This window comes from Roseateles sp. YR242 (assembly GCF_900109745.1).
In the GTDB taxonomy this organism is placed as follows: Bacteria; Pseudomonadota; Gammaproteobacteria; order Burkholderiales; family Burkholderiaceae_C; genus Roseateles.
In genome coordinates, this window is the sequence record NZ_FOAV01000010.1 from 111,241 (window position 1) to 168,911 (window position 57,671).

At 65.4% G+C, this 57,671-nt stretch carries 45 protein-coding genes (2 of these 45 only partly in view); 26 read left to right on the forward strand and 19 right to left on the reverse strand.

The genetic code is table 11. The features are described from left to right. Positions 1 to 1,650, forward strand: the 3' portion of a protein-coding gene (locus BMY53_RS18150) for a TonB-dependent receptor (RefSeq protein WP_092947975.1). The gene continues 972 nt to the left of window position 1, outside the view; 1,650 of the gene's 2,622 nt are visible here — the last part of the coding sequence; the start codon falls outside the window, past its left edge; the stop codon is at positions 1,648 to 1,650. 60 nt (positions 1,651 to 1,710) lie between these two features. On the opposite strand, the gene BMY53_RS18155 is transcribed toward BMY53_RS18150, so the two are convergent. The 15 genes from BMY53_RS18155 to trpE all read right to left on the reverse strand — a co-directional run bounded on the left by BMY53_RS18155 (position 1,711) and on the right by trpE (position 17,484). After that, positions 1,711 to 2,436, reverse strand: a complete 726-nt coding sequence (locus BMY53_RS18155) for a DUF6445 family protein (protein ID WP_218151259.1) — start codon at positions 2,434 to 2,436, stop codon at positions 1,711 to 1,713. 109 nt (positions 2,437 to 2,545) lie between these two features. Further along, positions 2,546 to 3,619, reverse strand: coding sequence for an acyltransferase family protein (locus tag BMY53_RS18160; protein WP_092947894.1), 1,074 nt, complete (start codon positions 3,617 to 3,619; stop codon positions 2,546 to 2,548). A 1-nt stretch (position 3,620) separates the two neighbouring features. Next, the gene (locus BMY53_RS18165) at positions 3,621 to 4,631 is read right to left on the reverse strand and encodes a glycoside hydrolase family 16 protein (RefSeq protein ID WP_177200936.1); all 1,011 of its coding nucleotides are present in this window, start codon (positions 4,629 to 4,631) and stop codon (positions 3,621 to 3,623) included. A 119-nt stretch (positions 4,632 to 4,750) separates the two neighbouring features. Further along, the gene (locus BMY53_RS18175) at positions 4,751 to 6,127 is read right to left on the reverse strand and encodes an MFS transporter (protein WP_143074129.1); all 1,377 of its coding nucleotides are present in this window, start codon (positions 6,125 to 6,127) and stop codon (positions 4,751 to 4,753) included. A gap of 29 nt (positions 6,128 to 6,156) precedes the next feature. After that, complete coding sequence (gene nagZ, locus BMY53_RS18180) at positions 6,157 to 7,638, reverse strand: beta-N-acetylhexosaminidase (protein ID WP_255370269.1); 1,482 nt, start codon at positions 7,636 to 7,638, stop codon at positions 6,157 to 6,159. Between the two features lie 74 nt (positions 7,639 to 7,712). Beyond that, positions 7,713 to 8,723, reverse strand: a complete 1,011-nt coding sequence (locus tag BMY53_RS18185; RefSeq protein ID WP_092947898.1) for an SIS domain-containing protein — start codon at positions 8,721 to 8,723, stop codon at positions 7,713 to 7,715. Further along, a complete protein-coding gene (nagA, locus tag BMY53_RS18190; RefSeq protein ID WP_092947899.1) occupies positions 8,716 to 9,855 on the reverse strand; it encodes an N-acetylglucosamine-6-phosphate deacetylase in 1,140 nt (379 codons plus the stop codon). Before nagA ends, BMY53_RS18185 begins: the two co-directional genes overlap by 8 nt. Then, the gene (locus tag BMY53_RS18195; RefSeq protein WP_092947900.1) at positions 9,852 to 10,595 is read right to left on the reverse strand and encodes a GntR family transcriptional regulator; all 744 of its coding nucleotides are present in this window, start codon (positions 10,593 to 10,595) and stop codon (positions 9,852 to 9,854) included. Before BMY53_RS18195 ends, nagA begins: the two co-directional genes overlap by 4 nt. 14 nt (positions 10,596 to 10,609) lie before the next feature. Continuing rightward, complete coding sequence (locus BMY53_RS18200) at positions 10,610 to 11,554, reverse strand: glucosamine kinase nucleotide-binding domain-containing protein (RefSeq protein ID WP_092947901.1); 945 nt, start codon at positions 11,552 to 11,554, stop codon at positions 10,610 to 10,612. A gap of 231 nt (positions 11,555 to 11,785) precedes the next feature. After that, positions 11,786 to 12,487, reverse strand: coding sequence for a uracil-DNA glycosylase (locus BMY53_RS18205; RefSeq protein WP_092947902.1), 702 nt, complete (start codon positions 12,485 to 12,487; stop codon positions 11,786 to 11,788). Between the two features lie 16 nt (positions 12,488 to 12,503). Continuing rightward, on the reverse strand, positions 12,504 to 13,295 hold the full coding sequence (trpC, locus tag BMY53_RS18210) for an indole-3-glycerol phosphate synthase TrpC (RefSeq protein WP_092947903.1): 792 nt from the start codon (positions 13,293 to 13,295) through the stop codon (positions 12,504 to 12,506). After that, a complete protein-coding gene (trpD, locus tag BMY53_RS18215) occupies positions 13,288 to 14,322 on the reverse strand; it encodes an anthranilate phosphoribosyltransferase (protein WP_092947904.1) in 1,035 nt (344 codons plus the stop codon). The genes trpC and trpD overlap by 8 nt, the downstream gene beginning before the upstream one ends. A 4-nt stretch (positions 14,323 to 14,326) precedes the next feature. Then, a complete protein-coding gene (ltaE, locus tag BMY53_RS18220; protein ID WP_092947905.1) occupies positions 14,327 to 15,397 on the reverse strand; it encodes a low-specificity L-threonine aldolase in 1,071 nt (356 codons plus the stop codon). Then, positions 15,394 to 15,978: an anthranilate synthase component II gene (locus tag BMY53_RS18225; RefSeq protein WP_092947906.1), complete on the reverse strand. Its 585-nt coding sequence runs from the start codon at positions 15,976 to 15,978 to the stop codon at positions 15,394 to 15,396. The genes ltaE and BMY53_RS18225 overlap by 4 nt, the downstream gene beginning before the upstream one ends. Positions 15,979 to 15,999: 21 nt before the next feature. Further along, positions 16,000 to 17,484 carry an anthranilate synthase component I gene (trpE, locus tag BMY53_RS18230; RefSeq protein ID WP_092947907.1) on the reverse strand — a complete coding sequence of 495 codons (1,485 nt, stop codon included), beginning with the start codon at positions 17,482 to 17,484 and terminating at the stop codon, positions 16,000 to 16,002. 488 nt (positions 17,485 to 17,972) lie between these two features. On the opposite strand from trpE, the gene BMY53_RS18235 reads away from it, so the two are divergent. After that, complete coding sequence (locus BMY53_RS18235; protein ID WP_255370270.1) at positions 17,973 to 18,647, forward strand: chalcone isomerase family protein; 675 nt, start codon at positions 17,973 to 17,975, stop codon at positions 18,645 to 18,647. A 40-nt stretch (positions 18,648 to 18,687) separates the two neighbouring features. Here the strand turns inward: BMY53_RS18235 and gph are convergent, their stop codons facing one another. After that, positions 18,688 to 19,350 carry a phosphoglycolate phosphatase gene (gene gph, locus BMY53_RS18240; protein WP_255370271.1) on the reverse strand — a complete coding sequence of 221 codons (663 nt, stop codon included), beginning with the start codon at positions 19,348 to 19,350 and terminating at the stop codon, positions 18,688 to 18,690. Between the two features lie 316 nt (positions 19,351 to 19,666). Between gph and BMY53_RS18245 the strand changes: the two genes are divergently transcribed. The 24 genes from BMY53_RS18245 to BMY53_RS18360 all read left to right on the forward strand — a co-directional run bounded on the left by BMY53_RS18245 (position 19,667) and on the right by BMY53_RS18360 (position 54,283). Next, positions 19,667 to 21,013 (forward strand): FAD-dependent oxidoreductase, encoded by a 1,347-nt coding sequence (locus tag BMY53_RS18245; RefSeq protein WP_177200937.1) that lies wholly within the window; start codon positions 19,667 to 19,669, stop codon positions 21,011 to 21,013. 2 nt (positions 21,014 to 21,015) lie between these two features. Then, complete coding sequence (locus BMY53_RS18250; RefSeq protein ID WP_092947910.1) at positions 21,016 to 21,396, forward strand: YybH family protein; 381 nt, start codon at positions 21,016 to 21,018, stop codon at positions 21,394 to 21,396. After that, positions 21,393 to 24,383 (forward strand): AMP-binding protein, encoded by a 2,991-nt coding sequence (locus BMY53_RS18255; protein WP_092947911.1) that lies wholly within the window; start codon positions 21,393 to 21,395, stop codon positions 24,381 to 24,383. Before BMY53_RS18250 ends, BMY53_RS18255 begins: the two co-directional genes overlap by 4 nt. Further along, entirely contained in the window at positions 24,368 to 26,998 is a 2,631-nt protein-coding gene (locus BMY53_RS18260; RefSeq protein WP_092947912.1) for a lantibiotic dehydratase, read from the forward strand. The genes BMY53_RS18255 and BMY53_RS18260 overlap by 16 nt, the downstream gene beginning before the upstream one ends. 31 nt (positions 26,999 to 27,029) lie before the next feature. Next, entirely contained in the window at positions 27,030 to 28,265 is a 1,236-nt protein-coding gene (locus BMY53_RS18265) for an MFS transporter (RefSeq protein WP_092947913.1), read from the forward strand. After that, on the forward strand, positions 28,237 to 29,427 hold the full coding sequence (locus BMY53_RS26185) for a GFA family protein (RefSeq protein WP_218151260.1): 1,191 nt from the start codon (positions 28,237 to 28,239) through the stop codon (positions 29,425 to 29,427). Before BMY53_RS18265 ends, BMY53_RS26185 begins: the two co-directional genes overlap by 29 nt. Positions 29,428 to 29,480: 53 nt before the next feature. Next, positions 29,481 to 30,605 carry a hypothetical protein gene (locus BMY53_RS18275; protein ID WP_143074131.1) on the forward strand — a complete coding sequence of 375 codons (1,125 nt, stop codon included), beginning with the start codon at positions 29,481 to 29,483 and terminating at the stop codon, positions 30,603 to 30,605. Between the two features lie 6 nt (positions 30,606 to 30,611). Continuing rightward, on the forward strand, positions 30,612 to 31,889 hold the full coding sequence (locus BMY53_RS18280; protein ID WP_092947915.1) for a preATP grasp domain-containing protein: 1,278 nt from the start codon (positions 30,612 to 30,614) through the stop codon (positions 31,887 to 31,889). Positions 31,890 to 31,902: 13 nt separating this feature from the next. After that, on the forward strand, positions 31,903 to 35,025 hold the full coding sequence (locus BMY53_RS18285) for an amino acid adenylation domain-containing protein (protein WP_177200938.1): 3,123 nt from the start codon (positions 31,903 to 31,905) through the stop codon (positions 35,023 to 35,025). After that, positions 35,022 to 35,195: an MbtH family protein gene (locus BMY53_RS18290; protein WP_092947917.1), complete on the forward strand. Its 174-nt coding sequence runs from the start codon at positions 35,022 to 35,024 to the stop codon at positions 35,193 to 35,195. The genes BMY53_RS18285 and BMY53_RS18290 overlap by 4 nt, the downstream gene beginning before the upstream one ends. Positions 35,196 to 35,215: 20 nt before the next feature. Next, a complete protein-coding gene (locus tag BMY53_RS18295; protein ID WP_177200939.1) occupies positions 35,216 to 36,505 on the forward strand; it encodes a condensation domain-containing protein in 1,290 nt (429 codons plus the stop codon). Then, positions 36,502 to 38,310, forward strand: coding sequence for a non-ribosomal peptide synthetase (locus tag BMY53_RS18300; RefSeq protein ID WP_092947919.1), 1,809 nt, complete (start codon positions 36,502 to 36,504; stop codon positions 38,308 to 38,310). Before BMY53_RS18295 ends, BMY53_RS18300 begins: the two co-directional genes overlap by 4 nt. A 16-nt stretch (positions 38,311 to 38,326) precedes the next feature. Next, entirely contained in the window at positions 38,327 to 39,337 is a 1,011-nt protein-coding gene (locus BMY53_RS18305) for a radical SAM protein (RefSeq protein WP_177200940.1), read from the forward strand. An 18-nt stretch (positions 39,338 to 39,355) separates the two neighbouring features. Continuing rightward, positions 39,356 to 40,273 carry a phytanoyl-CoA dioxygenase family protein gene (locus BMY53_RS18310; RefSeq protein WP_092947921.1) on the forward strand — a complete coding sequence of 306 codons (918 nt, stop codon included), beginning with the start codon at positions 39,356 to 39,358 and terminating at the stop codon, positions 40,271 to 40,273. A gap of 271 nt (positions 40,274 to 40,544) precedes the next feature. Further along, positions 40,545 to 42,518, forward strand: a complete 1,974-nt coding sequence (locus BMY53_RS18315; protein ID WP_092947922.1) for a hypothetical protein — start codon at positions 40,545 to 40,547, stop codon at positions 42,516 to 42,518. Positions 42,519 to 42,531: 13 nt separating this feature from the next. Next, a complete protein-coding gene (locus BMY53_RS18320; protein WP_092947923.1) occupies positions 42,532 to 43,341 on the forward strand; it encodes a gamma-glutamyl-gamma-aminobutyrate hydrolase family protein in 810 nt (269 codons plus the stop codon). Then, positions 43,334 to 44,197 carry a fatty acid desaturase family protein gene (locus BMY53_RS18325; protein WP_177200941.1) on the forward strand — a complete coding sequence of 288 codons (864 nt, stop codon included), beginning with the start codon at positions 43,334 to 43,336 and terminating at the stop codon, positions 44,195 to 44,197. Before BMY53_RS18320 ends, BMY53_RS18325 begins: the two co-directional genes overlap by 8 nt. Further along, a complete protein-coding gene (locus BMY53_RS18330; protein WP_092947925.1) occupies positions 44,157 to 45,287 on the forward strand; it encodes a pyridoxal phosphate-dependent aminotransferase in 1,131 nt (376 codons plus the stop codon). The genes BMY53_RS18325 and BMY53_RS18330 overlap by 41 nt, the downstream gene beginning before the upstream one ends. A gap of 5 nt (positions 45,288 to 45,292) precedes the next feature. Then, complete coding sequence (locus BMY53_RS18335; RefSeq protein ID WP_177200942.1) at positions 45,293 to 47,416, forward strand: TonB-dependent receptor plug domain-containing protein; 2,124 nt, start codon at positions 45,293 to 45,295, stop codon at positions 47,414 to 47,416. Between the two features lie 60 nt (positions 47,417 to 47,476). Further along, complete coding sequence (thrS, locus tag BMY53_RS18340; RefSeq protein WP_177200943.1) at positions 47,477 to 49,291, forward strand: threonine--tRNA ligase; 1,815 nt, start codon at positions 47,477 to 47,479, stop codon at positions 49,289 to 49,291. A 63-nt stretch (positions 49,292 to 49,354) separates the two neighbouring features. Beyond that, positions 49,355 to 50,617 carry a cation:proton antiporter gene (locus tag BMY53_RS18345; RefSeq protein ID WP_092947928.1) on the forward strand — a complete coding sequence of 421 codons (1,263 nt, stop codon included), beginning with the start codon at positions 49,355 to 49,357 and terminating at the stop codon, positions 50,615 to 50,617. Positions 50,618 to 50,902: 285 nt separating this feature from the next. After that, positions 50,903 to 52,639, forward strand: a complete 1,737-nt coding sequence (locus BMY53_RS18350; RefSeq protein WP_218151261.1) for a tannase/feruloyl esterase family alpha/beta hydrolase — start codon at positions 50,903 to 50,905, stop codon at positions 52,637 to 52,639. Positions 52,640 to 52,710: 71 nt separating this feature from the next. Further along, positions 52,711 to 53,322 carry a hypothetical protein gene (locus tag BMY53_RS18355; protein WP_092947929.1) on the forward strand — a complete coding sequence of 204 codons (612 nt, stop codon included), beginning with the start codon at positions 52,711 to 52,713 and terminating at the stop codon, positions 53,320 to 53,322. 97 nt (positions 53,323 to 53,419) lie between these two features. Continuing rightward, positions 53,420 to 54,283 (forward strand): alpha/beta hydrolase family protein, encoded by an 864-nt coding sequence (locus BMY53_RS18360; RefSeq protein ID WP_092947930.1) that lies wholly within the window; start codon positions 53,420 to 53,422, stop codon positions 54,281 to 54,283. An 88-nt stretch (positions 54,284 to 54,371) separates the two neighbouring features. On the opposite strand, the gene map is transcribed toward BMY53_RS18360, so the two are convergent. The 3 genes from map to BMY53_RS26740 all read right to left on the reverse strand — a co-directional run. Next, complete coding sequence (map, locus tag BMY53_RS18365) at positions 54,372 to 55,118, reverse strand: type I methionyl aminopeptidase (protein ID WP_092947931.1); 747 nt, start codon at positions 55,116 to 55,118, stop codon at positions 54,372 to 54,374. A 73-nt stretch (positions 55,119 to 55,191) separates the two neighbouring features. After that, positions 55,192 to 56,514 (reverse strand): Nramp family divalent metal transporter, encoded by a 1,323-nt coding sequence (locus BMY53_RS18370; protein WP_092947980.1) that lies wholly within the window; start codon positions 56,512 to 56,514, stop codon positions 55,192 to 55,194. Between the two features lie 328 nt (positions 56,515 to 56,842). Beyond that, positions 56,843 to 57,671, reverse strand: partial view of a sigma-54-dependent Fis family transcriptional regulator gene (locus tag BMY53_RS26740; protein WP_310732123.1) — the 3' portion only. It continues 293 nt past the right edge of the window; the window shows 829 of its 1,122 coding nt (coding positions 294-1,122); its start codon lies off the right edge, out of view; its stop codon occupies positions 56,843 to 56,845.

The window sequence follows — 57,671 nt, forward strand, 5'->3', positions numbered from 1 at the left end:
ACCTTCCTGCAGACCTGGGCCCGCGCTGCCAAGATGACCTCGGACACCGTGGTGGCCGAGGGCTCGGTCAAGGGCGACGGTTTCAAGATCGACTTCACCGGCGGCACCACCAAGGCTGACGGCGGCACTTCGCTGACCGCCAACTACGGCTACTTCGGTGGCAACCTGCCGAAGTGGGCGGGCTCCACCGATGCCTCCGGCCACCAGATCTCCATCACCCCGTCCAAGAGCATGGACGTCACCCTGGCCAACCTGCCGGCCACCTCGTCCGCCGAGACCTGGGCCACCGCCCGTGGCCCCAACAAGGACCAGGAAGACTTCGCGCAGTTCGACGTGAGCGTCGATGTGGACTGGGGCATCATCACCGCCTTCAAGACGGGTGCGCGCGCCACCAAGCACACGTTCACGAAGGACGAGTACCGTCCCACCTTCGTCGCCACGCCCATCACGGCGGACACCGCCAGCCTCTACAGCGGCACCATGCCCATGGGCACGCCGGGCTGGAGCGTGCCCAAGCCCAACCTGGATGCCATGTTCGCCCTGGCCAACGCCAACGTGGCGAGCTGGGTCGAGTCGCGCAGCGGCTACGGCAAGATCGAGGAAAAGAACAACTCGCTCTACGGCATGTTCACCCTGGAGAAGGACGCGCTGCACGGCAACTTCGGCCTGCGCTACATCCGCACCAAGGCCAGCAACGAGGCCTACATCTTCGACGGCTCCCCGCTGGCCACTGGCGATGTGGCGCAAAACGTCGGCTGGAGCACGGTCAAGGAACGCAACAGCGCCTCCTACAACGACGTGCTGCCCAGCCTGAACCTGGTGTACGACCTCAACAAGAACACGCTGCTGCGCTTTGCGGCCTCCAAGGCCATCACCCGCCCGAACTACGACAACATGTTCGCGGGCTCGATCGTGGGCTGGAACGACACGCTCCAGAACAACGAGACGGTGAACTACGGCAGCCCGAGCCTGAAGCCGATGTCGTCCAAGCAGTTCGACCTGGGCGTGGAGTACTACTACGACCGTGGCAACCTGCTGTCGTTGAGCTTCTTCCACAAGACCATCGACAACTTCATCACCACCGACACCCAGGTCAACCAGCCCATTGGTCTGGTGAGCCCGGACACGGGCGTGGACAACTGGACGGTCAACCGCTACATCAATGCCGGTGGCGGCAAGATCAACGGCATCGAGACGCAGATCAACCACGCGTTCTCGAATGGTTTCGGTGTGGTGGCCAACTACACCTTCACCGATGCCAAGGCACCGGCCTCCAGCTACCAGGACGAACTCAACATGTTCACACTGTCCTCGCGGCACAACGTGAACCTGGTGGGCTACTGGGAAAACTCGACCTACTCGGCACGTCTGGCCTACAACTGGCGTTCCAAGTACATGGTTCGCGAGACCGGCTACTACGGCAATCGCATGCATGACGACTACGGCAGCCTGGACCTGAGCCTGGGCTGGAACATCACCGACAAGCTGCGCCTGAGCTTCGACGCGGTGAACCTGCTGAAGGAAGACGACGTGCAGTACGGTGCGGCCGGCGCCAACACCACCTTGCGTGCATCGCTGAAGCAAGGCTACCCGGCCTGGTCCTTCATGGGTGAGACCACCTACCGCGTGGGCCTGAGCGCGAAGTTCTGATCCGCACAGCCCTCAAGCAGCAAGGCCCGGCAGATGCCGGGCCTTTTTCATTGGAGCCGATCACATCGCCGCGGGTTTCCCGAAATCGATGAAGGTGTTGACCGTCAGCCGCCCGTGGCGCGGATCAGCGGTGAGGCTCAAGCCAGGGTTCACACAGGCGGTGTGCAGCAGCGAGCCGGCATAAACGACTAGCCGGTTGAATTTCGCCGGGAGCATGCCCAGGAAGGTGAAGTGCTCGTCCGAATCATCGAAGTAGCGTGGGGGCGGCGAACGCCGCTCCAGCTCTGCCTCATAGGCCTGCGCATAACGCGCCTTGTTGTCTGGCGTGATCTGCTGCAGCCCTGTCGCGTTGTGTCGATAGAAGCCGGTGCCGCCGTGGTGCCCGTCGCACAGGTAGAGCAGCGCGGCCATGTAGTGCGGGCCGCTGGCATCGAAGTGCGGCGTACGCTGCAGGGGGCCAAGGGCCGTCGGCGCGACCGTGGTGAGCGAGAAGGTACAGGCGCTCTTCCAGAGATCGAGCTCATCGGGCACACCAAAGTTGAGGCGGATGAGGGGATCCAGCAGCTCCGCCAACTGCTGCGAATACGCCGCAGGCGCACGCGCGCGTACGCCTGGATAGCCCTTGCGCTCCTCGGCGCCGGGGCACGGCTCGAAGCTGCTTGCACAGGCCGCCTCCACCAGCGCGTGTGGGTCTTCCAGAAAGTCGTCGATCAGGACGACCTGATGCTCGCCAATCTGCACGGACTGGACGTTGGGTGGCATGCGAATGGCGAAAGGGGCAGTCATGGCGGTCACGGGGGAAGCAGTGAAAGCGTCCCGTCGATTGTGAGCCCCCCGCTTGCGGTTGGCGATCCGTGAACGGCCCTAGGAAACCTCTCCAAGAGGCCTCCCGCCACTACACCTTGATATAGATCCTGCGCTTGTCCATCACCCGCACGATCACCGCCCACACCAGCACAAAGGCCACCGCAAACGCGAGCGAGGCGGCATCCGGCCCGGCCAGGCGCGATACCCAGCCAAAGCCGTTGGCATACAACGGCGCCATGAGCCCAAAGCCTTCCAGCAGGACCGTGCACAGCCATGCGCCCGCGTAGGCAGCGATCGCATTGACACCGAAGCTGCGCCCGATGGCGGGGAAGCCTTGACGATCGATCAGCCTATGGGCCACCAGCAGCGCGAGCGCCGCGACGCCACCGGTCCACAGCACGAAGGCCGGGGTCCAGAGATTCTTGTTGATGGGCATGATCCCGATGGCATCCAGGCCCCAGCCCCATAGCGCGGCGATCACACCGATGGCAGCCAGCCGCCTCAGTTGCCCCTGTCGCAGGGCCTCGCCGCAGCGCCAGCCCAGCAGCGTGGTGGCCAGGCCACCCAGGGTGGAGACCAGCCCTTCAGGATCATGGCCCCACCCGGTGACGGGATCCCATTCATACCCATGCGGGCCGAAGATCCAGGCATCCACGCGGCTGGCGATGTTGCCCGCCTTGTCCAGCGGCCCGCCCCACAGCAGCAGTACCCCGTAGCCCAGCAGCAGCGCCGCCATCCAGGCCCATTGCCCCCGCGCCCGCCACTGGATCGCGATAAGCCCTGTGAGGCCAAAGCACAGCCCGATCCGTTGCAACACGCCCGGCACACGGAAGGCAGGCTTGTCCATCAGCGACCAGGCCACGGCATGCAGCACCAGCCCGAGCACCAGGATGCGCAGGGCGCGACGCACCACCACGCTCCGCAACGCGGCGCCCTGCCCGGCTTCGATGCGCGCGCCCATGGCCAGCGACAGGGACACCCCCACGATGAAGAGGAAGGTCGGGAAGACCAGGTCGGTCGGTGTCCAGCCATTCCAGGCGGCGTGCTCCAGGGGGGCGTAGACATGGCCCCAGTCACCGGGGTTGTTGACCAGCAGCATGGCCGCCACGGCGAGGCCGCGCAGGGCGTCGACGGAAGCCAGGCGTTGTGAAGAGGTCGTCATGTCAGAAGTCGCAGCGGTTCTCTAAGGCGGGCACGGGCGGGCGGACCTGGTCCAGACGCGCCACCCCCTTCAGCCGCCACTGGGCCACACGGGCTTCGATCTGCGCAGGGCTGAGCACGGTGTCCTTGGCGTGCAGCACCCAATCCACGTCCTGCTCATAGACGCGGGGCGTGCCACCGGTGGCCAGGGGGCCGTTGGGGGAGAACCAGAGGTTGAAGTTGATGGACATGGGCACGACCGGGTAGTTGCGGCCGCCGTGCTCGGTCACCTGCCGGCCGTCGACAAACCACTGGGTGCGACCATCGGCGACCTGCATGACGAGGGTGTGCCAGTCATGGCCGGGCTGGCCGAGGGCTGCAAACTCTTCGTGCTGCTGGTTGAAGGCCAGCCAGGGGTCGAGTCGGACGGTCTGCCAGGTGATGCCATACAACCGGGTCTTGTCGCTGCCCCAGCCGCCGTTGGGGAGGTATTCCCAGTCGAGCTCGCTGAACTCGGGGTCGAAGTCGAAGCGCAACGGGCTGACGGCGTAGAACGTCTGGATGACAGGATCACCATCGGCGCCGGAGACGGGCTGGTCGCTGAAGCGCACTCGCGCCGCATAGGTGCCGGCCAGGTATTTGCGCTGGTGGCAAACCTGGACCTGGGAGGTGCCAGGACCGGTGCCATCCGTTTGGGCGTGCAGGCGCAGGAGGCGCTTGCCTGGGCGGGTGGGGTCGTCCACCATCTGCGCACCGTCCGGGTTCCACCGGGCGCCGGGGATGCCAGGGTGGCCGTGAGCGCTGCGGAGCTGCCAACCCGCTTGCTGCAGGGCGGCGGTGTCGGCGTAGGTGAAGTCGTCGAAGAACCATTCGGGTTCTGGCGGGGCGACCGTCTGGGTGGAGCGGGCTTGGGTAGAGCGGGCTTGAGTGGAGCCGGCTTGGGTGGAGCCGGCTTGGGTGGAGCCGGCTTGGGTGGGCGTGGCCTGGATAGCGGTGGCCTGCGCCGGTGCGTCAAGCGCCGGGATCCCCAACATCAGGACCACCCACGCCACGCGCGGGAAATTACGCCCCCACCATCCGGGCGCAGCCACCCACCGTGAAACCAACCTACCCATCAAGACCGGGCTCCCCGCAGCAGTCAGCAAACCCGTTTTCACGCCACAGTCCCTGCTGTCGTCGTGCTGCTGCTGGTGCTGGTGTCGCTATTGGTGTTGGTGGGCGCATCGTCGCCATTCTTGGGCTGGTCATCAGCGGCGGACATGCGCACAAAAGGCAGCATCAACAGCACCGGGATGCCACAGAGAATCGTCCACTGGAAGAAGCGTTCGTAGCCAATCGCCAGCTGGATATCGCCGCTGATGCTGCGCGAGAGGATGAAGCCCAGCTGCATGACACCAGAGCCCAGCGCATAGTGCGCCGTCTGGAACCGACCGGGCGCTACCGCCTGCATGATGTACAGGATCATGCCGACAAAGCCGAAACCGTAGCCAAACATCTCCAGCAACACCGCGCCGCCGATATGCCACATGTCCTGCGGCAGGGTGGCCGCCAGGTAGTAGAAGGTGGCATTGGGAATGGCCATGGCCACAATCAGCACCGGCATGGCCCGGCGCAGGGTCAGCCATGCCGTGAAATACCCACCGAGCACGCTGCCAGCCAGGAAGGCCACCGTGCCCACCCAGCCATAGATGTCCGCCACCTGGCTGGTGGTGAGCCCCAGCCCGCCCTTGTCACGCGCCTCGATCAGGAACAGCGGGCCGATGGTCTGCACCTGCCCCTCGGCAAAACGGAACAACACGATGAACAGAATCGCCAGCCGGATGCCGGGCTTGCGGCCAAAGTCGGCCACGATGTCCCGCGTGTTGGCCCAGATCGCAGCAGCGCGCAGGTCGGTATGCCCCGCACTGAGCTGCCCCGGCAACGACACGGCGTTGTAGCTGGCCAGGCCCGCCAGCAGCACCGCCAGGCCCACAAAAACCGCCGTCCAGGCGTTGAAAACTCCCAACGGCGTTTCCAGCAGACCGGCAATCTTTAGCACCACCCCCACCATGAAGAAGCGCGCGCCATTGAAAAAGGCCCCCTGCCAGCCTGCGTAACGCGCCTGACGCTGGTGATCCAGAGAGCCCATGTAGAGCCCATCACACGCGATGTCATGCGTGGCAGAGCTATAGGCGATGAGGAAGAACACACACAACGCGCCACCAAACCACCAGGGCGTCTGCAGCACCACCGCCATCAGCACCAGCGCCATCGCCCCGACCGCTTGCATGACCACCACGATCAGCTTCTTGCTGTTGACCAGCTCCAGGAAGGGGCTCCACAAGGGCTTGATGGCCCACGCCGTTCCCAGGGCACTGGTCCAGCGCGCAATCTGGTCGTTGTCCACACCCATGTTCTTGAGCATGAAACTGGCCAGCGCCATCACGACGAAGAACTGCATGCCCTGCACAAAGTACAGGCTGGGCACCCAACGCATCGGCGAGCGGCCATGCCCTGCAGGCGAAGCAGCGGAGAAAGACGGCTGGCTCATGGTGGACCTCAGGTCGGTTCGCGTTCGTATCAATCCAGCGTCACGGGCGCCAGGCCTGGCGCCACCGCCTTGCCCTGCATCCAGTCACGCAGCGAGGCCAGCGCACCATCGGCATAACCCCAGCTGATCAACGTTGGTGCCGCCACATCCAAAGCCTGGAACGGGTTCCACAGCACCAGGTGCAGATCCGGCGCCCAGGTGCGCGCCTGCGCGCCATACCGCGCACGGTGCGTCGATGCCAGCACGGTAAAACGCCCGTCGCTCGGCACGTCGGCCCAGTCCAGCGTGGTGATGTCGTCCAGCGACACGAATTCCACATCGGTGTGGCCGCTGAAGAGCGCCCGCACCTGCTCGCCGGTCGGCCCCGCTTCGGAGACACCATCGGTGGGCACTTCATCCTGCACCAGCACCCGCAGCGGCTGATCCTGCGCCGGCGCCGCCGCCCCACGCAGCGCGCACAGGCCCGCCGCCCACGCGCGGCGCATCAAGGCGTCGTCGGCCGCCCGCACCTCGCCGTCATAGTCGTCTGTCCGCACCGGATAGGCGGCGGCCATGCGGTCCAGGCGCCCGGCCGCTTCGAGGGCGCGCGCCGCATCGATGTCACCACGGTCCAGGCCCTGGCGCAGCGCGTCGATCGCCTGCGCCTGCTCGGCCAGCGAGCCCTGCGCCAGGATCATGTCGGCGCCGGCATTGATCGCCAGCACCGCCGCCCGTGCGTAGCCATAACGGTCGGCAATGGCCTTCATCATCAGCGCGTCGGTGATGACCACCCCGTCATAGCCCAGTTCGTCACGCAAGATGCCGCCCAAAATAATGCGGGACAAGGTGGCCGGGTAGTCCGGATCGATGGCGGGATAAACGATGTGCGCCGTCATCACCGAAGGCGCCGCATCGCGCAAGGCCCGGAACGGCTGGAGCTCCAGCGCATCCAGTTCGGCGCGGGTCTTCTCCACCGTTGGCAGGTCCAGGTGGGAATCCACATGGGTATCCCCGTGGCCCGGGAAATGCTTGATGCAACACGCCACACCCGCCGCCAGCGAGCCCTGCATCCAGGCCCCCGCCAGCCGCGTCACGGTATCGGCCGTCTCGCCGAAGCTGCGCTCGGCGATGACCGGGTTGGCCGGGTTGTTGTTGATGTCCACCACCGGCGCGAAGTTCCAGTTGATGCCGATGCCGCGCAGCCCGCGCGCCACCGCCGCCCCCACCTGGGTGGCCAGTGCTTCGTCACTCGCCGCGCCCAGCGCCATGGCGGACGGGGGCTGGGGAAGGAAGGTGGCACGCACCACCGAGCCCCCCTCCTGGTCCAGGCCGATCAGCGCCTGCGGGCCCATCACCTCGCGCAAACGGCGAGTGAGCTGGCGGACCTCGGCCTCGGTCCCCAGGTTCTTGCGAAACAGGCAGACCGCACGGATGCGGTGCTGCCGCAGGAAATCCGCCGTGGCCTCGTCCAGCGCCTTGCCGGCGATGTCCACCATCACCAATCGGCCGGGATCAATGCTTGTCATGCTCATGACTCTCTCTTGCCGCCAGGGCCCGCGGGCGCCTGGCCTCGTGAACTGCCAGCGCCCGAGGGCGCCTGCGCGCTTCAGTGCGTCTTCGTGACCTTCGCCAGATGGCGGGGCTGGTCCGGATTGAGTCCTCGCGCCTGCGCCAGGGCTTCCACCATCGGATAGAAACTCTGCACCGCCGCAATCGGGTCCAGGTCCTCACTGCCGGTGCAGGTCAGTGCCAGCTCCGCTCCAGGTGTGCCTTCGGGGGCGGCCAGCAACACCCGCGCACCGCGGCCGCGCATCTCATCCGCCAACGCCAGCAGCCCGGCCTGTGCCGGGCCACGCGGCGCAAATACCAGCAGCGGATAACCCTCTTCCACCAGGGCCATCGGGCCATGTTTGACCTCGGCCCCAGAGAACGCCTCGGCCTGGATGCCGCAGGTCTCCTTGAACTTGAGCGCCGCCTCCAGCGCGATGGGCAGCGACGTGCCGCGGCCAATCACGAACAGCTTGTCCGCCTCCTTGAGCACATCCACCGCCACATCCCAACGCTGCCGCGCCGCTCGCTCCAGCGCCTGCGGCAGGTCCTGGATGGCTGCGCCCAGGTCCTGATCGTCCTGCCACGCCGCCACCAGGCGGGCACCCGCCAGCAGTTGGGTGATGTAGCTCTTGGTTGCCGCCACGCTGCGCTCCACGCCGGCATGCAGCGAGAACACGTGCTCCGCCGCCGCCGCCAGCGGCGAGCCGTCGGCATTCACAAAGGCCACGGTACGTGCGCCGTTGGCGCGAAAGTATTCGGTGGGAGACACCAGGTCCGGGCTCTGGCCCGACTGCGAGAACGCCAGCGACATCAAGCCCTGGCTTTCAATGCGGCTCTGATAGAGCGTGATCAGCGACATCGGCAGCGAAGTCACCAGCCGCCCCAGCCGCGCCATCACCAGATAGGCCAGGTAGTGGGCGGCATGGTCGGAGCTGCCCCGCGCCACCGTGAGCACGGAACTCGGTGGCTGCTCACGCAGCGCGCGCCCCAGCGTCAGGTAAGACTGTTGATCGGCGGCCAGCTGGCGCGCCACGGCCTGTGGCGCACTCAGCGCCTCTTCAAGCATTCGCGAGGTCAATTGATTCCCCTTCCACGACCACGCGTTGCAACTGCAAGCCACGGTCCAACACCACCACATCAGCCCAGGCGCCCGGCTTCAGCCGGCCCCGGTCCTCCAACGCCAGGAAGTCCGCCGCGTGGGTCGATACCCGCCGCGACGCCTCCTCGATCTCCAGCCCCAGCTTCAGCACCAGGTTGCGCAGCGCCTGGTCCATGGTCAGCGTGGAGCCCGCCAAGGTTCCATCGGGCAGACGCACGCCGCCCAGGCACTTGGTCACCTTGTGCCGGCCCAGCCGGTATTCACCGTCCGGCATGCCCGCCGCAGCGGTCGAGTCGGTCACACAGAACAGACAGGGGATGCTGCGCAGCGCCACCCGGATCGCGCCCGGATGCACATGCAGCAGGTCCGGAATGACCTCCGCATAGCGCGCATGGGCCAACGCAGCCCCCACCATGCCAGGCTCGCGGTGATGCAGCCCCGTCATGGCGTTGAAGAGATGGGTGAAGCCGCCGGCTCCGCGCGCCAGCGCCGCCACGCCGTCCTCGTAGGTGCCCAGCGTGTGGCCGATCTGCACCTGGAAGCCGGCCTCGCGCAGTTGCGCCACCAGGTCCAGATGCCCCGGCAGCTCGGGGGCGAGCGTGATCAGGCGGATGGGCGCGATGTCGTGCAACGCACGCACCTCATCCAGGGCCGCCGCTCTTGCGAAGTCGGGCTGCGCGCCCAGCTTGCCGGGGTTGATGTAGGGGCCTTCCAGGTGCACGCCCAGCACCCGGGCCCTGCCGGTGGTGCGCTGGTGGCAGGCATCGCTCAAGGCCACCATGGCCGCGCGGATCTCTTCCATCGGCGCCGTCATCGTGGTGGCCAGCAGAGAGGTCGTGCCGAACCGCGCATGCAGCCGGGCCATCTCGCTGACAGCGTCGCCGCCCTCCATCGTGTCGTGCCCGCCGCCGCCATGCACATGCAGGTCAATGAAACCCGGCAGCACGATGGGCAGGTCCTGGGCGCCGTGGCGCACCTCGTACTCGCCGACCGCCGTACCGTCGATACGGCGGATGCGGCCTTCCTGATGCTCCAGCACACCGCGGATGAATCCGTCAGGCGTCAGAATGAATCCGTCGATATGCTGGGCTTGTGTCATCCGTCGCGCCTCATCTCCGCGACGAAGTCGTAGTAATCGCTGCGGCAGTACGAATGGGTCAGCTCCACCGCCTGACCCTGGTCCAGATAGCCCACACGCGTGATGAACAGCACCGCCTGGCCCACCGGAACTTCCAGCAGACCGGCCAGCCGCGAATCCGCGTTGATGGCACGAATGTGTTGCAGCGCCCGCACCGGCGCCCCGCCCAGACGGGCCAGATGCTCATACAGGGAACTGTCGACCTTCAGCGGGTCAGGCAGCACGGCCTCGGGCAGCACGCTGAGTTCATAGGCCATCACCACCTGGTCGGCCAGGCGCAGACGCTCCAGGCGCGCCACCCGTTGGCCGGTGGTCAGCCCCAGGGAAAGCTGCTCGTCCGGCGCCGCCATGGCAAAGCCACGGGTCAGCCAGCGGCTGCTCGGCTTGAAGCCGCGTTGATGCAATTCCTCGGAGAAGCTGGTCAGGCGCGAAAGCGGCTGCTCCAGCTTGGGCGCGATGTAGTTGCCGGAACCGCGCTTGCGCACGATGAGGCCCTGCTCCACCAGCCGGTCGATGGCCTTGCGGGCCGTGACACGGGAAAGGTCCAACGTTTCGGACAGCACCCGCTCGGAGGGCAGTGCCTCGTCCGCCTGGTACTGGCCCTCACGGATGGCCTGCGCCAGCTTGTGGGCCAACTGCATGTACAGCGGCGAAGCGGCTGCGGGATCGGGCTTGAATTGGAAGGGCAGCTTAGTGCTCATCGGGCGGTTCTCGATCAACGTGAGTCAGAGAGCGCGCCACGGACCAGCCGCAGCGCCCCGTCAGCCGAGTCGCCTTGAGGCGACACGCAACGGGCCCGAATGTTGCCTGAGAAAAGCGCACCCAACCGCTGTGCCACGCTGCCCGCCAGGGACAGCGGCAGCTGTTGTGTCGGGTCCAGCGCCAGCGCCAGCGCCTCCAGCTCGCCCACGGCGGCCTCAACCAGCGCCTGTGCGGCAGGGTCGGCCTGAGCCTGCTCAAACACCAGCGGTGCCAGCTGTGCATAGGCATGCTGTCCGGCCTTGGCCACCCAGGCGGAGACAGCATCCCGGTCCAGCGCATGCCGGGCGCCCGCGGCGGCCCAGACCGCACGCGCCAGCGGCCCTGCGGCCGCACGCCCATCCATCGCCTTCTGCGCCACGCGCATGGCCTGGATGCCCAGCCAGGCGCCACTGCCTTCATCCCCGCCAATCCAGCCCCAGCCGCTGACACACACCAGCGAACCATCGCTGCGCAGCGCCTCGCCCACCGTGCCGGTACCGGCTGCAATCACCCCCCCGGGCTGGCCCGCATGCGCGCCGAGCACCGTGGTGGTGCCGTCGTTGACCAGTTCGAGATGGGCATACCCCGGTTGGCGCGCCACGAATGCCTGCGCCTGCGCGACCACACCAGCGCCCGAAAGCCCCAGGCCGATGGCCGTCTCGGCCAGCACCAGTGTCGCCAGGCCCGCTTGCCCGGCCGCTTCCTGCACGGCTTCCTGGATATGGCACCAGGCCTGATCCACCCCTTGGCCCAGCGCGGACGGGCCCGCCTGGCCCTGCCCCAGCAACCGGCCGTACCGGTCACAGAGCCGCACCCGCGTCCCCGTGCCGCCCCCATCCACGCCCACCAAATGGCGCACGGTGGCGTATTGCGGTTGAAGGGGAGCCGTCCAGATGTCGGCCAGGGTGTCAGCTGTCATGATTAATACCAGTTTAGTACCAAAAAACGGAGATCGTCAATTGGTAGCGCACTGGACTTAACCCTGAGACTGCATCAAACCGATGCGGCCCCGCATCTGCGCCGCTGTATCACGATGGACACGAGGAGAAACAATGCGCAGAGGTGCGTTTCATCCAAGGCGCGGGCTGCGTAACCACAACCGTACCAGTTGGCGACGACTTGAGTATGAGGATCAGCCCGTAGACAGGGGTCAGTCCAGGGTCCAGTCGAACTCGGCGCCCTGCTCCCGCAGCCAATGGCGTGCCGTGGAGAAGTGGCCGCAGCCGATGAAGGGCGCCGGCCCCCGCGTGGCGGAGAGGGGCGAGGGGTGATTGGCCTGCAGCACCAGGTGCTGGGCACCCGCTGCCTGGATCAGGCCGGCCTTGGCCTGCGCATGGGCACCCCACAGCAGATAGACCTTGGGGGCGGGATCCCTGGCGGTGGCCTCGATGAGCGCATCCGTCAGCGACTCCCAGCCCTTCTTGGCATGGCTGCCCGCCTGTCCGTCTTCCACGGTCAGGCTGGTGTTGAGCAGCAGCACGCCGCGGCGCGCCCATGCCCCCAGGTGGCCGGACATGGCAGGCTGCTGGCCCAGATCGCGCAGCAGTTCCTTGAAGATATTGCGCAGCGAGGGCGGCACCTTCTCGCCCGGCGGCACGGAGAACGCCAGGCCTTCAGCCTGACCCGGGCCGTGGTAAGGGTCCTGGCCAACGATCACCACCTTGACGGCGGACAGCGGTGTGAGCCGCAACGCCCGCAACGGGTCCACTGGATAGATGACGGCGCCCGCTGCCTGCCGCTCCCGCAGCAGCGCCCGCACACGCTGGCCATCAGCACTGTCAAGCCAGCGGTCCACACTGACCTGCCAGCCCCCGTCGACCTGCCAGTCGATACCGTCAGTCGCGAGTGTCATCCGTACGTGTGCGTCATCAGTTGAACAGCGCCGCCAAGGCGGCACCCGGGTCGTCGGCCCGCATGAAGGCCTCGCCCACCAGGAAGGCATGCACGTCCGCGTCGCGCATGCGCGCCACATCGGCCGGGCCGAGGATGCCGGATTCCGTCACCAGCAGCCGGTCAGCCGGCACCTGCGCCAGCAGGCCCAGCGTGGTGTCCAGCATCACCTCGAAGGTCTTGAGGTTGCGGTTGTTGATGCCCACCAACGGCGTCTTCAGACGCAGCGCTCGCGACAGCTCGTCGCCGTCATGCACTTCCACCAGCACGTCCAGGCCCAGCCCCAGCGCACAGTCCTCCAGCTCGGCCATCTGGCCATCGTCCAGGCTGGCGGCAATCAGCAAGATGCAGTCCGCCCCCATCGCGCGGGCCTCGTAGACCTGGTAGGGGTCCACCATGAAATCCTTGCGCAGTACCGGCAGCGCACACGCCGCGCGGGCCGCCTGCAGGTAGGCGACGTCGCCCTGGAAGAAGGGTTTGTCCGTCAGCACGCTCAGGCAGGCCGCACCGTGCTGCTCGTAGCTGCGAGCAATGGCGGCGGGCTGGAAGTCCTCCCGCAGCACACCCTTGCTGGGGCTGGCTTTCTTCACCTCGGCAATGACCGCACTGCGGCCTGCGGCGATGGCGCGGCGCAGCGAGGCGCCAAAACCTCGCGTCGGCTCCGTGCGGGCTTCGGCCTCGGCACGCAGCCGTTCCAGCGGCTTCAGCGCACGGGCGGCTGCAACCTCTTCACGCTTGACCGCGTTGATCCGGTCCAGGATGTCAGCCATTTGCCGCCTCCTGGGTCGCCGCCACGAACTGGTCCAGCTTGGCACGGGCGGCACCACTGCTGATGACCTCACGCGCCTTGCCAATGCCTGCGGCAATGCTGTCCACGACGTTCGCGGCATACAGCGTGGCACCGGCGTTCAGCAGCACGATGTCCCGGGCCGGGCCGGCCTCGTCGGCCAGCACGCCCAGCAAGATGCGCCGGCTCTCTTCCGGGCCGCTGACCCGCAAGTTGCGGCTGGCCACCATGTGCAGGCCGAAGTCCTCGGGATGAATCTCGTATTCACGAATCTCGCCGTTGCGCAGTTCTCCCACCATGGTGGAGGCGCCCAACGAAATCTCGTCCATGCCGTCCTTGCCATACACCACCACGGCATGCTCGGCGCCCAGGCGTTGCATCACCCGCACCTGGATGCCCACCAGGTCCGGATGGAACACGCCCATCAGGATGTTGGTGGCGCCGGCCGGATTCGTCAGCGGGCCCAGGATGTTGAAGATGGTGCGCACGCCCAGTTCCTTGCGCACCGGCGCGATGTTCTTCATCGCGGGGTGGTGGTTGGGCGCGAACATGAAACCGATGCCGGTCTTGTGCACGCAATCCGCCACCGCCTGCGGCGACAGCGACAGCACCACACCCAGCGCTTCCAGCACATCGGCGCTGCCGGTCTTGCTGGAGACACTGCGGTTGCCGTGCTTGGCGATCTGCGCGCCGGCGGCCGCAGCCACGAACATCGAGCAGGTGGAAATATTGAAGGTGTGGGCGCCGTCGCCCCCCGTGCCCACCACATCCACCAGGTGTGGCCCGGGTGCGAGCGGCACCTTCACCGAGAACTCGCGCATGACCTGCGCCGCAGCGGTGATCTCGCCGATGGTTTCCTTCTTGACCCGCAGGCCGATGAGGATGGCCGCTGCCGTCACCGGAGAGATGTCACCACTCATGATGCGGCGCATCAGGGCCAGCATCTCGTCGTGGAAGATTTCGCGGTGCTCAATGACCCGGGTCAAGGCTTCGTTGTCGGTCATGGCCATGGCCTCAGGCTCCCGTGCGCAGGCAGTGCTCGCGGACCGCCGCGACGGCGCGATCCACCCCCTCGGCATCCACATCCAGATGGGTGACGAAGCGCAGGCGGTACAGGCCGGTGGCCAGCACGCCCCGCTGCTTCAGGTGGTCCAGCAGGCCCGCGCCACGCGCCGGCTCGATGTCCACAAAAACGATATTGGTCTGCGGCGTTTCCACGCTGACGCCCGGCAGGCCCTGCAGCCCCTCGGCCAGGCGCTGCGCCAGGGCGTGGTCATCCGCCAGGCGCCGCACGTGGTGGGTCAGCGCGTGGTGCGCGGCGGCTGCCAGGACACCCGCCTGACGCAAGCCCCCGCCCACCATCTTGCGCCAGCGGTGCGCACGCCCGATGAACTCCCGCGACCCGCACAACACAGAACCTACGGGCGCACCCAGCCCCTTGGAGAAACACACCGACACGCTGTCGAAATGGCTGCAGATGCGGCGCGCCGCCGCATACGGGTCGCCCGCATCCACGGCCACCGCTGCATTGAAAAGCCGCGCGCCATCCAGGTGCCGCGCCAGGCCGCGGCGTTGGGCCAGCGCCGTGGCTTCCGCCAGGTAGGCCATGGGCAGCACCTTGCCGCCAATGGTGTTCTCCAGCGCCAGCAGGCGTGTGCGCGCAAAGTGGGCGTCGTCCGGCTTGATGTTGGCTTCGATGTCCGCCAGCGGCAATGAGCCGTCCGGCGCATGGTTCAAGGGCTGCGGCTGGATGGAGCCCAGCACGGCCGCACCACCGCCTTCCCAGCGGTAGGTGTGCGCCATCTGGCCCACGATGTATTCATCACCGCGCTGGCAATGGCTCATCAGGCCGCACAAGTTGCTCTGCGTGCCGCTGGCCATGAACAGCGCCGCCTCGAACCCCAGCGCCTCGGCGAGCGCGTCCTGCAGGGCGTTGACCGTGGGGTCGTCACCAAAGACGTCGTCACCCAGCGGTGCCGCCAGCATCGCGGCGCGCATGGCGGCGGTCGGCTGGGTGACGGTATCGCTGCGCAGGTCCACCACCCGGCGGGCCGTGGCGTGGGTCAGGGGAACATGAGGGCTCATCGGGCCAGCTCCAGGAAATTGCCCAGCATGGCATGGCCATGTTGCGACAAGATGGATTCGGGATGGAACTGCACGCCTTCCAGCGGCGTCGCCGTTCCGGCGAAACCGCGATGGCGAACGCCCATGATCTCGCCGTCCTCGCTGCGGGCGGTGACCTCCAGGTCGTCCGGCAGCGTGGCCTGCTCGATGGCCAGCGAGTGGTAGCGGATCACGCTGAACTGCTCGGGCAGATCACTGAAGACGCCCTGGCGGTCGGTGGTGATGGTGCTGGCCTTGCCATGCATTTGAACCTGGGCCCGCACGATGCGCCCCCCCAGGGCGGCGCCGATGCTCTGGTGGCCCAGGCAGACGCCCAGGATGGGCAACCGGCCCTTGAAGCGTTCGATGGCCGGCACGCAGACGCCGGCCTCCTTGGGCGTGCACGGGCCGGGCGAGAGCACCAGATGGCTGGGGCGCAGGGCCTCGATTTCGTCCAGGGTGATCTGGTCGTTGCGCACCACCTTGACCTCGGCACCCAGCTCGGCGAAGTACTGCACCAGGTTGAAGGTGAAGCTGTCGTAGTTGTCGATCATCAGCAGCATGTCGTCACTCCTTCTTCAGCTTCAGAAACCTTCTTCGACCAGCTCGGCCGCGCGCACCAGTGCGCGCGCCTTGGCTTCGGTCTCTTTCCATTCCAGCTCGGGCACCGAATCCGCCACGATGCCGGCCGCCGCCTGCACGTACAGCACCTGGTTCATGACCACGCCGGTCCGGATGGCAATTGCCAGGTCCATGTCACCGCCGAAGCTCAGGTAGCCGCAGGCGCCGCCATAGATGCCGCGCTTGACCGGCTCCAGCTGGTCGATGATTTCCATCGCACGGACCTTGGGGGCGCCAGACAAGGTGCCGGCGGGGAAGCTGGCGCGAAACACATCCATGTTGCCGACGCCAGGCTTCAACAGCCCTTCCACATTGCTCACGATGTGCATCACATGCGAGTAGCGCTCCACCGCGAAGGCATCGGTGACCTTGACCGTGCCGGTCTGGGCGATCCGACCGATGTCGTTGCGGGCCAGGTCGATCAGCATCAGGTGCTCGGCACGTTCCTTCGGGTCGGCCTTCAGTTCCACTTCCAGCGCCTGGTCCAGTTCCGGTGTGCCGCCCCGCGGGCGGGTGCCGGCCAGCGGGCGGATGGTCACCTTGCGGCCCTCCGGTGTCTGCTCCTGGCGCACCAGGATCTCGGGCGAGGCGCCGACGATCTGGAAGTCCCCCATGTCATAGAAGTACATGTAGGGGCTGGGGTTGAGCGAGCGCAGCGCGCGGTAGAGGCTCAGCGGCGATTCCGTATAGCGCTTCTTCAGGCGCTGCCCGAAGACGATCTGCATGCAGTCGCCGGCGGCAATGAATTCCTTGGCGCGATCCACGGCGGCGAGGAAGTCGGCCTTGGCGAACTCGCGCTCCACCGGATGGGCCTGCCCCCGCAGCACCCGCGGGGCGGCCACCGAGTAGCTGAGCTTGTCGCGCAGTTCGGTCAGCCGCTTCTTGGCCTTGAAATAGGCCTCCGGCTGGCCGGGGTCCGCATACACGATCAGGTAGAGCTTGCCCGACAGGTTGTCGATCACCGCCAGCTCTTCGCACTGCAGCAGCATCACATCCGGCGTGGGCAGGCCACCGGCGGGGGTGGAGGCGGCCAGGCGCGGCTCGATGTAGCGCACGGCGTCGTAGCCGAAATAGCCGGCAAGACCGCCGCAGAAGCGGGGCAGGCCGGGCCGCAGGGCCACCTTGAAGCGCTGCTGATAGGCCTCGATGAAGGCCAGTGGGTCGCCCTCGTGCGTCTCGACCACCGCGCCATCACGAATGATGCGGGTGGAGCGGCCCTCGCTCTTGAGCACCGTGCGGGCCGGCAGGCCAATGAAGGAGTAGCGGCCAAAGCGTTCACCGCCCACCACCGATTCCAGCAGGAAGCTGTGGCGGCCCTGGCCATTGCCGGCGCAGAGCTTGAGGTACAGCGACAGGGGGGTTTCCAGATCGGCGAAGGCTTCGCTGATCAACGGAATACGGTTGTAGCCTTCAGCGGCCAGGCTCTGGAATTCCAGTTCGGTCATCACGTCGTCAAACCTTTCGTCTGTCGCGAGGCGAGCCGTGTGACGGCATCAAGCGCGCGCGAGCGTAGTCTCAGGTCGCCTGTTGGACCTGCCCCGGGCGGTCAAGGGCGTCCAAGGGTGCAAGCGGTGCACCGCAGTGCAGAAGATCGGTGCAGCAGGTGTGCTGGTGGTCCCCTGTTCGCCGGAACCTCTGGTGGAGGAAGGGCGGTGGGCGGCAAGCATCAAGCTCGCGGCGGGGCCAACATCAAAGTGGGCACCAAAGCAGACACCAAAGCAAACATCAGGCGGCTTCAGGTGAAGTCGTGCGGGCGTCGCCAGGGCCAGGCTCCCCGGTCGTTCGACCCCTTGATGTGCTTGCGCGTGATAAACATGGTGGGGCAGTGTAGCAGGATGACTCCCGATGGTGGCCAGCCTGCGGCTTATCGGATACTGTTTCGCAGAGCCGGTCACTCATACGAACCGGCCGATCCTCGAGGAGGAAGGAGAGAGACATGAAACTTACCTTCATCGCTGCCACGGTCCTGGCGGCTTCTTCCCTGTGGTCCCTGCCCTTGATGGCGCAGGTGCAATCAGGTCCCAGTGCTTCGGGCTCGGTGCCGCCCGCAGCGTCCAACCCTGCGGCGGCCACGCCCGCGCCGGTCGTCAACCCGATTGAAGTGGCGGGTGTGAAGTACGAGGGCAATGCGGAAGTGGCGGGCCAGCGGCTGGTGCTCAACGGCGCCGGCATCCGCTACAAGGCCATCTTCAAGGTTTACACGGCCGGGCTCTATCTGAGTGCGCGGGCCAACACCCCGGAGGGTGTGCTGGCCAACAATGGCCCCAAGCGGCTGCACATCCAGATGCTGCGGGATATCGATGGCGAGGAACTGGGCAAGCTCTTCACCAAGGGCATGGAGCAGAACGCCACGCCGCAGGAATTTGCCAACGCCATCAATGGCGTGTTGCGCATGGCAGAAATCTTCACGCAGAAGAAGAAACTCAACACCGGGGAGTCCTTCGGGGTGGATTACATCCCGGGCACCGGCACGGTGGTCTTCGTCAACGGCAAGCTGATGCCAGGCGAACCCATCAAGGAGGCCGCCTTCTTCAACCTGCTGCTCAAGATCTGGCTCGGCAAGTCGCCGGCTGACAACGGGTTGAAGACGGCGTTGTTGGGCGGCAAGTAAGCCAACACGGCCTGGCTCCCGCGAGCCGGGCTTGCGCAGCTCAGCCCTGGACCAGCTCGTCGAGCCGGTCCAGGTAGATGCGCGCGGGCACCTCGCGAATCGGCTGGCCATGGTTGTAGCCATAACTCACCAGCGCCACCGGGCAGCCGGCCGCGTCGGCAGCGCGCGCGTCATTGCTGGAGTCCCCCACCATCCAGGTGGTGGCGGGCGCAGTGCCCAGTGCTTCACAGGTCTTGAGCAGCGGCAACGGGTCGGGCTTCTTGCGCGCGAAGTCATCACCGCCGAACACCCGGTCGAAATAGCGGTCCAGGCCCTTGCGTTTGAGCAGCTCGCGGGCAAACGCGGCCGGCTTGTTGGTCAGGCAGGCCATCGGCAACCCTAGCGCGCGCAGCCGCGTGAGCCCCTCCACCACGCCAGGGAACACATCGGCATGGTGGCCATTCAGGCGCTCGTAATGGCGCTGGTAGAGCGCCCACGCCTGCTCATACCGGTCTTGCGTCCCGCCCACTTCCGTGAGCACGCTGCGGATCAGATGCTCACTGCCCTGCCCGATGGTCAGCTCGATGAACTCGCGCGAGACGCCGGGCAAGCCCATGTCGTCCAGCACGTGGGCCAGCACCACGACGAAATCACCCAGCGTGTCGACCAGGGTGCCGTCGAGGTCGATCATGAAACCGGTGGGGGCGGGGTGGCAGGACGTCATGGCGGTCATCGCTGAGAAATGGGGTGGGCGCGGGATCATCGCACGCAGTGGCGACTGACATGCTCGGCACCATGGCCGACCTATTAGTACGAAACTACGCGACGAGGTATGTAAGACCTGACAGTGTTACTGACCCATAGTTTCTGCTATTGGCTTTCGTGGGAGATGGGCCTTCCTCGATAACACAGGTTTAATGGCAAATTGATGGCAGCGCCCCCGGCCTTTGAGTGGGTGGTAGTTTCCCTTCCCTCCAATTGGTTGGTTGACTCTTGCATATGCTTAAGTGAACATCGAATAAGAGTTGAGGGAGAAAAGCGTGAACACACGCCATGCCATAGTGGTCGGAGGTGGAACCGCCGGCTTGATCGCTGCTATTTCGCTCGTACGCCTTGCCGGAATCCGGGTGACGGTCATCCGCTCTTCGGATATCGGCCACATCATGGTGGGAGAAGGTACCTTCTCCTCCACCCCGCGCCTTCTTCACGACGTCCTGGGGATACCTCGGCCTGAATTTTTCGACAAGGTAAACCCGACCTGGAAGCTGGGAATTCATTTCCTGTGGGGCAATCGTCCCTACTTTGATTTCCCATTTTCCTTTGCGGTAAGCCATGACAACCAGATCCTCCCGGGTACCGAGAAGCCCTGGGGCTACTACAACCTGGATGAGCATCTGGGGCGCTACACAACGGTTTCAAATACCGACCCCGCCGTACTGGCCAAGATGCAGAGCGGAATCGGCTATCACTTCGAGAATCAACGATTCGTCGAATACCTCGAAGGCTTCTTCACGGCGTCTGGCGGCCAGCTCCTCGAGGGCAAGGTGACCGACGTCGTCACTGGGGACCACGGCATCGCCTATCTGCGGACGGCCGATGGCCGCCAACTGGACGCGGACCTGTTCATTGACGCATCCGGCTTTTCTGGACGCCTGATCCACGGCGCCATGGCGGAACCCTATGTCCCAATGAGCGACCGGCTGTTTTGCGACACAGCGGTGGTAGGCGGATGGCGCCGCGGAGAAGATGAGCCCATCAAACCCTACACCACCGCAGAAACCTTCAGTTCTGGCTGGTGCTGGCAGATCGAGCACGAAACCATCGTGAACCGTGGTTATGTGTACAGCTCTAAATACCAGACACCCGAAGCTGCCGCTGCGGAGTATCTCAGCAAAAATCCGAAAGTAGATCCTGGCCGGTTGCGGACGGTTCCGTTCGAATCCCGTCGAATTCGCCGCGCCTGGGTTAAAAATGTCGTAGCGATCGGGAACTCTTGTGGCTTTGTAGAGCCACTGGAAGCAACGAATATCCAGCTGATTTGCGAACAGAGTATCGAACTGGCTCGACTTTTGACGCAAGAGGACGTGTCAAAAGCGTCCGACGAATATAACGGACGGGTGGTTGAACAGTGGAATGACATCTGCGACTTTCTGTCTCTTCACTATAAATTCAACGACCGCCTGGACACTCCATTCTGGAGAATGGCACAAGAAAAGACCAGCTTGGGGAAGCTCGATGCTTACGTCCAGCGTTACTTGACGCACGGCCCCATGCTGTATGACGACGCCGCCGGACAAAAATACATGTTTGGAGCAGACGGAAACCTCGCCATTCTGCTCGGCATGGGGGTTCCCTGGGCGGAGTCGCCCGCCGTTCGGCGGAGGTAACCATGGACTTGCAGTCAATGGTGCTGGCCCGACTCAGGGACAGCGATGAAGCCTGGGCGCGTGGTGATGTTCCGGCCTTCATGTCCATTTTTGCGCCGGAGGTTACCAGTGTGTCGGCCAGCGGTATTTCCATCGGGCATAGCACCCTGGCTTCCCGGTTGGTCCATGCCTATGGCGTCAGGCTGGACGGCAGCCTCGTGACCACCGTCGAGGAAATACGCACTTTGGCGGACGACATCGCCACCGTCTGCGGCCGCTTTGAACTTCATCGCGTCGGTGCCGCCGGCATCCACGGCTGCTTCAGCCAAGTCTGGTTGCGCGACGCGCAAAGCCTGCGGGTCGTCCTGGACCATGCCACGCTCTCTCCAGGGCCGAACCCATGAACAGCCCGGTGCTCCGCCGTGTGTCTCGTGAGCAGGAGGCCATGCGGCTCGCCATGCAAGCAGACCTGGCGCCCGCTCACGCCTATTTGCTGCCGCGCGCGTGGATCGTCCATGGTCCGTTGGCGCTGCCTGAGTTCGGCCGTGCATGGAGAGCCGTCGTGCAAGAGCATCCACTGCTCACCTCCCGGTTGGTGCTGGTGGATGGGGAGCACTGCGTGGCCGAGACGATCTGCCCCGCCCCGGAATTCCGGATCCTGGATGTGCCGGAAGGCGGGCAGTGGTCCCCATCCGTTGAGCGGGTGCAGCGGGAAGCTGCCACCGATCCGCTTGACCCGTACCAGGCCCTGAGCCGGATACGCATCTACCGCATGGCTTCGCAATGCCATCTGATCTTCATCACACTGCATCATCTGATCGCAGATGCCACGGCGTTCGGGCAACTGGCGACGTCGCTGGCCCGCGCCTATGCCGCCGAGGTGGCCACATGCAGCCTCCCGTTTGAAGCGGCCGGGGAGGCCGGCACGACGTCCCCGTGGTCGCCCGCCGAGCAGGCGTGGCCGCATGACCGGGCGGCCACCACCGTTCTCGACGAAGCGCTCGCTGAACGGCTGGCGGCTTGCGCCCGGTCGCTGGGCGTCAGCAGGTTTTCGGTCCTGGCTACTGCATGGCAATTGCATCTCATGACGCAGGTGGGGCACACGCGGGTGCAGGTTCACTATGCCCATCGCATGCCTGGCGCGCCGAAGGATCAGGTGGACTGCGCGGTGGCACTGCGCACCTTGCAGCCGCAGCTCAATGCCGCGGTGCTTCCCTGGCAGGACTTCTGCCTGCAAACATGGCACCAACTGAGCCAGGCGGCTCAGCCAGGCGCAGCCGGTACTGCCGCGACAGCGTGGGGCTGGGGCATCAACAAGAACATCCACTTCCACACCCCCATGGCGCTACCGGGTCTGGCCGTGGTGGAACTGCAGCGCGTCGTGGTGAACAACCCCATCCAGCGCAATCTGTCCGTCATCACGCTGGACGGGCGCCCGAACCTGCTGCTGGAGAGCAATGTCGGGAGCGACGATTCGCAGGCGCTTCGGCACATGCTCTCGGGCTACCTTCAGATGTTGGCGCGGATGCTCGCAGCGCAACCACACCAGCGGGTGCGGGAGCTGGTAGGCCCGCTGTTCTGCCCGCCGCGGAGCGCCTCCAGTGCCGAGATACCCGCGCTGCCCGCATGGACCAGCGGCGGTCTGACCGAGCGCCTGGCTGCACTGGCGCGCGTGAAGCCCGATGCGATCGCGGTGGAACATGGCGACTGCACGCTGTCCTACCGGGATCTCGACACCCAGACGCAGCGATGCCGCCTGCGGCTGTTGGCCATGGGCGTCACGGCGGGCGACGTGGTCGCCGCGTCTATGCCCGCAGGCATTGCGCCGGTGGTGCTGTTTCTCGCCCTGCTGTCGATGGAAGCGGTGTACGCCCCCATGCCGGCAACCGCATCGAAGGATTATCTGGAGAGCCTGCGCAAGGTCGTCGCGGCCCGCTGGGTGCTGGGGCCTGCCGACCTTGACGATCGATCCCCGTTGCCGGATGGATCGACCGCGTCAACGCCGGCGTCGGACCGGCACGCTGGCCAGGTGGCCGCGTACTGCCTGACAACATCAGGTTCCAGCGGTCAGCCCAAGCCAGTGCTGGTCCCTCAATCGGCGATCGTCAATCTGCTGCAGGACTGGCAGGACCATGTGCAAGGGCCTGCGCTTGGGCAGAGCAAGGGGGCGGGGGATAGCACGAATGGATGGCGCCATTCCTGGTGGACCGAACCAACCTTCGACGTCAGCATTTGGGAAATGCTGGTGCCGCTCATGTCAGGCGGCACGCTGGTCATTGTGCCGGTGGAGCATCGACAGGAAGCGCGCGAATTGCTTGACTGGATGAGTCATGCCCGGATCGATATTGCTTATCTGCCCCCGCATGTCGTGCGAGACCTGCCGAACGCCTTGACCCCCACGGCATGCCTCCCACGCCTCTTCCTGACGGGCGTGGAGCCGCTGGATGAAGCCTCCGTGGCCGGTGTCCTGACGGGCCCGCGCCTGGTCAATGGTTATGGCCCGACCGAGGCCACGGTCTATGCGACTCGCTACGCCCAGGACCTGCAGGCCGTCTCGCGCCGCATCGCTATCGGCGCAGCCATCACCAACACCCAGGTGCGAGTGCTCGATCCACAACTGCGCAACTGCCCCATCGGCGAGCCGGGCATCCTGCATATCAGCGGCCCGGGCCTGGCGCTGGGATATCCGGGGCGTAGCCGCGCCACGGCGGCCGCCTTCGTGCCCGATCCGTTTGGCCCCCCAGGCTCACGTATGTACGTCACCGGGGACGTGGGACGGTACCGGGATGACGGGCAGATCGAATACTTGCGCCGCGCCGATCGCCAGGCCAAGGTCAATGGTGTACGCGTGGAGCCGGACCAGATCGAAATCGCCGCCCAGTGCCAGGCGGGGGTGACTCAGGCGCGGGCCGTGGTCACTCGAGCGTCCGGCCACGACTGTCTGACGCTGTTCGTGGCCGGGTTGGCGGAAGCGGGCCTGCCGTCGCTCCAGAAGGTGCTTGAGGGCCGGCTGCCCCCCTACCTCCGACCGCATCAGGTGCTGCGCCTCGCGACCTTCCCCCTCACCGCCCACGGCAAGGTGGACGACATGGCGTTGCGGTCCATGGCCGAGCAACAGCGCCCGACCATTTCAATGGCAAATCTCCAGGCCGGCCTATCGCATGTCACGTCGCAACTTTCGGACACACCCTCGGCCACCATCTGCGCCGAACTGACCCGCCTGGCCAGCCGCCCGGTGAGTGCCGACACCGGGCTCAGCAGCCTGGGACTGTCCTCGCTCTCCATCATCACGCTGATCGAACGCTTGAAGACGCAGGGCATTTCGCTTCGGTTCTCACACTTCCATCGTTGCCGTAATGTCAAGGAGTTGGCGGCATGCAGCCATCGTTGAACGCCACCGCCGTGAAGCAGGAGGGGGACTGCGCGGTTGGATTGATCGGCCTCGAAGAGGGCACATGGTGCTTCGCCACATCGATCCTGCTGCGCGCCTCAGGTTTCCCAGCGGACAGGGTGCTTAGGCTGTCGCCTGACGAAGCACTGCCACGAGCCTGCGATGCCGTGCTGGAGGCCGAGGCGGCGCTCACGGACGCCCTGGATGCGCTCGACCGGCAGACCGAGTCGCTGCTGGCGCCAGTGCTTCAGGCGGCACGCGCCGGCAAGCTGAGCCGGGATGCGGCACGCGCGGCGACCCGAGAACACCGCCACGCGGTGGCTCGCCTCAAGGCGGGTGAGACGGTTGTCCTCGGCCATTCCGACCTGCAAGCCATCGGCGCAGCGGTGGTGAGCGCCCGGGCGCAGCACGTCGCGGCCATGGCCCGGCTGCAACAGGTCGTTGAACAAGACACCGAACGGCTGCGGCAGGTTCTCCGCGAGACGGTGGACGACCGTATGCAGACAGCCATTCTCTGGCAGAACCCCGAGGCGTTCCGCCACGCCGTCCTGCCTTGGCTGGAGGGCCGCGACAGCTCACCCAAGAAATGCCGGGAGCGCGAGCAACTGCTGCTGGCACTGATTCAGCGGTATGCCGTCAAGAACGACACCATCGGCTTCTTCGGTCCGGTGAACTGGGCTCATCTAGTGCCGACGCCGGAGGGTTCGCCACCGCACGGGCGGGATGTAGAAGGAATCGCCTTGGCGGAGGTGTTCTTCGAGGACTGGGCGATGGTGGCACTGGTCGCTGAGCTCACGCGGGATGACGACTACCTGCTGCTGAAGACCGCGCGCCGGGCGCCACAGATCGCCTTGCGTGACGGTGCACTGTGCTTTCCCGGGGGCCACCGCGTGGAGCTGCCGGAACTCGATCAGCGGCTGTGGGAAGGCTGCAACGGGCGCACCCCGGTGGCCTCGTTGATCAATCGCATGCTCCGCAATCCCTATCTGGCTTGCACCCGGGAACAGGTGGTGCAAAGGCTTTGCACGATGCGAGACAAGCGCTGGCTCCACGTCAGCATGCCCATTCCGACACGTGAGCCACGTCCAGAGCGCTGGCTGCAGGCCTACCTGGATCGCAACGCCGAAAGGGCGGGCGACTCTTCGCCGCAGGCCCAAGCGCTGATGGCCGCCGTACAGCCGCTGGTGCTCGCCAGGGACCGCCTCGCGCAGGCTCGTGAAGCCCAGGAACTCATGCGGGCACAGTCCGCCATGGGCGAGATCTTCCAGGCACTTGGCGGGCAGCAATCCACACGGCTGGCGGGGAGCCATTACGCAGGCCGCACCCTCGCCTATCAGGACTGTCTCTCGTCGAGGGATGTGGCGATCTCTCTGCCTGAGCATCGAACGGTCTTCCAGTCCCTGGACCTTGTCATGCAGTGTGCCGGATGGTTTATCGACGAGATCTGGGCATTGGTCAGTAAGCGGCTCCAGGACCGCCATGCCCAACTGGCACCTGGGGGGCTGCGCGTCAACTTGGCGGACTATTGGCCGCAGGTGGAGTCGCTGTTCTTCGGCGATGAGCTAGATCTGAGCCCGCTGCAGCAGCGTCTGCAACAAGCGCTTTCCGATTGTCTGGACGTCGCCCCTGCAGCTGGCGGCGCACTTCCGATCGCAGAGGTGGGACGACGGGTGCAGCAACGATTTTCGACACCTGGCGCCTGGGCAGGCCCCACTGGCATGGTGTGCCCCGACCTGTTGCTGGCCTCGCTGCCGGCGGTCGATGGCCACCGGCGTGACGACTACGCCGCCGTGCTGGGAGAGATCCACATCGGCGGCCTGACCCTGTGCACCAACGGCTTTTCCAGCCTCACCCGCCACGGTGAGGCCCTGGCCCGCCTGAGGGACGACCTGACTGGACAGCGCCGTGTAGCCTCGGTGCTGAACGGTATCGACGGAGGCCGGCCGATCCGCACGCAGTGGCGCGAATCCCCGGGCACGACGGAAATCCTGTTTTCCTTTGGTGCCATACCGGATGACGGAAACCCGCATCACGCTATCGCGGATCTCTGGATCGGTCCCGCAAAGGACGGCGGCGAGGCGCTGGAGATCACGAACACCGCCGATTCCGAGCGATTCTCCCTGGCGGAAATCTTCGGCGACTTCCTCTTTGCACGCATCGCCAACGCGTTCAAGCTCGGCACGGAGGAAGCACATCAGCCTCGTGTCACGGTGGGCCCCCTGGTCTGGATCCGCGAGAGCTGGCGTCTACCCGCCGCACGCATGAGCGACATCGCCGAGGCCAGCAGCGCGCGGGCCATTGTGGAGCTCACGCGCCTCCGCCGTGATCTTGGGTTGCCGCAACGTGTCTTCCTCAAGCTTAAAAACGAGCCCAAGCCCGTGTTCATGGACTTGGTCAGCCCGCCCTTCATTGCACTGCTCCAGTCGATGCTGCGTCGCCAACTCAGGGCGGACCCGCAGGCAATGCTGGTCTTCTCCGAAGTACTGCCCGACATGGACCGGCTGTGGCTGTCCGATCGGAACACGGGCCAGGTCTACACCAGCGAGCTTCGTCTGGCCGCCTTCGCGCGCCGACATCTGCCGCCACAGGCCTCACGTGACCTGATTCGTTGCTGACCGACCCATGAAACATCCACGCATTCCCACGATGCAACTTCCACACTACCTGCACCTGCGCGGAATTCTGGGCATACCGAATGCGACGCTTGCCTTCATGCTGACTGTCGCCCAGTTCAAGGCGGCGGCCCACTTCCCGGCCTTTGTCGGCGCGTTTCTCTTGGCCACCGTTCCCGCACTGGTGTTGATGGTGCTGGTGGGCCGGCAGCTGGATCGCTTCGACAAACGTCATGCGCTGGTGCTCATGGAATTGCTGCCCATTCCGATGTTCTTGCTGATCCTGACGCAGGGGCAGGCCAATGGTCTCTGGACCATCTCCCTGCAGATGGCGGTACTCAACATCAGCGGCACCTTCCGCTGGCTGAGCACCTCCTCGGGAATGGCCCACTGGACCGCGCATGCCTCGCTGCCCCGCTGCAATGCCATCCAGGAATTCTGGCGAACCTTCACCACCGTCATTGGCACGCTGATCGGAGGAACCCTGATCGGCGTCGTGCCAGGGAGCACAACGTTGCTTCTGATGATGGGCGTCTGCCTGTCCGTCAGTCTGTGCATGGCAGGGCTCCCACTGCTACTGAGCAGCGGCGCGACGCCAGATGGCCGGCGGCCAATGCCGTTGAACCGCACCGGCGCGGCCCGATTCATTTTCCGCGATCCGCAGCTGCGCACACTGACGCTGTTCTTCGTGTTCTTCAATGTTGCACTCGGCGCGAGCGCCGTACTGCTGACGCCCTACCTGCTGAACACGTTGGGCCCCGGGCACTACGCGTTCTATCTTGCCGCCCAAGCCTTGGGTGCGGCAGCAGCGGTACCGGTCTTCAGAATGCCGGCGTTCAAGCATCGTCCCGAGCGTGTGGTGTTCGGAGGAAGCGCCGCCTATGCCCTGGGCCTGATGCTGATGGGAACCCAGGTCCACGAAACCACGCTCCTGTCCGTCGGCGCCGTGCTGGGGCTGCTGGGCGCCTGCATCCCGGCGGCCTCCAACACCTTGTGGCAGCGCCGGACGCCGCAAGGTGACCAGGCCGCCGTGTTCTCCGTGCGCCTTGCATTGTCGCTGGCTCCCGTGCCAGTGGCAGCCCTGGTCGCCGCCGGGCTGTTGCAGACCGTGACCGGCGCGGCAGCCTCCGCCCCCCTGTCGTCCTTGTCGCAACAGATCGGCCTCGCCATCGCATGCATCGGCCTAGGCGCCATTCCTGTCTGTTTGCTCTTTGCTGCTGCATCCACGCCACCCCAGGCACATGCGGGTCAACACCAAACCAACCATTGAAGAGGGTATCGATATGTCCGCCATCCTGTCGCCCAGCGAAGACCTCGTCGGCCGCATCGAGCACAGCATCGCCGAGGAGTTCCCGTCGCACCCGTTCGAAGCCACCTTTGGGCAGGCCCAGCTGCTGAGGCTGCTGCGCGGCTTTGCCGGTATGTCGGAGGCCTTTCCATACGTGATGGCGCGTGCCTATTCCAGCCATGTTCTTGACGCCATCGCCGGGCATCAGCCTCTTGGCGCTGAGGCCGCCATCACGGCAGCGGTGGGAAGCTTCCTGTGCTGGGACGAGATGGGCGGCCATTCCCTGAGCCTTCGGGAGGGCAACGAAGGCTTGCCAAAAATCATCGAGACCCACAGGCGCACGCATTCAAGCCTGCTCCTGGCCGACCTGCATCGGCTCAGCGGCGAGACGATCAAGCCCGAATATTCACCCGCCACGCTCAAGTACCTTGCCGCCCTCGAGGCCGGGCTTGGCAGCCCGGACCCCGTCATGCGCTGCGCACACATGGTGGCGTTCGAATTCCATGCCGAACGCATCATCAGCGCGTTATGGAAGGCGGTGGGGGCTGTCTTCGACGTCGATCCCGACGACTTGCTGTATTTCCACATCCATGTCGGTGGAGACGATCCCGCCGAGAAATACCACATGGAGATGACGGCCAGGATGATCGACAAACTGGTGCCGCAGCACCAGTTGGTGCGCTTCAATGACATGGTCCGGCAAGCGTATGCGCTCAACGTGGAATGGTCCGCGGCCGTGGCCAGCACTCAAGGCGAACGCTGGATGGATGGCCAATGCCACTGCGGCGCATTGCGCTTCCGGGCGCTGATCCACGACAACGCCACGGCCTACCGGTGCAATTGCTCCATCTGCAAGGTCAACGGGTTCATCCACCTTCGTGTGCCGGAGCCGGAGTTCCAGCTGCTCAAGGGCGACGATGAGATCACGGAGTACCGTTTCAATACGATGACTGCGCGTCACATGTTCTGTCGGGTGTGTGGGGTCAAGCCGTTCTACCGCCCGAGGTCGAATCCGACCGAGTTCACCGTCAACATGAACTGCCTGACAGGTGATCTCGACGCCAGCATCCAAGTGCGGGACTTCGATGGCGTCCACTGGGAGGCCAGCATCGGCCTGCACGCGGACCTCACCGATCCGAAGTGAGCACAGCCATGGCAGGCCCTCTTGAACCCCACCGCACGGTCAGCGGTGATGCCGTGGAACGGCTGCTGGACCTCTGCTTGAGCAGCGGTGGGAGCGACCTGGGCGGCCTGATCGATCGGTTGCGCCGTACCACCGCAGGCAGCCAGCATCCCCACCACATCGCGGACGGATTGCGCCAGGGCGTGGCGTTGCTGAAGGAGCGTTCGTTCTCGGCCGAGGGATCCTGGCAGTTGCCCATCTCCAAGAAGGCGTTCCGTCGCTTGGTGAAGGAGGCTTTGTCCACACCCACCTTCAGCACTGCGTCCGGTTCGCAGGAGGCTGCCCGCCCGACATCCGCGACACCGTCCGGCCTCGAACAGGATCTCCTTGCATGGTTGCCGGCCGGAGACGGAGCCGCCCTTGCTGCTCAGGCCAGCGCTGCCGCGACATGGATCCGGTCACGCCAAACCGGACCTGATCCACTACGGCTGGCCTTCTTTGTCTGCCCGCCGATGGACTATCGGCAACTCTGGGGTCCGGCACCCGAGAGCTTCGTTCTCACCAGCGTGGAGACTGCCCTGCTGCGCCGCCACATGCGCCGTTTGCAGGACCTTCTCGCGGTGCTGGTGCGCGCTGGCGCGAAGGTGTCGTTGCTGGCCCTCGTTGGCGATACCGACGAGCGGGACTACCTCTGGCGACGCACCGGCGCACCGGTGGTACTGCGGCACGACGTCATCGCGCAACGCCGCGAGCTGTTCCGCGCGGCGCTGTACGAATTCCTGGAGGCGCGCATGGCTACAGCGGGCCTCGGCGCCTCTGTCGACATCGAGGTTCGCAACCTGTCGGCACTGATGCCCGATACGGATCCCGGCGCAGCCGATAACGACCTCCGGCAAGCATTGCGTGATGGTCTCCAGGAGGCAGAACTGGCACAGGAGATGGCCTTCATGAGGTCGCTATGGCGAGGAGACGACGCGTACTACCACGGGCTGCCGTGCCCGTCGGAGCCAGTGCTGCTTGAGGCTGTTCGCGACAAGTTCATCACTTACGCCCTGCAGGGGCGGCGGTTGCTCGACCTGGAGCCGCTGCTGCTGATTCAGACGGAACGCCCCCCGCAACTGCGCATGAACATGCTCAATGCGGCGCGGATTCACGAAGCCCAGGCGCCGCTGCTGGCCCTCCAGTTCTATCCGCAATGAATTGTCATGCCAAAGATTCTCATCATCAATGTCGGCGCCACCCACGCCTTGCGTCCAGTGCGCCAGGGCAGCGACCCACTGGCGCGCGCCACGGCCAAACATCTTTGGATGGCTGACAACGACGACGTGGTGATCTACAGCGGCACGCTGGAGAACGCCTTCATCGACTACGTGTTCGGCATCACCCGCGTGGACCGCAACCGGGTGCGTCTCGTCCAGGTGGATGGCGTACTCGACGACGCGGCACTGGACGCCTGTGATCTCGACCCTTCCACCTTGCAGGGCTATGCCATCAATGCCTGCTACATGTCGCCCGCCGTCGCCCGGCTCCAACAGCGTCTCACGCCCTCGCGGGCGTCTCAAGCCCAAACCTTCGCCGCCTCGGCCGGCGCAGACCTCTTCAACCGCAAGGCGGACTTCCGCCGGCTGGCCTCGGGCTTCGGTCTTCCCATACCGCCAGGGGAGATTCTGTTGCCCGGCGCCGACCCGGCCGCGGCGGTGCAACGCCTGCTCGGGCTGACGGGAGCGCTGATCCTGAAGTCCAATTCCGGCGCTGGCGGAGAGGGGAACTACGGCATCACGCTGGCGGCTCGGCGCATGACCGGCGTGCGGGCCTCCCGCACAGTGGCAAACCTGCGCGAAGCGCAGGACGCAGCCCGCGCGTTCACCGCCGAACTACGGGAGGACTCAGTCATCGAGGCCTATCTGCCCTCCACCGAAGAGTTCTACCTGGAGTACCTCATTGCCGGGGAGGGCGAGGTCAGCTACCTGAACAGTGGGCGCGTGCTGTACAAGGGCGGGCGCCCGGACAGCGGATGGTGCGGGCTGGAGCTTCCTTACGGGACTCGGGAACACCTGGCACAGGCACGCGAGCTCGCGGCACCGTTCATGGCCCATGCGGCTCGGATCGGCTATCGCGGCTACATCAATCTAGACGCGATCGTCACCGGTGGACAGGTGCGGTTCAACGAGACCAATGCCCGGTGGGGCGGTGGCACCGCGGGCCATGAGCTGTTCGTCCGCCTGCATGGACAGGGCCACTCCGCAGAGAAGACGCTTCGGTCCGTGCGAGACATCCCCGCCCTCCCCTTCCCTGCAGCCAGGCGCCGCCTGGAAGAAGACGGACTGCTGCTGAGTGGAGACCGCCACTGCGGGGTGGTGCTGCTCTCGGGAGGGGGACACCCGGGCGACGTGATCGAACTGCTCCTCGCCGGGAACGATCCCGTTCATGTGGATGAACTGGAAGTCCGGGTGCGCAAGGCATTCCGCGGCATCACGAACTGAAGGTGGAGCTGACATGGTGAATCACGACCTGTCCATCAATGCTTTGGGCCTGTACTTTGAGGCCTCCAAGGGACCCGCCGCTTCGGCGGCCTACAACGTCGTGCAGTGGTCGGCCCTGGCGCCAGGCCTGGGTCGCGAGCAGGTCTTCCAGGCCCTGCGATCGCTGCTGCGCCGGTACCCCGTTCTGACGGGCCGCGTGGTGGAGCACGACGAAGACATCCTGCTGCAGACGCCGGCCACCCTGGACGACATGTCATTCGCGGCCTGGTTGAGCGCAGAGAGGGGTGCGGTGGATCAGGTGGCCCGGCGGATGGCGAGCGAGCCAATGGACCATGACCAGACGCTGTTCCAGGCGACCGTGGTTCTATCCGGTCAGGGCGAGGCCTGTGGCATCGTCCTCAAGGCGGCCCACCTGATCGTGGATGCCACCTCGTTCGGCCTCATCCAGCAGGCACTGGCCGGCTACCTGGCGGTCATACGTGAAGGCGGCCTCCCCGGCGCAGAAGAAGCTGTCCTCAACGAGCGACCGCCGGTGGCAGAAGATGACGGACAGGCGGAAGCCGCGCTCGATGCACACGCGCGGACGGTCGCGATGACGCTGGCCGACATTCCCTCGGCATTGCCCGTGTGCACGCAGGGCCGACCGCTTCCCACCGATTGGGGCCGGGCCGAGACACGCCGCGTCGTGATCAAGTCCTTGCCGACCATCGAATTGTCTGCAAGGGAAACCATGGGGCCGCCTTCGCCCAGCTTGCTGGCATTGACGATCCTGCAGATGGCCATTGCCGCGCAGACGTCGGCACCGGCGTTCGGGGTCGCGCTGACCGTGACCACCCGGCGGCAGGCCACCGAGCATGCGGTGGGATGCCTGGTCAACCAGATCATTCTTCCCACCCGTATCGACCCCGAAGCCTCGCTGGGCGACTGGCTGTCGGCCACACACGAGGCTCTGATGGCAGCGGTGGACGACCGCCATGTACCGTTCGCCTATGTCTCCCGGCAACTGCGGGGCCGGCCGCCTGCCAAGGGCCATTTCACCCAGTTCGCCTTCGGTTATCACGTCGCCGACGAGGGCTGGCACACCGCCGTCGCCAGAGCGAAGTACGACTTCAAGTTCGATTGCATCCAGCGCAATGGCCACGTCGAATGTCTCTTCACCTTCGATACCGATAGCCTGACCGCAGGCTTCGTGGATGGTCTCGTGGCCCGCCTGCAAGCCTTGCTCGGGCGGGAGCGCTACCGCTCCGATGAGGCCGTTGCTTCGATCATTCCGCTGGTGCGCGAAGCATGCGGCACCGGCCCCTTCGACATTCACCCGCTGGAGCGCATTCGACGGCGAGCGCAAAGCTCCCCACAGGCGGTGGCCGTGGAATGGGAAGCGGGCCAGTTGACTTATGCCGGGTTGTGGGCCGCTGCCGTCGAGATGGCAGCGCGGATCCATGGGCATGGTGTGCCCACCGGCGGCAAAGTCGGCGTACGCATTCCGCGCGGCCCAATAACCGTGGTGGCGCCCCTCGCAGCCCTGCTGGCCAAGGTCATTTATGTCCCGGTCGACCACCGCGACAGCACCGATCGCGCGGCACGGATCTACGCCGCTGCAGGTGTGACGCTGGAACTGTCTGACGAGACAATGACCGCCCTGCCCGGCATCCGGCGCGACTGCAGGAGCATGCAGCCGCTGGCGCAAAGCCCGGAGGCACCAGCGCAGGCCTCTACAGCGGAGGCCGACACACCGGCCTACGTGCTCTTCACCTCCGGATCTACCGGGCAGCCCAAAGGCGTTGTCCTCACCCATGGCAACCTGGCCAACTTCGTCGCATGGACTCAGGACGAGTTCAGCGCCGAGGAGTTCGAACGCGTCCTGTTCGCTACATCGGTGTCCTTCGACCTGTCGATCTTCGAGATCTTCGCCACGCTCGCCAGCGGTGGAACGCTCGTGGTGGTGGATGACGTGACCGCCGTTATGGGCGCCGCGCAGCGGCTGGACATCACCCTGATCAACACCATTCCTTCCGCCGCCGCCCAGTTGCTGGACGGCCTCGTGGCGTTCCCAAGGCTGAGGGCCATCAACCTGGCGGGCGAACCGTTGCCCCGCCCGCTGGCGGATCGTCTGCTGGCTGCATTGCCAGGCGTTCGCCTTCGAAACCTTTACGGACCGACCGAAACCACCACCTACAGCACCTGCGGACGCTGGACCGGCGAGCGGGAGGTGATCGACGCAGGGCGGCCCATCCGCAAGACCGTACTGCGTGTGCTGGATGAACAAGGTGCCGAGCTTCCGGCCGGGGTCACGGGGGAAATTCATATCACCGGGGCTGGCGTGGCGCTGGGTTATCTGAATGTCCCCAGCGGGCCCCACAACGGCTTCCGGCCCGACCCCTATGGCCCTGCTGGCAGCCGGATGTACCGGACTGGCGACCTCGGACACCTGGACGATCAGGGGCGCCTGGTCTGCCAGGGTCGGGCGGATCGGCAAATAAAGATCAATGGATTCCGTCTGGAACTGGACGGCATCGAGCAGGTGATGAGCGCGTGCCCACACATCCGGGAGGCCGTGGCAACGGTTGTGTCACTGGGCGGGTTGCCCCAATTGCAGATGCATTTCACCGGCGACGCCCAGTCCCTGGCGCAAATCCAGGACTTTGCAGCCAGGGTGCTGCCGTGGTACGGCCGACCGCATCGGTGGGTGCATGTCCCAGACATGCCCAGATTGGGCAACGGCAAGGTTGACCGGCATGCGCTGGCAGCCGCCTCTCACCAGAGCAGCCTGACTGTGCCAGTGGTGGAAGAAGTGGTGGAAGCCGTGTGCGGGCCTGTCGAAGAATCCCAGGACGACGCTGTCACGGCGCTCATTCTCGACGCCTGGCGCCGGGTCTTCGACCGCACGGACATCGACCGGAACGCCAACTTCTTTGGTGAAGGCGGTCACTCGCTCATGGCAGTGAAGCTGATCAATCACATCCGCCAGGCAGGTTATCCCGGCTTGACGGTTCGAACCTTGTTCGCCCATCCCACTGTCCACACCCTGGCGCTCCATCTCAGCACGGCCGCCCCCATGCCCATCGCCAGTGCCCGCGCTGGCGCAGCCGCCAACTTCCCGCCACGCGCCCACAACCCCGCCAAGGCCTCCCGATGAACCAGTACCTCGCAGTTGTCAATCATTTGGGCCAGTACTCGGTCTGGCCGTCTCATCTACCGGTGCCCGCAGGATGGCGCGAGGTATTTGGTCCGGCCGATCAGGAGCATGTGCTCGACTACATCGAAACGGTGTGGACGAACATCGTGCCCGTTGCTACCCAACGTTGAACCGCCCAAGACCGATGACCATGCTCAGTCCGGCCTCCGCGATCCAGACGGCGATGTGGGTGGAGTCGCTTGAGGGAGACGATCCCTCGCTCTACAACGTCACCGCAGGATGGTTCTTCGAATCCGCCATTGACGTGCAGCGGCTGCGGCAGGCCTTCACCGAGCTTGTGCGGAATCATTCCATCCTCACGAGCCGATTCGTGATCGAGAGCGGCTGTCTGTGCTTCGAATCCACGGATGCTGCTGCCATGGGTGCCGAGACCGACCTGGTCAGGACGGAGGAACACGCGGGGCCTCTGTCACTGCGCAGCGCCCAGGACTGGGTGCAGACCTGCTCGGCCCATCCGTTCGACCTGGAGACGGGGCCGCTGGTCCGCCTGCACATCAGGTCATCGAGCGGTGCCGTCGCCGTTGCACTTGCGGCCCATCACCTGGTCGTCGATGCCGTGTCCTTCGAACATCTCGTTCGGGAGCTGGGGCAGCGGCATGCCGGCAAACACGCAGGCATGGCCTTCGATCCAGTGCCGGGTTATGGCGTGTTCGTGGAGGCACAGCAGCGCTTTCTCCAAGGTCATGCGGCCCAGGAGGCAAGGGCCTACTGGAGCGAGTATCTGGCACCGCTGGCAAGCATCGAGCGCCGCGCGCCCTTCGGGCGTTGGCGCGAGCAACAGCCGCTGCAGGAGCGCCGGCAGTTGGCCCCTGCAGAACTCAATCGCCTGCTCCGGCTGTCCGCCCAATTGCACTGCACGCCGTTCCAGATCCTGAGTGTGGTCCTGGCCGGATGCATCGGTGAGGCGGCTGCGCTTTCGCTCGTTTGTATCGGCTATCCCATCAGCCTTCGAGAGCCTGCCACCGCGGCGGTGATCGGGCCGGTGCTCAACACGCTGCCGCTGCTGGTCCGCACCGGCGCAGGCAATGGCGAGCGAGCTGCGCTCATCCAGGCCGCGCGGGACGACCTCCTTATGGCGCTGGAGCATGTGCAACTGCCTTTTAGCGAGCTCACCAAAGCCTTCTTCGTGGCTCATCAACAACCCGCCCGGGACCTGGTGGCTGGCGTGGTGTCCTTTGTAGTCCGGGCCTCCTCCGACGGCGTCAATCCAGCGCTTGACGGTCAAGGCGCCGTGAATATTTCGCCCCTTCCCGTGTCGCCGAAATTTCCGGTCTCTCTGCATGTCGTCCGGCAGGGGAGCGACATGCTGATCGAGCTGGAGTCCGTGCCGTTGGGCCGGACCCAGGCGCCACTCACCGCCCGGCGCTTGATGGAAGCGCTAGCGGATCTGCTGGACGAGTGCCTGCTGGAGACCTCATGACGTCAACCCCTTCTCACTTGTCGATTCCCGGCATGGTGGCGCTTGTTGCCGAGAATCGGCCCGCCACCATTGCCGTCCGCACCCCGGACCGTGACTGGCGCTACGACCTGCTCTGGCATCTCTCAGGCGCCATGGCGGCCCGCTTCCCCGACACCATGCCGTTGTGTCCGGTGGCATTCACCGCTCGCCGTGGCATCGGCGCGGTGGTGACGATGCTGGCCTGCCTGCGTGCGGGCCGCGCCTATGTCCCGATATCGTCCTCGCTCGGTGCTGCAGCCCGGTCTGTAGCCCTTGACGCGATTGGCCACTGTGTTGATTTGACGGGCTCAGACCTCGACGCGGAAGTCGAGGCACTGGCCGCAGGTACGCCGGACCCGCTGGATTCCCGGCCCAGCTCGGCCAAAGACGACTCGCCTGTCCAACGACAAGACCTGCGTCATCAACGGCCTGCCTATGTCATGCTTACCTCTGGAAGCACCGGCATTCCGAAACCCGTTTGCGTCTCCCAGACCTCGGTACTCAATCTGGTGCTGGCCATGAGCCGACTGATTCCGGAGCAGAACCTCCGGGTGCTGCACGCCGCGCCGCTGCCGTTTGACGCTTCCACCTTCGAACTTTGGTTCAGCCTTTGCAACGGCCATACCCTGCTGTGCGTGCCGGAGCGGGACACCCTGGACTATGTCGGACTGGTGCATTTCCTCCAACACCATCGGCCCGACTGCGCCTGGCTCACATCGGCCCTGTTGGATGCCATCACCGCGCATGACGGCCATAGCCTGGCCAGCCTACGCTGCCTGCTCACCGGCGGCGACGTCGTATCGGGCCCGACGCTGGAGCGCCTGCGCCAGCTTTCGCCAGGTCTGCGCATCTTCAATGGCTACGGCCCCACTGAATGCACCACCTTTGCTTCGATCTACGAGGTGCCGAGCCGGTTGCCCACCAGCGATGTACCGATCGGCTTCCCGTTGGACAACACCGACGTGATGGTTCTGGACACACAACTGCAACCTCTGCCCGCCCATGTCATTGGCGACCTCTATGTTGCTGGCGAAGGGCTGGCCTATGGTTATCTGGGCAGCGCCCGACAGACCGCCACAAGCTTCATTGCCAACCCCCACGGACCAGCCGGCGCGCGAATGTATCGAACGGGGGACCTGGGCTTTCGTGATGAGGCGGGGCGCCTGCACTTCGGCGGCCGCCGTGACCGGCAGATCAAACTCAACGGCCATCGTATCGAGCTTGACGAAGTGGAAAGCGTCTTGGCTGCCACACCGGGCGTCCGAGGCGTCGCCGCCTTTACGCTGAGACAAGGGGATAAGGTCACCGCCATCGTGGCGGCTATTGCTGGCGATGCGGCGGCTCTGGCGCAGGCGCAGTCACGGTGCTACCAGCAGTTGCCGGCGTATGCCGTCCCATCACGCTGGCGGGTTGTTGAGCAACTACCGCTCACCACCAACGGCAAGCTCGACCGTGCCGCCGTCGAACGTTCACTGGCCGAGGTTCAGCTGCCAGATTCTTCCCCAACTGCCTCTGCTGATGCACGGGCAGTCCCACACGCGGCGAACGACGCGCATCCGCAGACGCAGGCCGTCCGCGCCATCTGGCGCCAGGAACTCGGCGCGGATTGCGACCCCGCGAAAAGTTTCTACGCCGCCGGTGGGGACTCCATCACCGCCGTCAAGGTGGCCGCAGCCGTGCGCCGCCAATTGGGCATTCGTGTCTCCCAACGAGATGTCACGGGTGCAGGCGATCTCGATTCCTTTGTCGATCTGTGCATTCGTCAACTGTTGGAAAAGGCGCATTGACGCCTACCGGGAGCATATGAAGAACTTCGAACCTCATCTGGGGCGGGTCATCTGGGACCTGACCTATGCCTGCCCGCTACGCTGCATTCACTGCTACTCAGAGTCCGGCCGCCGGAAGTCCGAGGTGCTGGATGAAGCGGTGGCCCTGCGTCTGGCTCGCAAGCTGGCCGACGCCGGCCCCGACCGGGTCTCCTTTGGGGGAGGGGAACCGCTCATGGCGAAGTGGTGGAAGGGTGCCGCTGACGTGTTTCGCAACAGCGGCATCCGGATCGCCGTGTTTACAGGTGGCTGGCTGCTGGAGCCCGACCTGGCCGTGGAACTGGTCACGTCGGTGGACAACGTTTCAATCAGCATCGACGGCCCCAACGCGGCGGTTCACGACATCATCCGTGGCCGCAATGGGTCGTTCGAGCGCGCCATGCGCGCCGTGGCGCTGTTGTTGGAGGCTCGCGAGAAGTCGGGCGCACGCTGCGAGATCGCTGTTGAATACACCGCCACCCGCACGGCGCTGGCGGGGTTGGAGGAGTTCCTGGGAAGCCTCATCCGGAGATTCCCCTCCCTGAACTACATCCGCGTGGGGGCCGTGATTCCGGAAGGACTCGCCGCAGAACCAAAGTTCTGCGAGGTGCACCTGCTGCGGGAGGAGGAGTTCGACCAACTCCAGCGCATCTGCGAAAGCGTTGCCCGCCAGCACACTGATTTTTCACCGCGCGTCGAGTTCACCGATGTCCGCGAATTTCTCCCATCAGCCGAAACGCCCGCAGAGGACGCCGAAGGCGTGATCCTGCATCTGGAGCCCTCCGGCCAGGTGCGGGCCATGACCAATTACGAGGCCAAGGTCGGCGACGCGCTGACCACCCCCATTGCGGAGCTCACGCAACGGATCTGGAAATGGCGGCTGGATGAGGACATCCGTGAACGCTTCCGTCAGGTGCAAAGCTTCTCGAAGTGGGCCGAGATCACGCGTGGCATCGATCTGGATCACGGCAGCGAAGCCGACCGGATCCGAATTCTCAAACGCCGCTGAATGAAAGAGGGAGTGGATATGCCTGATCTTGACAAGGCCATCAAGGCCGCCAGGAAAGAATATGACGTGAATGGCTTTGCCATTCTTCGCAACGTACTGGACTCCGAGCTCATCCAGGAGGCCAGTGCCCATGTGCAGTGGCTCCAGAATCGCTACCCGGACCTGCGGCCCGAGCACTTTCACCATCCGCTCATGCGCGATGACGCGTTCTGGGTCAGGCTGGTGACAGACAGTCGGCTCATGAAGATCGCCACCGCGTTCCTGGGTGACGACGTGGCCTGCTTTACCTCACACTACATCTGCAAGCCGCCCGGCGATGGCCAGGCCGTCCTGTGGCACCAGGATGCAGCCTACTGGAGCCTGCAGCCGATGAACGCCCTGACCATCTGGGTGGCCATCGACGATGCCACGCCAGAAAATGGCTGCCTTCAGATGATCCCGGGCAGCTTCCGGCGGGGTATCGAGCCACTCGTCATGCGAGACGATGTGCCCAACATGCTGCATTCCTCGGTCCCGCAGGAGGCCGCCGATGAATCCGCCGCCGTGAGCCTGGTGCTAAACGCAGGGGATGTGTCCATCCACCATCCCAACATCATCCACGGTTCCGGGCCCAACACGTCGGCGCAGCGCCGCTGCGGGCTGGACATCGGCTACATCCCCGTCACCACGCAAATCGGCCGCACAGGGCTGTACCTGAACCCACTGCTGGTGGCCGGCGAGGACATCCACCAGGTCAACCCGTATCGGCCGTGGCCGATGTATTCGTCGGAGAGCTCCATGGAATTTCGCGGTAGCGCGGAGTGGAACACCCGCGCAGAGGCAATGAATGCCCAGCAGGTTGGCGCTGGCAGCGCACGGGCACAGAAGGATGTGCGTCAGTTGACCCAGGACATGATGGACCGCCTCATGGAAGGCACGACCAAGCAAGCGCGATAAGGGCTGGCTTGGTCGGGGCCATCGGGAACGCCATGGCTCGTGACGTGATGGAGAGAACGCGAACATGAATAATGCAATGCAGGAAGCGGGACAGGGGCGCTTACAGGCGCTGCGGGTTCAGGGACTTCCTGTCCTGGTCCAGGCCCAGCCCGCCTCGGGCGAATCCGCTGGGCGCCGGTACGCATTTCGTCATCTGGGGCGCGCAGGCGGCAGTCGGCCCTGGCGGGTCTCGCCTCCTGCCGACCGCCGGGTGCTGATATGCGGCAGTTGCGTGCCTGCGCCGCTGGCCGATCGGCTGGCGAGCGCGTCAGGCCGTGATCTGCTGCGCATCGAACCGGAGGCGATGGCCGAGCACCTGCGGGCCATGGGTGCCACGCTGGACAGCGTGCTGGTCATGGGTCTTCAGGACCGCCTGCCTGCAGCCCTGCTGCAGGGCGTCTTGTCAGCGGGCGATGCCGCCCACGTGAGCGTCGGCCTGATGTTGGGGGCCGACCTCGCGCAACTGACTCGCCTTGTCGAAGGCCATGAACGTCGTACCCTTATCCCGCCCCAGCCGGGATCAGACCCGTCGCCCCCCGACCTGGTCTCCAGCTTCAGCCTGTCCGTGGTGGATCGCTTCGCATCCGATGGCTGCGAGACTTTCGCTTTCGAGGAAGGTGAATCGCTGCTGCCCCAACCGCGCACCATCGTGGCCCTGGCCGGTTTTGGAAAACCCATCGACATGCTGATCGGGCCCATGCTGAAGCTGTGCGGCAAGCTGGGCAACGGCCGCTATGAAGGCGACGTGGTGGCGCCCCATACCTGCCAGGTTTGCCAACACTGTCCGGCCGATCCAGACGGCAGCAAGACCTCGGTGTCAGTGTCGGATCTCGGCGCCGAGGTACTGTACCTGGCCGCGTGTTCAACCGCTTCGCCCGGCAGCAGCGTGTTCAGGCGCGATCTGCAACTGCTCAATGCCGCCATCGAGGCTGGCACATCAGCGTGCATCGCCATCGCGCGGTCCGGTGCGGCCTGGCCCAACGACCCCCTGCTGGTTCGTTCCCTGCTACGCAGCGGCGTCACCACTGGTGAGACGGTGTCCATCATGAACGCCATTCATCAGGCCAAGGGGGCCAGCGAGGCAGGCCATGCCTTGTTTGGTGACCCGGACTTGCAACTCGCAGAGGCCGAATCGCCTGTCGCTTGCTGGTTGCGCTGGACCGATGGCGGGACCCATGACGGTCAGGGGCCGACGACGGTGCTGCGAACCCCCGCCCTGGTGCTCTCGCTGGCCGGCGCACCCTCGCTGGAAACGAACCGGCTGCAGTGCTTGCGCAGTGATGGAAGCGCCGACATGACGGACGCAATCCTGATGGAGCGCTTCCAGTGGGATGGAGAGCCCCATGTACTGATCGTGTTTCCGGATCGGTTGGTGCAGACCTTGAGCGCAGTTGGTTTCCGAATGGTGGCAGACGGAGCGGTCAACCCATCGGCCCCTGACGATGACGCCCACGATCCGTTCCAGGCCATGCCCGCGCTCAATGCCTTGCGCCTCGCCCTGCTATCCAGGCGCCGCGAAACCGCCGGTGCCGCGCTGATGCACTTCATGGATGCGAGCACCCATGCGGCGTTGGCCTGCTCCGAGCGGCTCGGCGGCAGGGTGGACTGGTCGGATACGGCTCTTCTGGAGAAGGTGCGCTCGCTACAGGTGGCAACCGTGACGGCGTGCGCAACGGCCGTGCCGACCCAGCTCTCGCAGGTACTTACCCACTGGCGCCGCTTTCGTGGCCAATGCCATGACAGCGAACCCTGCCCGAACTGCGGCACGGGCATGACAGACACCCTCACTACGGACGGCATGCTGACCGCGCTGCGACAGCGTATTACCCGCGACTGCCGGCGCTGTACCTACACCGCCTTCGTATCTCCGGAACTGGACCGGCAACTATCGCTGCAGCACCGATGGGTCAGCCGTACGGAAGAGGCTGATCAGGTGCTCTACAAATGCGAGGTGGTGCTTTCGCATCGCAGGGGGAAGGGTCTGGCACTCACGCTCGCTCCGGTGGTTGATGCTGGCATCCCCTGGTCAGGCATGACCGTGCAGGCGCCGCCCGAGAGCCGCGTACTGCTCGCACACGCTAGCGCGGTATGGCCGGTGACCCTGAGTGTCCCTCGGGACCAGCCCGGCGGGCTCTTGTATATGGGCCTCTTCTTCCTCGGCAACCTGGACTTCGGCGCCGTACGCGTGCCATTGATCCATCAATGAACCGGAGAGTTCGATGAACAGCAAGCCCACGGTGCTGGTGACCGCCTGCAATACATCGCTTCACGTTCCCGGCTGGGGTGACCTGGCCCACCAGAGTGTCTTTGATCGTTATCTGCGCTTCGTGAGCTCCGAATGCGGCGCCTTGCCCCTCATCCTGCCTGCCATTCCGGTGGCCGATGCCGTACTGCGCAGTCTGCTGCAGGACGTGGACGGCGTGCTGCTGACCGGCGCCGCCTCCAACGTCCATCCTCGCCACTACGGTGCCGAGCCCCGCAGCCATCACTTCGACGAGCAACGCGACGAGTCCTCGCTACATCTCATCCGGGTCGCATTCGGCATGGACCTCCCGTTGCTGGGAATCTGTCGGGGACTGCAGGAGATCAATGTCGCCTTCGGCGGCAGCCTCTGCCAGGCCGTCCATGAGACAGAAGGTCGCATGGACCATCGTTCCCGCAGCGCTCCCACCATCGCGCAGCGCTACGTTCCGGCTCATCCGATCACTGCAGTGGCCGGTGGCTGGCTCGCGACACGACTTGTCCAAGCCGGCCACGCCGACCAGGCCTTGCATGTCAACTCGGCTCATGGGCAGGCGGTGGATGTCTTGGGGGCGGGCCTCCAGCCGGAAGCCTTTGCGCTGGATGGCACGGTCGAGGCGCTGCGCGCAACCGCTGCCACCTGCGTGGTTGGCGTGCAGTGGCACATCGAATGGATGGAGAACTGCGCCGCTTCGCGCGTCGTCGGCGAGGACTTCAAGGCGGCGCTGCAAGCCCGGCATCAACGCCGCCGTGCGTCGCTGGCTAGTGAGGAGGCATTCCATGCGTGAAACCACGCAAACAACCGTCTGCGACGGGACTGCTGCCTCCATCAAAGCCCTGCACCAAGTGCCGCGGCTAAGAAATGCTGTTCGGTTGTTCCTCTTGCTTCTGCTTTATGGGGGCCTGGCGGTGCTGGCATGTCGCAGCGGCATTGGATGGGGAGCGTTGGCCGTCCTGGCGATGGGCCTGATCCTGGCCGGACTTCTGAATGCGGCACACGACTGTGTGCATCTGAGGTTGACTGGCAACCGGCGCGTGGATGCTGCTATAGGCCAATGGCTGTGCGCGCCATTGCTGATCAACTTTCCCGATTTCCGACAGGCCCACCTGCGCCATCACCAGCATGCGCGCGGGGCCGCGGACACCGAATGGACCGGTGTCTTCACGAGCCGGCAGCATTACCTGCGGTATCTGTTTCTTGGCAATCCGCTGCGTGGTCAATGGCGGGTCTGGCGGATGTTTGGCCCACCGGCGCGCGAGGGGGACGGTGTGGTCCGCAGCACCCACGTGTTGCTGCTGGCGCTCCTAGCCATGGCTCCGGCTGAATTGCTGTTGTGCTGGGCGGCGCCGTACGTGATCGGGCACGTCTTCATCCGCTTCTTTTCGCTTCCCGAGCACTACGGTCTGGTGGAGCAAGCCGATGTGGGCAGCATGACGCGGAGCGTGCGCTCCGTGGCCCTGGTGCGCTTCCTGTTGTGGGAGGCCTCGTTTCACGCCGAGCACCACCGTTGGCCGGGCGTTCCCTCTCTGAACCTGCCCGCACTGCATGCGCTGAAGGCGATGGCCCTGCCCCATCTCTACCCCGGATACCTACGCTTCCACCATGAGCTCTACCTTTCCCTTCCCCAGCGCAGCAAGCGATGAGCACACGGCGCCGGACTACATTGCCTGGCTGACCGCGAACCTGCCGGGCCGGCGCAACCTGGCCAGTGCCGGGGCAGGCGTCGATGGTGCCGCAGTGCTGGCGGGTGCCGGTGGCGCAGACACCGAAGACGGCCTCGACATCTACGCGCTGGCCAGTCGGCGTTACCACTGCCCCCTGGACTGCCTGGTGCCGGCGCTGGGCGCCACGCACGCGATGGCTCTGGCCGTCGGCGCATTGCTGAAGCGCGGCGAGGCGATGGCGATCGAGACACCGGGATACGCCCCATTCACGCAAATCGTGCAGGCCTGCGGCGGGCGGTCACTCCCTGTCCCACGTCCGCGCGTCGGCGGCTTCCGCATCGACATGCAGGCCTTGCGTGAAGCCCTTTCGGCCGGCGCCCGGGCCTTCATCCTCACCAATGCCCACAACCCCTCAGGCGCCGTACTTCATCCGGAGGACATCCTCGCTGCCGCGTCGCTGTGCGCCAGCTTTGGCGCATGGGTTCTCGTCTGCGAGATCTACGATCCCGCCGCGTTCTCCGGCCGGCCGGTCTGGTTCAGCCGCAGTGCTTTCCGGGCGGCCCCCAACATCATCTGCATCACCTCCCTGGCAAAACTGGCGGGCCTGGGTCGGGAGCGTATCGGTTGGGTCGCAGCACCGTCTGAAGCAGCGCAACATATACGCGCCTTCCGCGGCGTCACGATGGGCGATGTGATGCCCGCATCCTTGGAACCTGTGGCCCGCCGCTGCGCCGCGGCGATGGAGGCACTCGAGCAGACCTTCACGCAAAGCATGCGGGCGCGAGAGAACCTGGTGACCGAATGGCTGGCGGATGTAGGCAGGTTCGTGCCCGCGACGCGCTTTGCCTGGAGCGCTTTTGTCCTGCTGCACTTCGGCAGCCCGGAGGCCGTGCAGACGCTGTGTGACAGGCTGCTCCGGGCGTACAACCTGCTGATCGTGCCCGGAAGATTCTTCGGCGCGCCCTGCGACGCCCGAATCGGGTTGGGCGGGCCGCTGCACAGCCTGGCACCTGCACTGGAGATGCTGGGCGCCGAGTTGCGCAGCTCGCGCGCGGTATGGGGAGGATGAAACCAATGCGTTCGATTTCGACGGCAAGGGGGCTGATGGCCACCATCGCGATGGGCGCTCTCCAATGCCACGCACAACAGGCGCAACCAGCGCGGCAGGCTGAGGAAGCCCGCCAACTGGAGGCGGTCAAGGTCACCGGTCGCGCGACGGCTGCGACGGGTGACGTTCGCCAAACGCTCGCTGCGGAAGAACTCCGCGCCTATGGTGCCCGCTCCCTGGCAGAGGCGCTGGCGGCGATCCCCAGCATCACCGTGCTCAGCAACAGCCGGGGCGAAAAGGAAATCACCATCGGTGGCCTGGGTGGCGGCTACACACAGTTGCTGGTGAACGGAGAGGTGCCGCCGCGCGGCTTCTCCCTCGAATCTATCCCGGTGGACATGATCGAGCGGGTCGAGATCATCAAGTCTGCCCGGGCCGATATTTCCAGCCAGGCAGTCGCCGGGACCATCAACATCGTGCTCCGCCGTGTATCGGCAGCCAGCGAGCGAATGCTCAATGCGTCCGCCGGGCTGCAGGGAGGCCAACCTAGCGTCAGCACCAGCTATTTGACGGGCATGCGGGCTGGCGACCGAGCCTGGTCGTTGGCAAGCTCGTTCACCCATGAAGTGAGCGAGTGGCGCAGCCGCGCCGAGTCCGCCACTGGCGCGGGCGCCGACACCACTGCGCGCCAGACCGTGTGGGGCCGTGAACGGCCGAGCCAGCAGATGCTCTCGGTGTCTCCGCGGCTGTCGGTGAACCTGGACGCGCGCCGCTCCGTCACCGTGGACGGAACAATCCAGGCCGGGACCTTCCGCTATCTGGGGCTGGAGCGCCGCGAGCATGGCCAGGTGCTGGCAACGTCCGTGGCGGCCAACCGGACCGAACTGGACAGCTCGCTGGTGTCCTTCCTGGGCTCCTTGGCTGCCGCCTCGAAAAGCGAAGACATGGATCTCAACGGCAAGCTCACGATCGGCTCGGCCCACCGGACCTCCAACGGCCACATGCGGGCCACCGGCAGCGACGAAGGCCTGCTCCTGTCCCGGGACGTGGACGCGTCGCAGACGGACCAGACCGCCACGCTGACGGGCAAGGTCGTGTGGAAATCGGCCGAACGCCATGCGGTGAGCGCTGGTGTCGACGTGCAGGCCATCCGGCGCGAGGAAGGACGGGACCAACTGGAGCAATCACCCGTCAGTCTGCCGACCGAAGACATGCACGACGACGTTTCCGCGACCATCCTTCGGCAGGCGCTGTTCCTCCAGGACGAATGGACCTCTGACCATGGCCATTCCGTTTATGCAGGCCTGCGCTGGGAAGGGGTCTCTACCCGTGCCGGCCAGCAGGACCAGGCCGCCGTGAAGTTGCGCCACGATGTGTTGAGCCCCGTATTTCAGGGCACGCTCAAGACGGGTAGGGGCACCGACCAAGTCCGGCTCAATCTGGGCCGAACCTACCGCATGCCTGGAGCCCGGGACCTGATCCCACGCAAATGGGTGATGAATGACAACAGCCCGACCACGCCCAATTTCATTGGCAACCCCAGTTTGCGCCCGGAAGTGGCCTGGTCGGTGGGCGTGACGTACGACGTTCAATGGAAAAAATCCACGTCATTGAATATTGGGGCTACGTTCAAGGATATTAAGGACGTGGTGATGCAATCGGTGACAAATGACCGGGGAGTGTGGATATCCCGTCCCGAAAACTTTGGCTCGGCACGACTTTGGAATATCTCCACCGAGATGAAGAATGATTTTCAGAAAAACATGACGCTGAAGTTTTCACTCAACCAGAACTATTCAATGCTGACCGGCGGCCGCGCCCTTTTTGGCCAGCCGAGGACTTCACTCGCACTTAATATCGAGTCGCGTCAATCGCCAGTCAACTGGGGCGGGTCCGTTCGATACGAACGCTGGGTCAATGGCAATGCCACACTGCAACAGACCTCATTGATGGAGCCGCGCGCCACGTTGGACCTTTTTGCCGCGCGCGCCATCGGCAAAACGGTTCATGGCCGAATTGCCGTGACCAACCTGCTTTCCAGGAGTCGTCAGACGCATGAACGGTTTGCGAGTGGAGACATTTGGGAACGAAGATACTTGGAAGCGGCTGCTCCCGCGAAGATCACAGTGGGAATCGAGTGCAAGTTGTGATAGCCTCCCGACCGGCCTTTTGGCCTTTCGGCCGCCCCGCCATTCATGAGTACAAATACGATGATTGACAATCATGAAGCGGATCGCGAGGCATTTGCCAGCGATTCCGAGTTCTATCTTCACCGACTGCGTCACAGCGCTGCTCATTTGATGGCGCATGCCATCAGTGAGCTGTTCCCGCTGGCCCAATTCGGCATTGGCCCCGCCATCAAGGACGGCTTCTATTACGACGTTCTGCTGGATCGCACCCTCACCGATACCGATCTGGAAGCGATCGAAACCCGGATGCGCGCCATCGCGAAGTCGGACCTTCCCATCGTGTATGCCGAGGTGCCGCGCGAGAAGGCCATCGAGATGTTCAAGGCTGCCGGGCAGCCCTTCAAGCTCGAGATCATTGACGCCCTGACGGGACCGATCGGCGTCTATTCACAAGGTGACTTCTTCGACCTGTGCAAGGGTCCGCACGTGGATCGGGTGGGGCGCCTGAAGCATTTCAAGCTGCTGCATGTCTCCGGCGCCTATTGGCGCGGAGACCCCAAGAAGCCACAGCTGCAGCGAATCTACGGCACGGCTTTCCAGACCTCTGCCGAACTCACGGAATATCTCACTCGCCTGGAGCAGGCCAAGGCGCGCGATCACCGCAAGCTGGGCCGGGAACTCGGCTTGTACTGGTTCCATGAATGGGCGCCAGGCTCGGCCTTCTGGCTGCCCAAAGGCACGGTGCTCTACAACGTCCTGGCCAACAAGATGCGGGAGCTGCTGGTGGATGCCGGCTACCTGGAGGTCAAGACGCCGCTGATGTTCCATAACGATCTCTGGAAGACCTCCGGGCATTGGGAGCATTACAAGGAAGACATGTTCCTGATCACGGAGAAGAACGATTTCCTTCTCCAGTCGGTGGGCGAGAGCGAACCCGGTGAAGTGGTGGAGCCCCCCGACCGGCTGCTGGCGCTCAAGCCGATGAACTGCCCGGCCCACATGCTGATGTTCCGGTCGGAGAAGCGCTCCTATCGCGACCTGCCCATCCGCTTCCATGACCAGGGCGTGCTGCACCGCAACGAGGCCAGCGGTGCCCTGTCGGGTCTCACCCGCGTACGTCAGTTCTCGCAGGACGATGGCCACATCTTCATTTCCGAAGAAGGGCTGGCGGCCGAGGTGGAGAGCCTGATCGCGCTTGTACGCCGGGTCTACGAAAAGTTCGGCATGACGGTGGAGGTGGCGTTGGCCACCCGGCCAGAGAAGTATCTCGGCCGGCTCGAGACCTGGGACAAGGCCGAGGCGGCACTGTCGGCGGCCATCACCCAGAATGGCTTCCCGCTCAAGCTCAAGCCTCAGGACGGTACCTTCTACGGCCCCAAGATCGACTACCAGGTGACGGACGCCCTGGGGCGGCAGTTCCAGACGGCCACGCTGCAACTGGACTTCCAGGGGCCCGAGCGTTTTGACCTGACCTACATCGGCGCGGACAACCAGGAGCATCGCCCGGTCATCATCCACCGGGCCATCTTCGGCAGCTTCGAGCGCTTCATCGCCATCCTCGTCGAGCATTACGCTGGTGCATTCCCGTACTGGCTGGCACCGGTGCAGGCCCAGATCGTGACCGTCAGCAACCGCTCGGTGGAGGCCGGCCAGGCCGCCTTCCAGCGTCTGCGGGCGGCGGGGGTGCGTGTGGTGCTGGACGACAGCGACGGCACCGTGGGAGCCAAGGTTCGCGGCGCCCGCTTGCAGAAGGTGCCCTACATCCTCATGATCGGTGAGCAGGAGGCCAGCAACGGGACCGTCTCAATCCGGGCGCGTGGCAGTGAGGACGTGGAAACCGTGACCCTCGAGGAAGCCGCCCAACGCCTGGCGCGGGAGGCTGAATTCAAGCTGTGATGACCTGGGCCGCTCCGGCTTAAAAACACACACGGAGCGGCCTCCAATTCCAAGGGAGGGCCCATGCCCATTGCCAGTCTGTCGGTCTACTTCTTTCTACAAGCGGCCGTGATCATCACTGCCTGCCAATTGGTGGGGCGGCTGGCCCGTCGCATCGGCCAGCCGCAAGTGGTGGGCGAAATGATCGCCGGCGTGCTGCTGGGGCCCTCCCTCCTGGGTTGGCTGGCACCGGCATGGCAGGCGGCACTCTTCCCGGCAGACACCCGGGGCATGCTCTACGTGTGTGGGCAGCTGGGGGTGGGGCTCTACATGTTCCTGGTGGGCACCGAGTTCCGCACGGAGCACTTCAAGGCGGGTGCGCGGACGGCGGTCAGCGTGTCGCTCTCCGGCATTGCCGCGCCATTTGTGCTGGCGGTCCTGCTGACCCCCTGGCTCATGTCCATTCCCGGCCTGTACGGGGCCAGGGTGCAGGTCTTCGAAGCCTCGCTGTTCCTGGGGGCGGCCATCGCCATCACCGCTTTCCCGATGCTGGCCCGAATCATCCAGGAGCGCGGGCTGGCCGGCACACGCATCGGCGCGCTGGCATTGACGGCAGGCGCCGTGGACGATGCGGCCGCCTGGTGCATCCTGGCAGTGGTGCTGTCCAGCTTCAGCGGCCAGTGGGGCAGCGCGTATGCGGCCATCGGGGGCGGCGTGGCCTTTGCCGTGTTCATGATCTTCATCGGTCGACCGCTGCTGGCCCGGTTGTCCGGCCTGGTGACCGTGGGCGCGCCGCTGTCGCATTCACTGCTGGCCATCGTCCTGACCATCTTCTGCCTGTGTGCATTCCTCATGGACGCGATTGGCATCCATGCCGTGTTCGGCGGTTTCCTGCTGGGCTGCGTCCTGCCACGCGGCGAGCTGGTGGACCGGCTGCAGGGCCTGCTGCGGCCCTTTGTGGTGGTGTTCCTCCTGCCGATGTTCTTCACCTATTCGGGGTTGAACACCCGGCTGGGCATGCTCGTGGCACCTGAAGTGTTCGTCGCCGCACTGGCGATCCTGGCCGCTTCCTTCGGTGGCAAGCTGCTGGCCTGCTGGGCCGGTGCCCGGCTGGCCGGGGCGAGTTCCCCGGACGCCATGGCGATCGGCGCGCTCATGAATGCGCGCGGCCTGATGGAGCTGATCATCATCAACATCGGCTTGAGTGCCGGCGTCATCCTGCCGGGGCTGTTCTCGATCCTGGTGCTGATGGCCGTGGTCACCACGCTGATGGCCACGCCCCTGTTCAACTGGGCGGCGCGCCGGCAGGAACGGCTGGTGTCACCCGTGATGGCGCCCTCCGCCTAACAAATCCAGGGCGCCTCCCCGCCACTCGCCCTCTCACCGGGGGTGCAAGCATGCGGCCGAAGGGCTCGGGAGCTCAAGGACTGAGTGGCCCGCAGCGCGACGGGTCCCGCTGTGCTGTGCTGTGCCGTGCCGTGCCGTGCCGTGCCGTGCCGTGCCGAATCGTGATCCGTGTTTACGCCGATACGAAAGCGTTATCACGCCACATGCCGTGCGCTCTACCGTGCAGATTGCACGAATCCTAGACTTTTTTCTCCGCAGAAGGTCCCACAAAACCAAGGAGACAAAATGTTGAGTTCCCTCAAGCACCTGGCCGTTCTGGCCGGGGGGCTGGCAGCGCTCATGCTGACCGCCCTCGCGCCTCAGGCGGCTGCCGCCCAGTCACTGGCGCCGTTGCCAGCGGTTCCCGCGGCATTGGCCTGCGACCTCGCCACGTTCCAGGGCATGGATCTGAAGGGTGTCGCCGACGACAACGGCCAAGTCAGCTTTTCAGCGGTATCACTGGTGCCCGCGTCCGCGACAAACCCATCAGCGTATTGCTCGGTGCGGGGCGTCATCAGCCCTGGCGCCAGCTCCATCGTCATGAAGCTGCCCATCACCGGCTGGACACAGCGCTACGTGCAGAACGGCTGCGGCGGCGAATGCGGCAACGACAACCTCGGCAACCCGACGCAGTCGGCCGGCTGCTCGCTGGTGAACAGCGGCGAGCTTGTCACCGCCACCACCAACATGGGCCACACCGGCGCGCAAGGCGCGGGGTGGATCGTCAACAACCCATGGGCAGGCATCGACTTCGCCTACCGCGGCGTGCACGTCACCGCGCAGGTGGCGAAGGCGGTCATCCGCAAGTTCTACGGGCGCAGTGCCGTCTACGCGTACTTTGACGGCTGCTCCGACGGGGGCCGCGAAGCCCTGATGTCAGCCCAGCGCTACCCGAACGACTTCAATGGCATTGCCGCTGGCGCACCGGCCAACAACATGGACGTGCAAAACACGTACCACCATGCCAACCGGGTGCTGACCAACCAGACCACGCCCGGCTACATCCCGATCCCCGAGCGCAACACCTATCTGCTGCTGCGCGCCAATCTGCCCTACATCCACGCCAAGGTGGTGGCCGCCTGCGACACGCTGGACGGCGTGGCGGACGGCATCATCGACGACCCGCGCAACTGCAAGTTCAACACCGACACCCTGGTCTGCAAGAACAACGGCAATGAAGCCGGTTGCCTGACCCAGGCGCAGGCCGACGCAGCCTTCCGCATCCATGACGGCGCCAAGTCCGTCGAAGGCCTGCGGCTGGAACCGCAGATCGCCACCGAATGGGGCTCCGAACTCGACTGGTCCCTGTACATGCCGGAGGCACAGGGTGGCATCGGCTCGGAGAACTTCGTGACCGGCTGGCTGTACAAAACCTTCCTCAACAGCCCCTACAAGGACGCGAGCACCGCCACCCCGCGCACCATCAATGACCTGAAGTGGACCACTGCGGACTTCATCTCCACGGTGGCGTCCTCGCACCTGTACAGCGCCACCAATCCGGACCTGCGGCCCTTCGCCACGGCGGGCGGCAAGCTGATCCTCTGGCATGGCTGGGCGGACCAGCACATCTCGCCCCAGGGGACCATCCAGTATTGGGAATCCATGAGCAAGCTGACCCGCACGCCGGAGAGCTTTGCCAGGTTCTACCTGTTCCCGGGCATGGGGCATTGCGGCGGCGGCCTCGGCCCCAACACGTTTGACCTGCTGACACCGCTGATGGCCTGGGTGGAAAACGCGGCAGCGCCGTTTGCACTGGTCGCCAACAACAGCGCCACAGGGGTTTCCCGACCGGTGTATCCGTACCCCATGGTGGCCCGCTACAGCGGCGCGGGCAGCACCAGCAGCGCCAGCAGCTTCGTGCCCTACACACCGGCCGTGCCGTCGGATGTCAGCACCAGCAACGTCGGGAACTACCTCTACACGCCGCTCTTCAAGCAGTCGGCTTGCACGGCCATCGGCACGCAGATCGTCTGCACGCCTTGACGTTTGGGGGCGTTTTGGCGCCCCGCCTTCCCTCCCCTTGATCTTGTTGTCCTGAACAACGGAGTCTCATCATGAACATCGGCTTTTCAAGCAAAGCGCTGGGCACTGGCGTGCTGGCTCCCCTGCTGGCCATGCTGGCCATGCTGGCAGCGATGAGCCTGGCGCTTCCCGCCAAGGCCCAGAACCTCGTCACCAACGGCGGCTTCGAGACCGGCGACCTGACAGGATGGTCGGGCACGGTGCTGGCCAATCCTTACAGCGGCGTCTATTGCCCTGGCGCTGGCGGTGCACCCGAAGGCAGCTGCGAGGCGTTTCTGGGCACGGCCGGGTCGTCTGACACGATCAGCCAGATGATCAGCACGGTGGCCGGGCAGCTCTACACCGTGAGTTTCTCGTTCCAGTCCGATGGCAGCACGCCGAGCAGCCTGCTGGTCAGCTTCGGGAACCAGGCGGCCTACAGCCTCCTGAGCCCCGTCTCGACCGACCTGCACAGCTACACCTTCTCGGGCCTGGCCACCGGCGCGTCCACCGAGTTGCTGTTCAACTTCCGCAATGACCCTGGTTACTTCATCGTCGACGGGATCTCGGTGTCAGCCGTACCGGAGCCCGCCTCATTCGCGCTGTGCCTGGCGGGTGTGCTGGGCCTGGCCATGAAACGCCGGTGGACCCTGAGAAGGCGCTGAAACGGCGTGCCAGACGCGGAGGTGACACCCCGCCCCGGGAGCGCCCGATAGACTGATTTGATCGAGCGGCGACACGCTGCAGGTTCCGGCCACGATCATGTCTGACCCCCTGGCACTCACCTTGACCGCCGCGGACGGCTATCGCCTGTCCGCCAAATGCTTTCCGGCCCAAGGTGCTGCCCGGGGGCGGCTCATCGTCGCGGGTGCCACGGCGGTGCCACAGGGTTTCTACAGGCGCTTTGCGGCCTTCGCGGCTGCGCGGGGTTATGAGACGCTGACCTTCGACTACCGCGGGCTCGGCGGCTCAAGGCCGGCGCACCTGAAAGGCTTCCGGATGGATCTGCTGGACTGGGGACGGCTGGATCTGGCGGCGGCGGTGGCCCACATGGCGCAGCCCGATCTGCCGCTCTACATCGTCGGCCATTCCTACGGGGGGCACGCGTTGGGTGTGCTGCCCAACCACGACAAGGTGGCGGGTGTCTATGTGTTTGGCACTGGCGCTGGATGGCACGGCTACATGCCCCTGCTGGAGCGCCTGCGAGTGCAGCTGATGTGGAACCTGGTGCTGCCCGTGCTCACCTGGTGGAAAGGCTATTGCCCCTGGAGCATGCTGGGCCTGGGCGAAGACCTGCCCATCGACGTCTATCGGCAGTGGCGGCACTGGTGCCAATTTCCTCGCTATTTCTTCGACGACCCTGCCATGCAGGGGATCGAACACGAATTCGCCGCCATTCGGACCCCTATCGTGGCAGTGAATGCGCTGGACGATCTATGGGCGCGCCCGCAATCGCGCGACGCCTTTGTGGCGGCCTACCGCAACGCCCCGCTCATCCGCACCGATCTCGATCCCCACACGGTGGGCGGCAAGGTCGGCCACATGGGCTACTTCCGCAGCGGTGCCGAGCCGCTGTGGCAGAACGCGCTGAACTTCTTCGCCGGACTGCCCGCAACGCCCCGATGAGCGGCCCTACAGCTGCCCCACACCGGCTGTGCCCCGCACCGGCAACGGCCGACGAGGGGAACGGGGCAACGCCGTGCGGATGCGCCGGTCAGTGCTGCGTGACCACGATCGGATCACCCTGGGTGATGATCATCGTGTGCTCATACTGCGCCGACAGGTTGCCGCTCACGCCCACCAGCGTCCAGCCATCATCGGTTTCGGTGACGATGCGGCTCTTGGTGGAGAGGAACGGTTCAATGGTGATCACCATGCCCTCGGTCAGCAACCGCTTGTCGGTGGCGTCGTAGTACCCGGCGATGTGCTCGGGGGCTTCATGCAGGGCGCGGCCCACGCCGTGGCTGCCCAGGTTCTCGATGATCTTGAAGCCGTAGGTCTTGGCCGTGCGCTCGATGGCCGCGCCGATGCCGCTGATGGGCTGACCGGCGCGGGCCTGCTTCATGGCCTGCGCCAGAGCCGTGCGGGTGGCATGGCACAGGCGCGTCTTCTGCGGATTGGTGGGTGGCACCACCCGCGTGCCGCCGGTATCGGCGAAGTACCCGCCCAGCTCCGCCGACACGTCCACATTCAGCACATCACCCGCGCGGATGACCCGCGTGCCGGGGATGCCGTGCGCGGCTTCCTCGTTGATGCTGATGCAGGTGTAGCCGGGGAAGTCATAGGTCAGCTTGGGCGCGGAATGGGCGCCGTGCTGTTCCAGCAGTTGGCCGCCCAGCGTATCCAGCTCTTGCGTGGTCATGCCGGGTTCGGCGGCGTCCAGCATCTGGTGAAGCACGTACGACACGATCCGGCCGATGCGCTTCAGGGCAATCACGTCATCTTCGGATTCGATGGTCATGGAAATTCCTGTCTGAGGAGCATGTGCGGCCATGCGCGGCCACACGCTTGAGGGCGTGATCCTACCGGAGCGCTCAGGCCACGCCCGCCAGCGACGCCAGCAGGGCCACGTTCGCCAGGCTCACCGCGCCGAAGATCAGCCACGCCGTCCAGCGCAGCCCACGCCCGCTGGCGAATCGGCCCATGACCGACGCGTCACTGGTGAGCCGGATCAGCGGCCACATCGCAAACGGCAGCTGCAGGCTCAGCACCACCTGGCTGGCCACCAGCAGGCGGCCCACGCCGGCGTCCCCCAGCCACCAGACGCCCAGGAAGGCCGGTACCAGGGCGATCGCGCGGGTGGCCAGGCGCCGCTGCCAGCACGGAATCTTCAGCTGCAGAAACCCTTCCATCAACACCTGCCCCGCAATGGTGCCGGTAAAAGTGGAACTCTGGCCGGCCGCGAGCAGGGCCACGCCAAACAGCACCGACGCCACAGAGCCCCCCACCAGCGGGTCCAGCAGGTGATAGGCGTCCTGGATCTCCGTCACCGCCGTGTGCCCATGCGCATGGAAAGCCGTGGCGGCCAGGGTGAGGATGGCGGCATTGATCAGCAGCGCGAGCGAGAGGGACACGAGGGTGTCGACGGTGCACAGGCGCAGGCCGTCCTGCAGCGCTTGCGGCGTTCGGTCGATCCGCCGAGTCTGCACGATGGAGGAATGCAGGTAGAGGTTGTGCGGCATCACGGTCGCGCCCAGGATGCCGATGGCCAGGAACAGCGCCTGGCGGTCGTGCGCGGACAGCCCATTGGGAATGAAGCCGGCGGCCACCGCCCGCCAGTCGGGACCCACCAACACCAGTTGCGCCGCATAACAGACCCCGATGGTGATCACCAGGCCCAGGATGATGGCCTCCACCTGGCGGAAGCCGCGGCCCTTGAGGCCCAGCACGATGAGCGTATCCAGCGCAGAAATCGCCACACCGCTGAGCAGCGACATGCCAAACAGCAGATGCAAGGCCAGCGCGGTGCCCAGCACCTCCGCCACGTCACAGGCAATGATGGCCAGCTCCGCCATTACCCACAGGCTCAGGTTGACGGCTGGCCGGTAACGCGCGCGGCAGGCCTGCGCCAGATCCAGCTGCGCCACGATGCCCAGCCGCAGGGACAAGGTCTGCAGCACCATCGCCGCCAGGCTGGACGCCAGCACCACCCACAGCAGAGCGTGGCCGAAGCGTGAACCGGCTTCAATGTCCGTGGCCCAGTTGCCGGGGTCCATGTAGCCCACGGACACCAGCAGGCCGGGGCCGGCCACCCTCAGCAGGCGGCGCCAGAACGGTCCGGCGGCGGGGAGTGGAATCGAGCCGTGGACTTCGGCGGGGCAGAACGGCGCGGTGGCGGTGGTGGGCAGGCGAAACATGTGCGGATTGTGGCTGGCCTGGGCCCGGCGCACCTCCGCCGGAAGTGGTGGGTCGGGCGCATGTCGGTGCGGGGCGCAAGTCCTGGCCCCACAAAGACGATGGGCGAACACCCCGAAGGATGTCCGCCCTGTATCTCACTACCCATTGACCTCTGGATCGCCCGGCTTGCGCCTCTGCGGTCTGGCCACCATCTCCGTTCCGCATGAGTTGAAGATTACGCCCGGTCCCGCCCGCTGCCTAGGGTTCGATACCGCATCGCTCCCTCGGTGAAAACAGCAAGCGTGTGTCAGTCAACGCCTGACACGGCGCCGCACACCGGCCCACCCATCAGCGCAGGATGCGGTAGAGCGTATTGCGACCGATGTCCAGGCGCCGCGCCGCCTCGGAGACATTCCCACGGCACTCGTTGAGCACCTGCCGGGCATGCGCGCGGGCGTGTGCTCGCAAGCCTTCGGCCTCGTTGTTCGGGGGGCCTGGCCAACAGCTCCCGGGCGGTGATGGCAGAGGCCCTGTCGCCTGTGCGACCGGCAACAGGCCAGAGGCCATCCCTGTCGATCGCCCCCCTGAGGATGCGGCCCACGGCCCGGCGGCGACCGCAACGCCTGCCCCTGTGGAAGGGGCGGCCGTCAGCGCGTCCTGCAAATCCTCCGGCAGATGATCCGTCCGGATCTCGTCCTCGTGGTCCTCCAGCATCGCCACGCCCACCCGCAGGGATTGCTCCAACTGCCGGATATTGCCTGGCCAGCCATAGGCGCCCAGGCGCTCCAGCAAGGCTGGCGCCACCGTCAACATCCGGCTGGGTGCCAGGGTTTGCAAGAGTCGCGTCACCAGTGGCGCCAGGTCAGTGCGGGCTCGCAGCGGAGGGACGGTCAACGTCAGCCCGTTGATGCGGTAGTACAGATCCTCACGGAAGCGGTGTTCCTCTACCAACGCCCGCAGGGGTTGGTGGCTGGCACAGATCAGCTGGATGTCCACGGTCACGGTGGCACCACCGCCCAGTGGCTGCACCTGGCGGTCCTGGAGGACCCGGAGCAGGCGTGCCTGCATCGTCATGGGCATGTCGCCGATCTCGTCCAGAAACAAGGTGCCGCCATGGGCCTGGCGGAGCCGGCCGGGCGCGCCCTCCCGCGCGGCGCCGGTATAGGCGCCGCCTCGA

Bases quoted from the DNA above. Each gene is read 5' to 3' on its own strand.
- trpC (WP_092947903.1), bottom strand. From the start codon at position 13,295: ATGGCTGACATCCTGGACCGGATCAACGCGGTCAAGCGTGAAGAGGTT.
- BMY53_RS18295 (WP_177200939.1), top strand. From the start codon at position 35,216: ATGCTCAGTCCGGCCTCCGCGATCCAGACGGCGATGTGGGTGGAGTCG.
- ltaE (WP_092947905.1), bottom strand. From the start codon at position 15,397: ATGAGCCCTCATGTTCCCCTGACCCACGCCACGGCCCGCCGGGTGGTG.
- BMY53_RS18250 (WP_092947910.1), top strand. From the start codon at position 21,016: ATGGACTTGCAGTCAATGGTGCTGGCCCGACTCAGGGACAGCGATGAA.
- BMY53_RS18200 (WP_092947901.1), bottom strand. From the start codon at position 11,554: ATGACAGCTGACACCCTGGCCGACATCTGGACGGCTCCCCTTCAACCG.
- BMY53_RS18175 (WP_143074129.1), bottom strand. From the start codon at position 6,127: ATGAGCCAGCCGTCTTTCTCCGCTGCTTCGCCTGCAGGGCATGGCCGC.
- BMY53_RS18370 (WP_092947980.1), bottom strand. From the start codon at position 56,514: ATGTTTCGCCTGCCCACCACCGCCACCGCGCCGTTCTGCCCCGCCGAA.
- BMY53_RS18155 (WP_218151259.1), bottom strand. From the start codon at position 2,436: ATGACTGCCCCTTTCGCCATTCGCATGCCACCCAACGTCCAGTCCGTG.
- nagZ (WP_255370269.1), bottom strand. From the start codon at position 7,638: ATGAGCATGACAAGCATTGATCCCGGCCGATTGGTGATGGTGGACATC.
- BMY53_RS18280 (WP_092947915.1), top strand. From the start codon at position 30,612: ATGCCAAAGATTCTCATCATCAATGTCGGCGCCACCCACGCCTTGCGT.
- map (WP_092947931.1), bottom strand. From the start codon at position 55,118: ATGACCATCGAATCCGAAGATGACGTGATTGCCCTGAAGCGCATCGGC.
- BMY53_RS18355 (WP_092947929.1), top strand. From the start codon at position 52,711: ATGAACATCGGCTTTTCAAGCAAAGCGCTGGGCACTGGCGTGCTGGCT.
- BMY53_RS18285 (WP_177200938.1), top strand. From the start codon at position 31,903: ATGGTGAATCACGACCTGTCCATCAATGCTTTGGGCCTGTACTTTGAG.
- BMY53_RS18290 (WP_092947917.1), top strand. From the start codon at position 35,022: ATGAACCAGTACCTCGCAGTTGTCAATCATTTGGGCCAGTACTCGGTC.
- BMY53_RS18360 (WP_092947930.1), top strand. From the start codon at position 53,420: ATGTCTGACCCCCTGGCACTCACCTTGACCGCCGCGGACGGCTATCGC.
- thrS (WP_177200943.1), top strand. From the start codon at position 47,477: ATGATTGACAATCATGAAGCGGATCGCGAGGCATTTGCCAGCGATTCC.
- BMY53_RS18165 (WP_177200936.1), bottom strand. From the start codon at position 4,631: ATGTTGGGGATCCCGGCGCTTGACGCACCGGCGCAGGCCACCGCTATC.
- BMY53_RS18350 (WP_218151261.1), top strand. From the start codon at position 50,903: ATGTTGAGTTCCCTCAAGCACCTGGCCGTTCTGGCCGGGGGGCTGGCA.
- BMY53_RS18345 (WP_092947928.1), top strand. From the start codon at position 49,355: ATGCCCATTGCCAGTCTGTCGGTCTACTTCTTTCTACAAGCGGCCGTG.
- BMY53_RS18260 (WP_092947912.1), top strand. From the start codon at position 24,368: ATGCAGCCATCGTTGAACGCCACCGCCGTGAAGCAGGAGGGGGACTGC.
- BMY53_RS18225 (WP_092947906.1), bottom strand. From the start codon at position 15,978: ATGCTGCTGATGATCGACAACTACGACAGCTTCACCTTCAACCTGGTG.
- BMY53_RS18330 (WP_092947925.1), top strand. From the start codon at position 44,157: ATGAGCTCTACCTTTCCCTTCCCCAGCGCAGCAAGCGATGAGCACACG.
- BMY53_RS18195 (WP_092947900.1), bottom strand. From the start codon at position 10,595: ATGAGCACTAAGCTGCCCTTCCAATTCAAGCCCGATCCCGCAGCCGCT.
- BMY53_RS26185 (WP_218151260.1), top strand. From the start codon at position 28,237: ATGCGGGTCAACACCAAACCAACCATTGAAGAGGGTATCGATATGTCC.
- BMY53_RS18265 (WP_092947913.1), top strand. From the start codon at position 27,030: ATGCAACTTCCACACTACCTGCACCTGCGCGGAATTCTGGGCATACCG.
- BMY53_RS18305 (WP_177200940.1), top strand. From the start codon at position 38,327: ATGAAGAACTTCGAACCTCATCTGGGGCGGGTCATCTGGGACCTGACC.
- trpD (WP_092947904.1), bottom strand. From the start codon at position 14,322: ATGGCCATGACCGACAACGAAGCCTTGACCCGGGTCATTGAGCACCGC.
- BMY53_RS18320 (WP_092947923.1), top strand. From the start codon at position 42,532: ATGAACAGCAAGCCCACGGTGCTGGTGACCGCCTGCAATACATCGCTT.
- BMY53_RS18160 (WP_092947894.1), bottom strand. From the start codon at position 3,619: ATGACGACCTCTTCACAACGCCTGGCTTCCGTCGACGCCCTGCGCGGC.
- BMY53_RS18300 (WP_092947919.1), top strand. From the start codon at position 36,502: ATGACGTCAACCCCTTCTCACTTGTCGATTCCCGGCATGGTGGCGCTT.
- BMY53_RS18310 (WP_092947921.1), top strand. From the start codon at position 39,356: ATGCCTGATCTTGACAAGGCCATCAAGGCCGCCAGGAAAGAATATGAC.
- BMY53_RS18205 (WP_092947902.1), bottom strand. From the start codon at position 12,487: ATGACACTCGCGACTGACGGTATCGACTGGCAGGTCGACGGGGGCTGG.
- nagA (WP_092947899.1), bottom strand. From the start codon at position 9,855: ATGACACAAGCCCAGCATATCGACGGATTCATTCTGACGCCTGACGGA.
- BMY53_RS18325 (WP_177200941.1), top strand. From the start codon at position 43,334: ATGCGTGAAACCACGCAAACAACCGTCTGCGACGGGACTGCTGCCTCC.
- BMY53_RS18255 (WP_092947911.1), top strand. From the start codon at position 21,393: ATGAACAGCCCGGTGCTCCGCCGTGTGTCTCGTGAGCAGGAGGCCATG.
- BMY53_RS18185 (WP_092947898.1), bottom strand. From the start codon at position 8,723: ATGCTTGAAGAGGCGCTGAGTGCGCCACAGGCCGTGGCGCGCCAGCTG.
- BMY53_RS18235 (WP_255370270.1), top strand. From the start codon at position 17,973: ATGAAACTTACCTTCATCGCTGCCACGGTCCTGGCGGCTTCTTCCCTG.
- BMY53_RS18335 (WP_177200942.1), top strand. From the start codon at position 45,293: ATGCGTTCGATTTCGACGGCAAGGGGGCTGATGGCCACCATCGCGATG.
- gph (WP_255370271.1), bottom strand. From the start codon at position 19,350: ATGACGTCCTGCCACCCCGCCCCCACCGGTTTCATGATCGACCTCGAC.